General features: G+C 71.2%; 58 protein-coding genes, 3 pseudogenes and 1 riboswitch (1 of these 62 running past the window's edge). Of the genes and pseudogenes, 30 read left to right on the top strand and 31 right to left on the bottom strand.

Annotation, left to right across the window (positions count from 1 at the left end; all coding sequences use genetic code 11):
* From T398_RS09540 to T398_RS09530, 3 genes and pseudogenes are all read left to right on the top strand, one after another.
* Window positions 1–164, top strand: the 3' portion of a protein-coding gene (locus tag T398_RS09540; protein ID WP_496445965.1) for an ABC transporter ATP-binding protein. Its footprint begins 634 nt before the window's first position; 164 of the gene's 798 nt are visible here — the last part of the coding sequence; its start codon lies beyond the left edge, outside the window; it ends in the stop codon at window positions 162–164.
* A gap of 9 nt (window positions 165–173) precedes the next feature.
* Window positions 174–2,273 carry a penicillin acylase family protein gene (locus T398_RS09535; RefSeq protein WP_496445964.1) on the top strand — a complete coding sequence of 700 codons (2,100 nt, stop codon included), beginning with the start codon at window positions 174–176 and terminating at the stop codon, window positions 2,271–2,273.
* Between the two features lie 16 nt (window positions 2,274–2,289).
* Window positions 2,290–2,481 (top strand): annotated as a pseudogene (locus T398_RS09530) (GNAT family N-acetyltransferase); the annotation flags it as partial.
* Between the two features lie 232 nt (window positions 2,482–2,713).
* Here the strand turns inward: T398_RS09530 and T398_RS09525 are convergent.
* The 8 genes from T398_RS09525 to T398_RS09490 form a co-directional block, all read right to left on the bottom strand.
* Window positions 2,714–3,466: an SDR family NAD(P)-dependent oxidoreductase gene (locus T398_RS09525; protein ID WP_496446034.1), complete on the bottom strand. Its 753-nt coding sequence runs from the start codon at window positions 3,464–3,466 to the stop codon at window positions 2,714–2,716.
* Between the two features lie 406 nt (window positions 3,467–3,872).
* Entirely contained in the window at window positions 3,873–4,562 is a 690-nt protein-coding gene (locus tag T398_RS09520) for a RibD family protein (RefSeq protein ID WP_496445963.1), read from the bottom strand.
* Window positions 4,555–5,202 carry a GTP cyclohydrolase II gene (locus T398_RS09515; protein WP_496445962.1) on the bottom strand — a complete coding sequence of 216 codons (648 nt, stop codon included), beginning with the start codon at window positions 5,200–5,202 and terminating at the stop codon, window positions 4,555–4,557. The genes T398_RS09520 and T398_RS09515 overlap by 8 nt, the downstream gene beginning before the upstream one ends.
* Window positions 5,203–5,213: 11 nt before the next feature.
* Complete coding sequence (locus T398_RS09510; RefSeq protein ID WP_496446032.1) at window positions 5,214–6,101, bottom strand: lysylphosphatidylglycerol synthase transmembrane domain-containing protein; 888 nt, start codon at window positions 6,099–6,101, stop codon at window positions 5,214–5,216.
* 110 nt (window positions 6,102–6,211) lie between these two features.
* A complete protein-coding gene (locus T398_RS09505; RefSeq protein WP_496445961.1) occupies window positions 6,212–7,060 on the bottom strand; it encodes a small ribosomal subunit Rsm22 family protein in 849 nt (282 codons plus the stop codon).
* The gene (locus tag T398_RS09500; RefSeq protein WP_496445960.1) at window positions 7,057–8,091 is read right to left on the bottom strand and encodes a glycosyltransferase family 4 protein; all 1,035 of its coding nucleotides are present in this window, start codon (window positions 8,089–8,091) and stop codon (window positions 7,057–7,059) included. Before T398_RS09500 ends, T398_RS09505 begins: the two co-directional genes overlap by 4 nt.
* Window positions 8,088–8,486 carry a 6-pyruvoyl trahydropterin synthase family protein gene (locus tag T398_RS09495; RefSeq protein WP_496445959.1) on the bottom strand — a complete coding sequence of 133 codons (399 nt, stop codon included), beginning with the start codon at window positions 8,484–8,486 and terminating at the stop codon, window positions 8,088–8,090. Before T398_RS09495 ends, T398_RS09500 begins: the two co-directional genes overlap by 4 nt.
* A 4-nt stretch (window positions 8,487–8,490) precedes the next feature.
* Window positions 8,491–9,471, bottom strand: a complete 981-nt coding sequence (locus T398_RS09490; protein WP_496445958.1) for a zinc-dependent alcohol dehydrogenase — start codon at window positions 9,469–9,471, stop codon at window positions 8,491–8,493.
* Window positions 9,472–9,561: 90 nt separating this feature from the next.
* Between T398_RS09490 and T398_RS09485 the strand changes: the two genes are divergently transcribed.
* Window positions 9,562–11,922 carry a CDP-alcohol phosphatidyltransferase family protein gene (locus T398_RS09485; RefSeq protein ID WP_496445957.1) on the top strand — a complete coding sequence of 787 codons (2,361 nt, stop codon included), beginning with the start codon at window positions 9,562–9,564 and terminating at the stop codon, window positions 11,920–11,922.
* An 8-nt stretch (window positions 11,923–11,930) separates the two neighbouring features.
* Here T398_RS09485 and T398_RS09480 read toward each other — a convergent pair whose 3' ends face one another.
* Window positions 11,931–13,130, bottom strand: a complete 1,200-nt coding sequence (locus T398_RS09480) for an acyltransferase family protein (protein ID WP_496445956.1) — start codon at window positions 13,128–13,130, stop codon at window positions 11,931–11,933.
* Between the two features lie 100 nt (window positions 13,131–13,230).
* On the opposite strand from T398_RS09480, the gene T398_RS09475 reads away from it, so the two are divergent.
* Complete coding sequence (locus tag T398_RS09475; RefSeq protein WP_496445955.1) at window positions 13,231–13,875, top strand: TetR/AcrR family transcriptional regulator; 645 nt, start codon at window positions 13,231–13,233, stop codon at window positions 13,873–13,875.
* A 111-nt stretch (window positions 13,876–13,986) separates the two neighbouring features.
* Here the strand turns inward: T398_RS09475 and T398_RS09470 are convergent.
* Window positions 13,987–14,166 (bottom strand): annotated as a pseudogene (locus tag T398_RS09470) (SIP domain-containing protein); the annotation flags it as partial.
* Between the two features lie 278 nt (window positions 14,167–14,444).
* Between T398_RS09470 and T398_RS09465 the strand changes: the two are divergent.
* The gene (locus T398_RS09465; protein ID WP_496445954.1) at window positions 14,445–15,917 is read left to right on the top strand and encodes a hypothetical protein; all 1,473 of its coding nucleotides are present in this window, start codon (window positions 14,445–14,447) and stop codon (window positions 15,915–15,917) included.
* A gap of 79 nt (window positions 15,918–15,996) precedes the next feature.
* Here the strand turns inward: T398_RS09465 and T398_RS09460 are convergent, their stop codons facing one another.
* Genes T398_RS09460 through T398_RS09450 form a run of 3 tightly spaced genes read right to left on the bottom strand, consistent with a single transcriptional unit; the run spans window position 15,997 to window position 18,574 of the window.
* Complete coding sequence (locus T398_RS09460; RefSeq protein ID WP_496445953.1) at window positions 15,997–16,554, bottom strand: GerMN domain-containing protein; 558 nt, start codon at window positions 16,552–16,554, stop codon at window positions 15,997–15,999.
* Window positions 16,551–17,903 (bottom strand): sensor histidine kinase, encoded by a 1,353-nt coding sequence (locus tag T398_RS09455; RefSeq protein WP_496445952.1) that lies wholly within the window; start codon window positions 17,901–17,903, stop codon window positions 16,551–16,553. Before T398_RS09455 ends, T398_RS09460 begins: the two co-directional genes overlap by 4 nt.
* A complete protein-coding gene (locus tag T398_RS09450; protein WP_496445951.1) occupies window positions 17,900–18,574 on the bottom strand; it encodes a response regulator transcription factor in 675 nt (224 codons plus the stop codon). The genes T398_RS09455 and T398_RS09450 overlap by 4 nt, the downstream gene beginning before the upstream one ends.
* 177 nt (window positions 18,575–18,751) lie before the next feature.
* On the opposite strand from T398_RS09450, the gene T398_RS09445 reads away from it, so the two are divergent.
* The 5 genes from T398_RS09445 to T398_RS09425 all read left to right on the top strand — a co-directional run bounded on the left by T398_RS09445 (window position 18,752) and on the right by T398_RS09425 (window position 21,171).
* Window positions 18,752–19,108, top strand: coding sequence for a hypothetical protein (locus T398_RS09445; RefSeq protein WP_496445950.1), 357 nt, complete (start codon window positions 18,752–18,754; stop codon window positions 19,106–19,108).
* Window positions 19,105–19,638, top strand: coding sequence for an STAS domain-containing protein (locus tag T398_RS09440; RefSeq protein ID WP_496445949.1), 534 nt, complete (start codon window positions 19,105–19,107; stop codon window positions 19,636–19,638). The genes T398_RS09445 and T398_RS09440 overlap by 4 nt, the downstream gene beginning before the upstream one ends.
* A gap of 73 nt (window positions 19,639–19,711) precedes the next feature.
* Window positions 19,712–20,011, top strand: coding sequence for a BON domain-containing protein (locus T398_RS09435; protein WP_496445948.1), 300 nt, complete (start codon window positions 19,712–19,714; stop codon window positions 20,009–20,011).
* 261 nt (window positions 20,012–20,272) lie between these two features.
* Entirely contained in the window at window positions 20,273–20,713 is a 441-nt protein-coding gene (locus T398_RS09430) for a hypothetical protein (RefSeq protein WP_496445947.1), read from the top strand.
* A gap of 74 nt (window positions 20,714–20,787) precedes the next feature.
* Complete coding sequence (locus T398_RS09425) at window positions 20,788–21,171, top strand: hypothetical protein (protein WP_496446031.1); 384 nt, start codon at window positions 20,788–20,790, stop codon at window positions 21,169–21,171.
* 39 nt (window positions 21,172–21,210) lie between these two features.
* Here T398_RS09425 and T398_RS09420 read toward each other — a convergent pair whose 3' ends face one another.
* Window positions 21,211–22,737: a glycerol-3-phosphate dehydrogenase/oxidase gene (locus tag T398_RS09420; protein WP_496445946.1), complete on the bottom strand. Its 1,527-nt coding sequence runs from the start codon at window positions 22,735–22,737 to the stop codon at window positions 21,211–21,213.
* 49 nt (window positions 22,738–22,786) lie between these two features.
* Between T398_RS09420 and T398_RS09415 the strand changes: the two genes are divergently transcribed.
* Window positions 22,787–24,349, top strand: coding sequence for an FAD-binding oxidoreductase (locus T398_RS09415; RefSeq protein WP_496445945.1), 1,563 nt, complete (start codon window positions 22,787–22,789; stop codon window positions 24,347–24,349).
* A 39-nt stretch (window positions 24,350–24,388) separates the two neighbouring features.
* Here T398_RS09415 and T398_RS09410 read toward each other — a convergent pair whose 3' ends face one another.
* The gene (locus T398_RS09410; RefSeq protein ID WP_496446029.1) at window positions 24,389–24,634 is read right to left on the bottom strand and encodes a hypothetical protein; all 246 of its coding nucleotides are present in this window, start codon (window positions 24,632–24,634) and stop codon (window positions 24,389–24,391) included.
* A gap of 146 nt (window positions 24,635–24,780) precedes the next feature.
* On the opposite strand from T398_RS09410, the pseudogene T398_RS09405 reads away from it, so the two are divergent.
* Together T398_RS09405 and T398_RS09400 are read left to right on the top strand one after the other, a co-directional pair.
* A pseudogene (locus T398_RS09405) lies at window positions 24,781–25,074 on the top strand (hypothetical protein); the annotation flags it as partial.
* A gap of 29 nt (window positions 25,075–25,103) precedes the next feature.
* Window positions 25,104–25,679, top strand: coding sequence for a flavoprotein (locus T398_RS09400; protein ID WP_496445944.1), 576 nt, complete (start codon window positions 25,104–25,106; stop codon window positions 25,677–25,679).
* 21 nt (window positions 25,680–25,700) lie between these two features.
* Here the strand turns inward: T398_RS09400 and T398_RS09395 are convergent, their stop codons facing one another.
* The 6 genes from T398_RS09395 to T398_RS09370 all read right to left on the bottom strand — a co-directional run bounded on the left by T398_RS09395 (window position 25,701) and on the right by T398_RS09370 (window position 31,180).
* The gene (locus tag T398_RS09395; protein ID WP_496445943.1) at window positions 25,701–26,294 is read right to left on the bottom strand and encodes a TetR/AcrR family transcriptional regulator; all 594 of its coding nucleotides are present in this window, start codon (window positions 26,292–26,294) and stop codon (window positions 25,701–25,703) included.
* A 25-nt stretch (window positions 26,295–26,319) separates the two neighbouring features.
* A complete protein-coding gene (locus tag T398_RS09390; RefSeq protein ID WP_496445942.1) occupies window positions 26,320–27,210 on the bottom strand; it encodes a bile acid:sodium symporter family protein in 891 nt (296 codons plus the stop codon).
* 75 nt (window positions 27,211–27,285) lie between these two features.
* On the bottom strand, window positions 27,286–28,167 hold the full coding sequence (locus T398_RS09385) for a hypothetical protein (protein WP_496445941.1): 882 nt from the start codon (window positions 28,165–28,167) through the stop codon (window positions 27,286–27,288).
* A gap of 76 nt (window positions 28,168–28,243) precedes the next feature.
* Window positions 28,244–29,902: an ABC transporter permease gene (locus T398_RS09380; protein WP_496445940.1), complete on the bottom strand. Its 1,659-nt coding sequence runs from the start codon at window positions 29,900–29,902 to the stop codon at window positions 28,244–28,246.
* Window positions 29,902–30,810 (bottom strand): ABC transporter ATP-binding protein, encoded by a 909-nt coding sequence (locus tag T398_RS09375; RefSeq protein ID WP_496445939.1) that lies wholly within the window; start codon window positions 30,808–30,810, stop codon window positions 29,902–29,904. The genes T398_RS09380 and T398_RS09375 overlap by 1 nt, the downstream gene beginning before the upstream one ends.
* A gap of 115 nt (window positions 30,811–30,925) precedes the next feature.
* Window positions 30,926–31,180, bottom strand: a complete 255-nt coding sequence (locus tag T398_RS09370; RefSeq protein WP_496445938.1) for a hypothetical protein — start codon at window positions 31,178–31,180, stop codon at window positions 30,926–30,928.
* A gap of 121 nt (window positions 31,181–31,301) precedes the next feature.
* Between T398_RS09370 and T398_RS09365 the strand changes: the two genes are divergently transcribed.
* From T398_RS09365 to T398_RS09340, 6 genes are all read left to right on the top strand, one after another.
* A complete protein-coding gene (locus T398_RS09365) occupies window positions 31,302–32,549 on the top strand; it encodes a MalY/PatB family protein (protein WP_496445937.1) in 1,248 nt (415 codons plus the stop codon).
* A gap of 144 nt (window positions 32,550–32,693) precedes the next feature.
* A complete protein-coding gene (locus T398_RS09360) occupies window positions 32,694–33,254 on the top strand; it encodes a sigma-70 family RNA polymerase sigma factor (protein WP_496445936.1) in 561 nt (186 codons plus the stop codon).
* Window positions 33,255–33,309: 55 nt separating this feature from the next.
* Entirely contained in the window at window positions 33,310–34,089 is a 780-nt protein-coding gene (locus T398_RS09355) for a zf-HC2 domain-containing protein (RefSeq protein ID WP_496445935.1), read from the top strand.
* A gap of 98 nt (window positions 34,090–34,187) precedes the next feature.
* Window positions 34,188–34,775, top strand: coding sequence for a copper chaperone PCu(A)C (locus T398_RS09350; RefSeq protein ID WP_496445934.1), 588 nt, complete (start codon window positions 34,188–34,190; stop codon window positions 34,773–34,775).
* Window positions 34,772–36,001, top strand: a complete 1,230-nt coding sequence (locus T398_RS09345; RefSeq protein ID WP_496445933.1) for a Dyp-type peroxidase — start codon at window positions 34,772–34,774, stop codon at window positions 35,999–36,001. The genes T398_RS09350 and T398_RS09345 overlap by 4 nt, the downstream gene beginning before the upstream one ends.
* Before the next feature lie 16 nt (window positions 36,002–36,017).
* A complete protein-coding gene (locus T398_RS09340; RefSeq protein WP_496445932.1) occupies window positions 36,018–36,632 on the top strand; it encodes a copper resistance CopC family protein in 615 nt (204 codons plus the stop codon).
* A gap of 61 nt (window positions 36,633–36,693) precedes the next feature.
* Here T398_RS09340 and T398_RS09335 read toward each other — a convergent pair whose 3' ends face one another.
* From T398_RS09335 to T398_RS09305, 7 genes are all read right to left on the bottom strand, one after another.
* A complete protein-coding gene (locus T398_RS09335) occupies window positions 36,694–37,536 on the bottom strand; it encodes an energy-coupling factor ABC transporter ATP-binding protein (protein ID WP_496445931.1) in 843 nt (280 codons plus the stop codon).
* On the bottom strand, window positions 37,533–38,273 hold the full coding sequence (gene cbiQ, locus T398_RS09330) for a cobalt ECF transporter T component CbiQ (protein WP_496445930.1): 741 nt from the start codon (window positions 38,271–38,273) through the stop codon (window positions 37,533–37,535). Before cbiQ ends, T398_RS09335 begins: the two co-directional genes overlap by 4 nt.
* A 1-nt stretch (window position 38,274) precedes the next feature.
* On the bottom strand, window positions 38,275–38,592 hold the full coding sequence (locus T398_RS09325; protein WP_496445929.1) for an energy-coupling factor ABC transporter substrate-binding protein: 318 nt from the start codon (window positions 38,590–38,592) through the stop codon (window positions 38,275–38,277).
* Window positions 38,589–39,269, bottom strand: coding sequence for an energy-coupling factor ABC transporter permease (locus T398_RS09320; protein ID WP_018215767.1), 681 nt, complete (start codon window positions 39,267–39,269; stop codon window positions 38,589–38,591). Before T398_RS09320 ends, T398_RS09325 begins: the two co-directional genes overlap by 4 nt.
* A 29-nt stretch (window positions 39,270–39,298) precedes the next feature.
* Window positions 39,299–39,470: riboswitch (cobalamin riboswitch) on the bottom strand.
* Window positions 39,471–39,574: 104 nt separating this feature from the next.
* Window positions 39,575–40,387 carry a class I SAM-dependent methyltransferase gene (locus T398_RS09315; protein ID WP_496445928.1) on the bottom strand — a complete coding sequence of 271 codons (813 nt, stop codon included), beginning with the start codon at window positions 40,385–40,387 and terminating at the stop codon, window positions 39,575–39,577.
* Window positions 40,384–41,979, bottom strand: coding sequence for a radical SAM protein (locus T398_RS09310; RefSeq protein ID WP_496445927.1), 1,596 nt, complete (start codon window positions 41,977–41,979; stop codon window positions 40,384–40,386). The genes T398_RS09315 and T398_RS09310 overlap by 4 nt, the downstream gene beginning before the upstream one ends.
* 132 nt (window positions 41,980–42,111) lie before the next feature.
* Window positions 42,112–42,675, bottom strand: a complete 564-nt coding sequence (locus T398_RS09305; RefSeq protein WP_496445926.1) for a PadR family transcriptional regulator — start codon at window positions 42,673–42,675, stop codon at window positions 42,112–42,114.
* 86 nt (window positions 42,676–42,761) lie between these two features.
* Here T398_RS09305 and T398_RS09300 point away from each other — a divergent pair, with 86 nt between their 5' ends.
* Window positions 42,762–42,917, top strand: coding sequence for a hypothetical protein (locus tag T398_RS09300; RefSeq protein ID WP_496445925.1), 156 nt, complete (start codon window positions 42,762–42,764; stop codon window positions 42,915–42,917).
* Window positions 42,914–43,939: an LLM class F420-dependent oxidoreductase gene (locus T398_RS09295; protein ID WP_496445924.1), complete on the top strand. Its 1,026-nt coding sequence runs from the start codon at window positions 42,914–42,916 to the stop codon at window positions 43,937–43,939. Before T398_RS09300 ends, T398_RS09295 begins: the two co-directional genes overlap by 4 nt.
* Window positions 43,940–44,044: 105 nt before the next feature.
* Here T398_RS09295 and T398_RS09290 read toward each other — a convergent pair whose 3' ends face one another.
* Window positions 44,045–45,136 (bottom strand): Zn-dependent alcohol dehydrogenase, encoded by a 1,092-nt coding sequence (locus T398_RS09290; protein WP_496445923.1) that lies wholly within the window; start codon window positions 45,134–45,136, stop codon window positions 44,045–44,047.
* Window positions 45,137–45,236: 100 nt separating this feature from the next.
* On the opposite strand from T398_RS09290, the gene T398_RS09285 reads away from it, so the two are divergent.
* Both T398_RS09285 and T398_RS09280 read left to right on the top strand, forming a co-directional pair.
* Window positions 45,237–45,911: a TetR/AcrR family transcriptional regulator gene (locus T398_RS09285; protein WP_496445922.1), complete on the top strand. Its 675-nt coding sequence runs from the start codon at window positions 45,237–45,239 to the stop codon at window positions 45,909–45,911.
* A 75-nt stretch (window positions 45,912–45,986) separates the two neighbouring features.
* On the top strand, window positions 45,987–46,913 hold the full coding sequence (locus T398_RS09280; protein ID WP_496445921.1) for an SDR family NAD(P)-dependent oxidoreductase: 927 nt from the start codon (window positions 45,987–45,989) through the stop codon (window positions 46,911–46,913).
* A gap of 115 nt (window positions 46,914–47,028) precedes the next feature.
* Here T398_RS09280 and T398_RS09275 read toward each other — a convergent pair whose 3' ends face one another.
* On the bottom strand, window positions 47,029–48,537 hold the full coding sequence (locus T398_RS09275; RefSeq protein ID WP_496445920.1) for an aldehyde dehydrogenase family protein: 1,509 nt from the start codon (window positions 48,535–48,537) through the stop codon (window positions 47,029–47,031).
* A 252-nt stretch (window positions 48,538–48,789) separates the two neighbouring features.
* On the opposite strand from T398_RS09275, the gene T398_RS09270 reads away from it, so the two are divergent.
* Genes T398_RS09270 through T398_RS09255 form a run of 4 tightly spaced genes read left to right on the top strand, consistent with a single transcriptional unit; the run spans window position 48,790 to window position 52,252 of the window.
* Window positions 48,790–49,536, top strand: coding sequence for an enoyl-CoA hydratase family protein (locus T398_RS09270; RefSeq protein ID WP_496446028.1), 747 nt, complete (start codon window positions 48,790–48,792; stop codon window positions 49,534–49,536).
* 29 nt (window positions 49,537–49,565) lie between these two features.
* On the top strand, window positions 49,566–50,408 hold the full coding sequence (locus T398_RS09265; RefSeq protein WP_496445919.1) for a CoA transferase subunit A: 843 nt from the start codon (window positions 49,566–49,568) through the stop codon (window positions 50,406–50,408).
* Window positions 50,405–51,136: a CoA-transferase subunit beta gene (locus T398_RS09260; protein WP_496445918.1), complete on the top strand. Its 732-nt coding sequence runs from the start codon at window positions 50,405–50,407 to the stop codon at window positions 51,134–51,136. Before T398_RS09265 ends, T398_RS09260 begins: the two co-directional genes overlap by 4 nt.
* A gap of 27 nt (window positions 51,137–51,163) precedes the next feature.
* Window positions 51,164–52,252: an NAD(P)H-dependent flavin oxidoreductase gene (locus T398_RS09255; RefSeq protein WP_496446027.1), complete on the top strand. Its 1,089-nt coding sequence runs from the start codon at window positions 51,164–51,166 to the stop codon at window positions 52,250–52,252.
* On the opposite strand, the gene T398_RS09250 is transcribed toward T398_RS09255, so the two are convergent.
* Window positions 52,236–53,369: an acetyl-CoA C-acetyltransferase gene (locus tag T398_RS09250; protein ID WP_496445917.1), complete on the bottom strand. Its 1,134-nt coding sequence runs from the start codon at window positions 53,367–53,369 to the stop codon at window positions 52,236–52,238. The genes T398_RS09255 and T398_RS09250 overlap by 17 nt on opposite strands.
* A 58-nt stretch (window positions 53,370–53,427) precedes the next feature.
* On the opposite strand from T398_RS09250, the gene T398_RS09245 reads away from it, so the two are divergent.
* Together T398_RS09245 and T398_RS09240 are read left to right on the top strand one after the other, a co-directional pair.
* The gene (locus T398_RS09245; protein WP_496446026.1) at window positions 53,428–54,633 is read left to right on the top strand and encodes an acyl-CoA dehydrogenase family protein; all 1,206 of its coding nucleotides are present in this window, start codon (window positions 53,428–53,430) and stop codon (window positions 54,631–54,633) included.
* Window positions 54,630–55,769: an acyl-CoA dehydrogenase family protein gene (locus tag T398_RS09240; RefSeq protein WP_496445916.1), complete on the top strand. Its 1,140-nt coding sequence runs from the start codon at window positions 54,630–54,632 to the stop codon at window positions 55,767–55,769. The genes T398_RS09245 and T398_RS09240 overlap by 4 nt, the downstream gene beginning before the upstream one ends.
* The last annotated feature ends 245 nt before the right edge of the window (window positions 55,770–56,014 follow it).

The raw sequence follows: 56,014 nt of genomic DNA, 5'->3' as shown, positions 1-56,014 counted from the left end.
TCGCCATGCGCGACGGGCAGGTGGTGGCGACGGGCCCACCCCGGACGGTGGTTACCGCCGCGCTCGTCGAGAAGGTCTTCGGCCTCCCCTGCCGGGTCATCGACGATCCGGAGACCGGCACCCCGCTGGTGGTGCCGGTGGCCCGGCGCCGGAGTCCGATTTAGAGTCACGGCGTGAGCCTCTTCCGAGACCGGTGGGGTGTGCCGCACCTGCGGGCCGCCGACCCCGACGAGCTGGCATACGCCCAGGGCCGCGTCACCGCGTACGACCGAGCCTGGCAGATCGAGGTGGAGCGGCACCGATCGCTCGGCGGGAGCGCCGCGTTCCTCGGCCCCGAGGCGGTGCCGTGGGACCGGTTCGCCCGGCAGGCCCGCCTCGCCGACACCGCCCGGCGCTGCCACGCCCGCCTCGACCCGGCGACCGCCTCCTGGGTGGGCCGGTACGTGGCCGGAGTCAACGCCGGCCTGGCCGCGGGAGCGGCCCGCGACCCGCGCTTCGCCACCGCTGGGCTCGACGCCGGCCGGTGGGAGCCATGGACTCCGCTGGCGGTCTGGCTGGCCCACCACGTGCTCTTCGCCGGCGTCCCCAGCAAGCTCTGGCGCGAGCACGTCACCCGGCGACTCGGCCCGGACGCCGTCGCGCTCTTCCACGCCGACGCCCCGGTCAGCTCCGGCAGTAACGGCTGGCTGCTGGCCGGCGGACGGACTGCCACCGGTTCCGCCCTACTCGCCGGCGACCCACACCGACCCATCCAGGACCCGGGCATCTACCAGCAGATCCGCCTCGCCTGCGCGGCGTACGACGTGGTCGGCCTGGCGGTGCCGGGGGTCCCCGGCATCGCCCACTTCGGGCACACCGGCGCGGTCGCCTGGGCGATCACCAACGCGATGGCCGACTACCAGGACCTGTACGCCGAGCGGCTATGTCGACAGGGCAGCGGCGTGGAGGCGTACGGACCGGACGGCTGGCAGCCGACGCGTACCCACGCAGAGACGATCACGGTGGCCGGCGGCGAGCCGGTCGAGGTGGAGGTGGTGGAGACCGACCGGGGGCCGGTGATCGTCGGCGGCCCGGAGTCGACCGAGGCGATCAGCCTCCGCTACCCGCCCCGGGTCACCGGCGAGCTGGGTTTCGCCGCGCTGCCGGCGCTCCTGCGGGCACGCACCGTCGCCGACGTTGATGCCGCGGTGGAGCACTGGGTGGAGCCGGTCAATGTGGTGCTCGCCGCCGATACCGCCGGTGGGCTGCTGCACCGGGTGGCCGGTGCGGTGCCGATCCGCCCCCCGGCCAACGGCGTGCGGGTCGTGCCGGCGTGGGAGCCCGGGTACGCCTGGTCTGGCTGGTACCCGATGCCGCGGGCTACCGTCACCGAGGTCGCCGTGATGGCCAACGAGCGCGCTGTCTCCGCTCCGCTGGGGGTTGAGTTCGCACCCCCGCACCGGGCCCGGCGCATCCGCGAGCTGCTCGAGGCAAGCACCGGTTGGACGGCGGAGCGAATGGCCGACGTGCACACCGACACGTACACGGCCGCCGCTGGGCCGCTGCTCGCCCTCCTGGCGGGCCTGGCGGAGCTGCCGACGCCGGCCGCCGCGCTGCGAGACCGGCTGCTGCGCTGGGATCGACGGATGGCTGCCGACAGCGCCGACGCGGGGGCCTTCGCCGCCGTCCGGGCCGCCCTGGTCCGGCGGATCACCGCGCATCCGGCGCTGGCGGCGCTCGCTGACCCACCTGCCTACCCGGAGGTCTTCGCGCCCTGGTTGGCGCTGGCCCCGCGGGTGGGGACGGCGCTGGGCGCGCTGCTCGCTCCCGACGCGCTTCCCGGGCTGGACGCACCGGCCCTGGTCCGGGCCGCACTGCTCGAGGTCGCCGGCAGCGACCTCGATCCCGCTGTCGGCGGCGAGGCAGCCCGGTGGGGCGCCCGCCACCGGCTCGCACCCTGGCGGGCGGTGCCGGTCAACGTGCTCGCGGAGAACGTGGTCGCGGAGAATCCGGTGCCGGGCTCCCCGGAGGTGGATGCCGGACCGGAACTCGGCGGGGAGCACGACTGTGTGCTCTCCACCTCCAGCGTGCCCGGGGTAACCGACCTGTGCCGGCGCGGGCCGGCCGCCCGGTACGCCTGGGACCTCGCCCGGCGGGAGAAGAGCCGCTGGGTGGTGCCCCTCGGCGCGGATGGCGTGCCCGGCTCGGCGCACGACGACGACCAGCTGGCCGCCTGGCAGCGCGGGGAGCTGCTGCCGGTGGTCACCGACTGGGACAAGCTGACGGAGGAGTAGAACGGCTGACCGGGTGGTCTTCGGGCTCCTGGTCGACTTCGTCTTCGCCGACCCCACCCACCAGCGAATCGTCGCCGGGCCAGACGCCCGCAACGAGCGGGCACAGGCTCGACTGCGCCGTACCGGCTTCGTCGATGGGCTGTTGGTCGACCTGCCGGACAAGCAGGCCCGACTGATGTTCCTGGACCGCGCCGCCGCTGGCCGCTGACTGACCGACAGCGGAAAGGTCCGTACACCGGAAGGCTCGGGCACCGGAAGCTCGGGCACCCGAGGGTTTGGCACCAGACGGCTCAGCAACCGGGCGGTTCTGGACCGCCCCGGGCCGGGCCGGTACCTCCTCCAACCGCTGTCGAGCTGCCCCACGGACGAGACCATTGCCGGCGGCTTCCTGAATCGGCAACAGCGGCGACCCGGCCCATCCGACCGGCGGAGTCACCTATTCAGTCGGCAAACGGGCCTCGGACTGTCACGCCCCCGTCGACGGCGACGCTTTGCCCGGTCACGTAGGACGAAAGCGGTGCGGCCAGGTAGACGGCAGCCGCAGCGGCATCATCCGGAGCGCCGAGTCGGCGCATCGGGATCCCGGGCACCTCGCCGGCAGGCTGCGTAGCATTCGCCACCGCCGTTGCGATGGCACCGCAGGCCACGACATTCATACGGATACCGTCGGCGGAGTATTCGGCGGCGACGGTCCTGGCGAGACTTACGAGGCCGGCCTTGGCGGCACCATAGCCGGCCTGCGTGGGTGCGGCCATTACCCCAGTGACCGAACCGACACTTACGATGGAACCGCCCTGCCCCTGGGCCAGGAAGGCTCGGATCGCGGCGCGGACCGCACGGACGACATGGCCGAGGTTCATTTCGTACGCGAGGTCCCAGTCGTCGTCGCTCATCTCGTGCAGCCGCACCGCGGGCACGAACGCGACCTGCCCGCCCACGACAGTCACGAGCGTGTCGAGCCGGCCAAAATCGGCGATGGTGGCAGCGACAAAGGCGTCCACAGTTGATCGGACCCGTACGTCGCCGACGAGGGAAAGCGCGCGGGCGCCTGATCCGATCAACTCCTCGACGGCATCGTGCGAGCGCACACTGTCGACGTCAGCGACGGCGACGGCAGCGCCGGCCGAGGCGAACGCCCGCGAGATCGCCCGTCCGATTCCGTCCCCTCCGCCACCGATAACCAGCGCGTTCATGCCCTCGAGTGGTTTAGCTAGATTACGCATCGCTAAGTTCTTTCATGACGATGGGTGTCGTCGGCGACCCCGACGCCGCGGCCTGGTTGACCCGGGCGACCACGGTCCCCACCCAGCCTCTGCCGGGTCCGGCGAGCCAGCCGCTGCCGAGCCCGGAACAACCAAACCCCCGGAGTGGCACCCCCTCCGGGCCGCCGGGCTGCCCTGTTCTCGAGGGCAGCTCGACAGTCCGCAGGGAGACCTACAGGGAGACCTCCGCGCCGACCGTGGCCCACACCCCGCCGCACGGCACCGCCCAAACCCGTCACCACCCAGACCCGGCACCGCCCGCCCCCAAACCACCGCCCGACCGCGGGGGCTACGGCGGGACAGCACGGCGTTGGAACATCCGCACCAGATGCTGCCGTCAGCCGGGGCAACGGTCGGAGAGGGCGTAGCGGACCAACGCGACATCGCCGATCTGCCGCACCTCGGCGACCTTGGCCCGGTGACCGGCATGCCACGGAAATGAGCCGTCCCGCACGAAGCGGGGTGCCCGGCCGTCCCCGACGAAGAACGGGGCGACCACCAGATGCAGCTCGTCGGCGAGCCCGCTGGCGAGGAACTGGGTGTGCATGCTCGCGCCCCCCTCCACCAGCAACCGGCCGATCCCCCGCGCGGCCAGGTCGGCAAGCACCGACACCAGGTCGACCGGCTCCCCGGCGTCAACCACGGTGGCGAGGTCGCCGAGGCGCTCCCGGACCTTCACCACCCCCGGGGTGGCACAGTAGATCAACCGCACGGTCGCACCGGTGGTGAACACCCGAGCCCGCGGGTCGAGGTCGCCGCAGCCGGTGATGGTCGCCCGGGCGGGTGAGGCGGCCCGGCCACGGGCAACCCGGTCGGCCCGCCGCGCCGCGGACCGGACCAGCAGCCGCGGATCGTCCCGCCGGATGGTGCCCGCACCAACCAGGATCGCGTCGCAGCCAGCCCGCACCTCGTCGATCCGGTCCAGATCGGCGTCGTTGGAGAGCACCAGCCGCTGACCGGTCGCATCGTCGATGTAGCCGTCCAATGACGCGGCACAACTGAGCAGGACGTACGGGCGCTCAGTCATGAACGAAAGGCAGGTCGAGGGTGTGCTCGCCGCGAGTCGCCTTGGTCGCCAGATAGTCGGCGTTGGCTGGGGAGAGGAAGACTCCGGTGGTCACCTGTTCGCTGACGGCGATGCCGTGTCGGTTCAGCTGTGCGCACTTGTCCGGGTTGTTGCTGAGCAGCGCGACCCGGTCCACACCGAGGGCGGTGAGCATCTGCGCGGCGACGGTGTAGTCCCGCTCGTCCGCCCCGTGGCCGAGGGCGATGTTCGCCTCGTACGTGTCCAACCCGGCGTCCTGCAACGCGTACGCCGCCAACTTCGCGTACAGGCCGATGCCCCGGCCCTCCTGGCGCAGGTAGAGCAGGTAGCCACCGCGGTCGGCGATCCGTTCGACCGCCTCGCGCAGCTGCGCGCCGCAGTCGCAGCGCTGGCTGCCGAACACGTCCCCGGTGAGGCACTCACTGTGCGGCCGCACCAGCGGCACCGGGCGCCCCGCCGGGTCAGCCGCCGGGGGGTCAGCCCAATCGCCGAGCCCAAAGGCCAGGTGCTCACGACCGTCGACCAGACCGGCGAAGGAGTAGACCCGGGCCGTGGTGGCGTACCCGTCCGGAAAGCGCAGCGGCACGCTGACCTGGGTACGGATCGTGGCAGTGGGATGCATCGGACTCCTCGTCAGACGGTGCCAGCCGGCACGCGGACACGGCGGGCCGCCAGGACGGCGGCACCGGGGAGACTGGCGACGAGCACCAGAGCTCCGTAGACGATGGCGGTGGCGACACCCTCAGCGGCGGAGAGACCGGCTGCGCCGAATGCCCACGCGGCCGCGCCCTCGCGGGGCCCGAAGCCGGCGATGTTCACCGGGATGCCCATGGCGAGCAGGGCCAGTAGGGTCAACGGCACCAGCAGCGTCAGCGGCGCCGTCGAGCCGGCGGTCCGGGCCGCGAGCACAAAGGTCGCCAGGTGCCCCGCCACGGCCAGGGTCGAGGCGAGCAGCACCCCGAGCCAGGTACGGCGGGCCAGGAGGCCGGCGCGGATGTCGGCGACGGCGACGCGGACCACCCGCGCCCACCGGGACTGACCGGCGGGACGCACCCACGCCAGCAGCGCTGCGCCGAGGCCGAACCCGGCCAGAGTGGCGGTCACTACCGGCAGGTACGGCCGGACCGGGGACGGGAACGCGGCCAGCACCACCACCGCGACCACCGCGAGGACCACCTGGCCGGCGGTCCGCTCCCAGAGGACGGCCCGCACACCCCGGCCGAGGTCCCCCGCGGACCGCCCGTGGCGGACCGCCCGGTCCACGTCGCCCAGGATCCCGCCGGGCAGGGTCGCGTTGAGAAAGACCGCCCGGTAGCAGTGGGCGACGGCGGTGCGCAGCGGCAACCGGATCCCGAGTCCTCGGGCCACCAAACTCCAGCGCCACGCGCCGCAGACCGTGGTGACCCCACCGATCACCAGCGCCGCGGCCAACACCGGACCGGTGATCAGACGCAGCCCGGCAAGGAACGGGCCGGTGCCCACCAGCCAGAGCAGCAGAGCCAGCAGACCGAGGCCGCCCAGTGTCCGGGCCCACGCCCAGAGCCGGCCGGGGGCCGCCGGTAGCGGGGCGCCGCCCTCGCCATCCGGCCCTCCCTCGCGGTCCGTCCTTGGGTAGGCACGCTCCACAGCGGTCACGGGTTCACCATCGGCAGGGCCAACAGGTCCCGGTGGTCAACCAGCACCGACAACCGGCCGGCCGCGAGATCGGCCCGGCGACGATGCGCGTACCCGGTCAGCGGGCCGGCCAGCTGGGGCCGCTGCTCCCGGGCCGCATCGACCCAGCCGGTGAACCACTCCCCCAACAGGCCCGCGTCGGCAGGGCCGAGCCGCCACGGGCTGGACCGCAACGTGACCGCAGCGCCCTGCCGGGCAAAGGCCGCGGCGGTGACGGCTACCGCGTCCGGACCGAGCAGCCGCCGTCCACGAACCGTACGGCGCTGGTGGTCGTCGAACGCGGAAGCGACCTCTGCGTCGAGCGGGTCCGCGGGGTCGAGGCGGACGTGGCCGACCACCGAGAGCGTGACGAGCGCCGGCCGGCCGCCGGAGGCGGCCACTACCCGTCCAACTTCCTCGGCGGTGAGCATGTCCAGCAACGCGGAGGCGGTGATCAGGTCGGCCTCGGCCAGCTCGGTGGCGGTGAGCCGGGTCAGGTCACCGCGACGGGTCTCGACGGTGACCGGGCTCCCGTCGGCGGCAGCCGGTGGTGGGTCGACGGCAGCCCGAGCCAGCAGGTCGGCGTCCCCGTCGTGCAGAACCCAGTGTTGGGGCCCGGGTAGGCGGGGGGCGAGCCACCGGCCCATCGCACCGGTGCCGCTGCCCAGGTCGTGGATAACGATCGGGCGGGTGCCGGTGAGCCGGGCCCGGACCCGGTCGGCGAGGTCGACCACGCGGGCGGCGGCGTCGGCCGGTTCCCGCCGGGTGAGCCAGTCCGCGAAGGCCGCCGGCAGGCCCAGCTTGAGCGCACAGTCCCGCTCCGTCATCTCGCTCCTTCCAGCGCCGCCGCGAGCGACCGGGTGGTGGTGGTCCAGCAGGTGAGAGTCTCCCGGCGGGCCCGCGCGGCGCGGCGCAGCCGGTCCCGCAGGGCCGAGTCGGTGAGCCAGCGGCGGAGCGCGCCGGCAAGGGCTGCCGGGTCGTCCGGGGGCACCAGCATTCCGGGCACCGTCCCATCCGGGGCGCACCCAAGGGTGTCGGGCAGCCCACCGGCGGTGGTAGTCAGCACCGGTACGCCCCGCGCCAGCGCCTCTGTCACCACCATCCCGTACGTCTCGACCCGGGAGGCCAGCACCAGCAGGTCGGCGGTGGCGTACCCGGCGGCTAGGGCGGCGCCGGTGCGGGGTCCGACGAGGTGCACCCGCTGAGCGAGGCCCAGGTCGTCGATCCGTCGCCGGAGCCGCCTGACGAAGCCCGGGTCCTGGGTGAGCGACCCGAAGCAGTCACAGCGCCAGGCTAGCTCCCCGACGAGGGCGAGGGCGTCAACCAGGGTGTCGTGTCCCTTGTGTGGGGTGAGGGCGGCGACGCAGAGCAGTCGCTCGCCCGCTGCCGAGCCGGGCCCGGCGGCGGCCCGGTCAACCCCGGGCGCCGCGACGTACACCCGTTCGGTGGGCAGCCGGTACCGGTCAAGCAGCCACCGGCGGGTCCAGGTGCTGGTCGCCACGATCACCGCCGCGTGCCGCAGGGCCACCCGTTCCGCCGCGCTGGCCAGCGGCAGGTGCACCAGCACCGCCAGGCGCAGCCGTCCGGCGTTCGGGGCCAGAAGCTCCGGCACGGCGCTGGCGACGAGCCCGTCGCACAGGACGAGCGAACCGGACGGCAACGCGTCGAGCACCCTGGCGAGGGCGAGGCGATCCGCGTTCGTCGGGTACGGCCAGGCACCGGGCACCGGGCGCTCGTGGATCGACCAGCCGGCGGCCGCCAGCCCGTCGAGGACCCGCCGGTCGTACCGGTTGCCGCCACTCGGGTTGGTTGGATCGTCCACATCGCCCGGCAGCACCGCATGCAGGGCGTGGCTCACAACGACCGTTCGTAGCTGGCCCAGGCGACGTGCGACTCGTGCAGGGTGACACTGATGCCGGTCAGGCCAGCGGCGGCCGCACCCAACTCCCCCGCGTGTACCCGAGCCGCGAGGCGGTCGGCGACGGTGCGGGCCAGGACCTCGGTGGTGGTGTTCACCCCGGCGAACTCCGGCTCGTCGTCCAGGTTTCGGTAGGTCAGCTCGCCGAGGACGGCGCGCAGCTGCTCCGTGGCCCGACCGATGTCGACCACGATCCCGTCGGCGTCCAGGTCACCGCGGCGGAAGGTCGCGTCCACCACGAACGTCGCCCCGTGTAGTCGCTGGGCGGGACCGAACACCTCGCCCTGAAAGCTGTGGGCGATCATCATGTGGTCCCGGACGGTCACGCTGAACACAGTGTCACTCTCCGTCGTAGGTAATGAGGTGGCAGAGGGCCGGCAACCGCTGATCGGCGAGCCGGGGCAGCACGTCGGGCAGGTCCGCGAACCGGGACTCCCCGGTCAGCAGGGCGTCGAAGACCGGGTCGGCGAGGAGATCCAGCGCCAGGGTGAGCCGGTCGGCGTGGCTACGCCGACTCCGCCGAGCCGGGGCGACCCGTCCCACCTGGCTGCTGCGCAGGGTGAGCCGGCCGGCGTGGAACTGCGCACCGAGCGGCAGCGCCACCTCGCGGTCGCCGTACCAGCTCAGCTCCAGCACCGTGCCCTCCGGCGCCACCAGTTCGAGGCAGCGACGCAGGCCGGCGGCGGTCGCGCTGGCGTGCACCACCAGGTCCCGTCCGGCCGCCGCGTCGGCCGGTGCGGCGAACCCGACGCCGAGCGCCCCGGCGAGCGCCGCCCGCGTCGGATCCACATCGACGAGCTGCACCCGTACGCCGGGAAAGCGGGCCAGCAGGACCGCGACGGCCGCGCCGACCATCCCGGCACCGACCACGGTGACCCGGTCACCGACCAGGGGTGGCTCGTCCCAGAGGGCATTCACCGCAGTCTCCACCGTGCCGGCGAGCACCGCCCGGGCCGCCGGCACCGCCTCGGGCACCACCACCACCGCCTCGGCCGGGACCACGTACGCCGTCTGGTGCGGGTGCAGGCAGAAGACGGTCCGCCCGCGCAGTTCGGTCGGACCCTGTTCGACCACGCCCACGCTCAGGTAGCCGTACTTGACGGGGGCCGGAAATTCGCCCTCCTGGAACGGGGCGCGCATCGCCGCATACTGTCCGCTCGGGACACCGCCGGTGAACACCAGCGTCTCGGTGCCGCGGCTCACGCCGGAGTAGCGGGTTCGGACCAGCACCTCGCCGGCGTCCGGGGTGGGCAGCAGCACCGAGCGGAGCTCGCCCTGGCCGGGTGTGGTGAGCCAGAAGGCGCGTGCGGTCTGGCTCACCGATTGCTCCTCTCCACGGCCCCGGGGAACCGGAGCGACGCACCATTCGTAGACCCTGTCAGAGTGGTCGATCATAGACAGGGAGGCGTCGTGACCACGGTTCGAAACGGTCCGTTGATTGGGCTGTCCGTCCAGATTCTCCTGTTGGCCGGGGTGGCCGAGACGGTGGGGCTCGGCGCCGTCGGTTGGGTCGCTGGCCTCGCGTACGGGCTGGTGGTGTGCCTGGCGCTGGGTCGCGGCCTGCACCGGGCGGGGAGGGGCCTCGGGCCGGCCGACCGGGTGACGCTGACCCGGGCGGTGCTCATCGGAGCGGTCGTCGCGCTGGTGGCCGACGGGCTCGCCGGCCGCCCGGTGCCGGTCGGGCTCCTGACCGCTCTCGCCGCGGTGGCGCTCTCGCTGGATGCGGTCGATGGCTACGTGGCCCGGCGCACCGGCACCGAGAGCGCGTTCGGCGCCCGGTTCGACATGGAGATCGACAGCGTCCTGGTGGCGGTGCTCAGTCTGCATGTGGCACCCGTGCTGGGGCCGTGGGTGCTCATCCTCGGTGCGATGCGGTACGTGTTCCTCGTCGCCGGCTGGGCCCTGCCCTGGCTGCGCGGGCCGCTGCCGCCGCGCTACTGGCGCAAGGTCGTCGCGGCGGCCCTCGGCGTGGTGTTGCTGGTGGTGACGTCCCGACTGCTGCCGAGCACGGTCGGCGGGCTGCTCGCCCTGGCGGTGTTGGTGCTGCAACTGGAGTCGTTTGGCCGGGACGTGGCCTGGCGGTGGCGGCGCCGGGCCAGCACGCCGCCGGCCCCACTGGTGACGGCACCCACCGAGGCAGCGGGGCCGCGATGGCTCGCATGGGGGCGACGGGTACCCGCCTCGCTGGCGGTGCTGCTGGTGTTGGCCGCCCTCACCGTGCCGCGGCAGCCCAGTCAGCTGGTACCGGCCGCGCTCCTGCGGATCCCGCTGGAAGGTCTCGCGATGGCGGCGGTCCTGCTCGCCGTGCCCGCCCGGGCCCGGCGGCCGGTGGCCACACTGACGGGGACGCTGCTCGGGCTGCTGGTGGTGGTCAAGGCTGCCGACCTGGGCTTCCACAGCAGCCTCGACCGGCCGGTTGACCTGGCCCTGGACTGGCGCCTCATCGACGAGACGTTCACCTTCGTCAGCGCCTCGGTCGGCCGGGGCGGCGCGATCGCGGCGTCCGTCGGCGCCGGCCTACTGGTGGGGGCGTTGCTGACGGTCACCACCTGGGCGGCCCTGCGGCTGAGTCGACTGCTGACCGGGCACCCGGACAGCGGGCGGCGGGTACTCGCGGGCCTGGTGGCGCTCTGGCTGGTGGCCGCCGCCACCGGGGTACGGATCGTCCCGGCTCTACCGGTGGCCGACACGGCCACAACGGACCTGGTCCGGGCGCACACCGCGCAGGTGCAGGCACGCCTTCAGGACCGCGCGAGCTTCGCCGACCGGGTGAACACCGACCCGTACCGCCTGGTCCCCGACGATCAGCTGCTGACCGCGCTGGCGGGCAAGGATGTCCTGGTCGCCTTCGTGGAGAGCTACGGACGGGATGTGGTGCAGGAGCCGGAGTTCGCCGCCGTCGAGGCGGTGCTCGACGAGGGGCAGCGGCGGCTCTCCGCCGCTGGCTTCGGTACCCGTAGCGCCTTCCTCACCTCACCCACCGCCGGAGGGGGTAGCTGGCTGGCCCACGCGACGCTGCTCTCCGGGCTCTGGATCGACAATGACCAGCGGCACCGTACGCTGCTGGCCAGCGATCGGATCCCCCTCGGTGCGGCGTTCCAGCGGGCTGGTTGGCGGACGGTGGGGGTGATGCCGGCAGTCAACCGGCCCTGGCCGGAGGGGGCCTTCTACGGCTACGAACGGTTCTACAACGAGTACCACCTCGGCTACCAGGGCCCCCGGTTCGGCTTCGCCCCGATGCCCGACCAATACACCCTCTCCGCCTTCCACCAGCGGGAACTGGCCGGCACCGACCGGCGGCCGGTGATGGCCGAACTGGCACTGGTCTCCAGCCACTCGCCCTGGACCCACATCCCGAAGCTGGTCGACTGGGACACTCTCGGCGACGGCCGAGGGTTCCACGACGCCAGCGAACGCAGCTCCTCAACGCAGCCCCGCATCGGATACCGCCGCTCCATCGAGTACGCCCTCGGCGCCCTCATCTCCTACCTGCAGCGGTACGGCGACGACGACCTGGTGCTGATCGTGGTCGGTGACCACCAGCCGGCACCGGTGATCACCGGCCCGGGCGCCAGCCGGGACGTACCGGTCCACCTCGTTGCCCGCGATCCGGCCGTGTTGGCGCAGATCGCCGGCTGGGGCTGGCCGGACGGGCTGCGTCCGGTGCCGGATGCCCCGGTGTGGCGGATGGATGAATTCCGGGACCGCTTCCTGACCGCTTTCTCCCCCACCCTCGTCCCGCCGCCCCCGGTGGCCGGCCCGCCGCGCTGACCGTCATGTCACAGGATCGTACGGAGGCCGGGCAGACGACGGACTGTCACGGCAGCGGCGACGCTGATGACGATGCCGAGAGTGGTGACGGCGACGAAGGTGGCCATGGTGGGTAGGCCGGCGCGGGCGAACGCGAACTGCAGGGCGACGATGATCGGCAGGTGGATGAGGTAGATCGTGTAGGAGCTGGCGGCCATGGCGCGGGTGAGCCGGTTGTGGGCGGCGAAGACGTCCCGGAACAGGGTCACCAGGCCGATGCTGAGGCCGACGCAGAGGAAGGTCTCGGTCAGGGCCCAGCAGGCTGAGGCCCAGGAGGCGCCGCCGGGGGCGAAGAACCAGGTGTCGGTGCCGGTCCAGAACAGTACGGCGGTGAGTGCTGCGCCGATGGCCAGCCAGACATAGCCGGTCCGCCGGGGCAGTCGGGCGAGCCAATCGCGTCGGTAGGCCATGGCGCCGGCGGCGAAGAATGCCGTGTATTGGGCGAGGCGAGCTGGTTCCGCCTGGATGAACCCGAACAGCGGCACCCACTGGTCAAGCGGATACCAGATTCGGATGAGGAACACGACCGCGGCCAGAGTGAGAATGCAGACGATCAGGCTATGGCTGTCGGTCATCCAGGTCAGCCGGGCCGGTCTCGGGTTGGAGCGGACGCGGGGCAGTAGCCCGCCCAGCCAGTGGAACAGCAGGTACAGGGCACTGAGGGCAAGCAGTGTCTGGATGAACCAGAGGTGTCCGAACTGCAGGTCGGGCCAGATCGGGCCGGTCCAGCCGGCCGGCTGTGGGCCAAAGCCGAGGAACACGTCCAGGTAGTAGCGAGGAAACGAGATCGGCGGATAGCTGCGGTATTCGCGGTAGTAGACATACATCAGTACGGGAATGATCGTGGCCGAGCCGATCAGAAACGGAATGCCGAGGCGCTTGAGTCGGCCGAGTATGAACCCGCGGCCGCCCTTGTGGTCGACGACGCGGGGCACGAGGAACGCGGCGACGAAGAACAGCAGGCTCATCCGGAACGCCCCGCCCACTGCGGAGAGGGTGGCCAGGACGGGCAGGTGCTGGTCGCCGTTGAAGTACCACCAGTCAGCGGGGCCGTATGCCTGGGCGGCGTGGTGAACCACCACCAGGAGGATCATCGCCACCCGCAGATTGTCCAGGTAGTGCAGGTACTGGGTGCGGCGTGCGGGGGGTTCACTGACGACACTATTCATATGTTCAATATACTGACCATGTGTTCAGCGTGGGATCCACAGCACCCCATCTCGGGAAGTCCCCGAGGACGGCGCCGGCGCGATGACATACCGTGCTGACATGGAAGCGTCGCCGTCGGACCTGACCGGACGGGCGCGGCTACGCGAGGCGGCCCTGCGCCTGTTCGCGCAGCGCGGCTTCGCCGCCACCTCGGCCCGCGCGGTAGCCGCTGAGGCCGGGTTGTCGCCGGCCCTGGTGATGCACCACTTCGGCTCCAAGGAAGGGCTCCGCGCCGCCGTTGACGAGCAGGTCCTGGCCCGGCTCAGCGCCGCCCTGCGGCAGCTGGAACCGGGCGGCACGGATCCGATGGCGTCACTGGGTGAGATGTCCGCGCGGATGTTCGGCGCCGACCCGATACTGCGTGGCTACCTGCGTCGGGTGCTACAGGAGGACAGCCCGGCCAGCGCGGCGCTGTTCGGCCACCTGCTGGAGGGTACGCGCACCGAGTTGGAGCGGCTGGTCGCGGCCGAGGGCGGCCACACGGATGCGGATCTGCGGTGGGCACCGTTCCAGATGCTGTGCCTGATCGTAGGCCCACTGCTGCTGGAGCCGGTCATGCAACCGAATCTGGACCAGCCCATGTTCGAAGCGCCGGCCCTGGCCCGCCGCAGCGCCGCGAACCAACGCCTACTGCGGCTGGGCCTGTTCGGTGCCGACCAGTCACCCGGTGCGCAGGACGCCGCGAAGTCTGCCCGGCGGCAGTGATCTCGGCGAGCCGGTTCCTCCGTTGAGCACTGCCACTGACGGTTCAGCGGTGCGACTTGCGGAGTGCGGCGGCGTCCGACGCGAGGCCACGACGACCGCGAGGCCACGGCACCCGACCGACGGACCGGGCAGCAACTCCGCCGTCGCGGCCGACACGGCCGGCACAAGCCGGGTGCCGGGTGCGTGCCCGCCTCGGGCCAGCCAGTGCACCATCACCCCGGGTGGCGCCGCCACCGGCTGCGCGTCGTCGGCCTCCGGCACTTCCAGCAGCACCCGGCCATCGACCTCGGCGAGCTCGGGACGCGCGGCGCGGACGCCTTCCGGGGCCGGACGTGGGAACCGGTCCCGCGTCGCACTCGACCCAATTAGGTCAGCCTTACCCTGACCACTGTCAAGTGGAGATCGACACAGTCGAACGGCTCGACCGCCCGACAGCTCGCCACCACGGCCCCCAAGGGCGGGGCAGGTCTTCAGCCCACACCACGACGGCGGTAGCGTGTCGCCACACCGTTGCCCGTGGGGTGTTCCCGCCCCGGCGTGGCGCTAGCGATCGTACGGAGGATGCAGCCATGTCCCACGGCGACGAGTCGTTCGCGGTCAGCGACCACAAGGTGTCGCGGCCGGCTTTCGACGTCACCATGCGCGGCTTCGACAAACGTCAGGTGGAACGACACCTTGACCAGCTCGACGACGAGCTGCTCCAGACCGTGACCGACCGCAACCAGGCACACGCCCGAGCCGAGGCACTGACGGCCCAGCTCGCCACCCTCGAGGCGGAGGTCGCGGGGCTACGCGAGCGGCCAGCCCGGGTCGACCGTGCCGCGTTCCGCGATCTGGGACCGATAGTCGAGGAAATCCTGGTGCTGGCCGAACGGCAGGCCGCCATGATCGGCGACGCGGCCGGACAGCAGGCAGCCGAGCTCACGGCGGAGGCGGAGCGGACGCTCACCGAGGCCCAGGAACACACGGCCAGAGCCATGCGCGACTTCGAGGAGGAGTTGGCGACCCGGCGTACCGACCAGGAGCAGGCGGACGAGGAGCGGCGGGCCGCCGCCCAGGCTGAGTTGGCCGAGATCCGCGCCGCCGCTGACCAGCTGCGGGAGGCCGGTGAGGCCGCCCACGAACGGGCCCGGCAGGAGGCGATCCAGGTCGACGAGCAGAGCACCCAGCGGATCGAGCAGGCCCGGGCCGAGGCCGAGGCATTCCTCAGCTCCGCCCGCACCCAGATCCAGCAGGAGGTGCAGGCGGCCCGGACCCGGACCCAGGAGGAGCTGGCGCGCTGGCAATCCACCGTAGAGCGAGAGTTGACTGACCGGCGTACCGCCGTCGAGCAGGAGATAGCCGAGCAGCGGGCCACGGCCGAGGGGGAGCTCGCGGCCCAACGTACCGCCGCCGAACAGGAGATCGCCGCGCTCATCGCCGAGGCGCAGGAGTACGCCGCGAAGGTGCGCCAGCGAATCGACGAGCAGGCCGCCAACCACCAGCAGCAGCTCGCCGCGGTGCAGCAGGACATCCGAGACCGCCGGGAGGGGCTCGGCCGGCTCCAGTCCGAGCTGGAGGCCGGCCAGCAGCAGCTCGCTCAGGTCCGCCAGGACGGCAACGCCATCGACCAGGAGCTGGCCAAGCAGCAGCAGCGACTCGGCACCACCCGCCGGGAGCTCGCCGACGAGCTGCACCGGCTGGAGGAGGCCCGGCGCGCGGCCGACTACGCCGACCAACACGCCAAGGAAGTCAGGTCGCGAGTCAAGCGCGAGGCGAAGCGGGTGGCCGACCTGGCCGCAGCAGCGGTCATGGCAGCCGCAACCGGCGGTGCCGCGACCGCGGAGTACCCGCAGGTAGTCGCCCGCAACGCCCCCGCCGGTGGCGATGCCCCCGCACCCGACCCGAATCACGCGGCCAGCGGCCAGCCGTCACCGCAACCGGACGAGGGCGCCAGCGGCGACACCGGGCACAGCGGAGAGGCATCAGCGCCGCCTGGCGCGGCCCCGGCGCACCCCGATGAGCCGACCTTCCCTGGCGAGACGGTACCGGTCGCCGGCTGACCACCATCGCTGCGCCGGAGCCAGGCCGGCTGACCACCGCCGCGGTGTGCCGCAGCCCAGACAGCTCGACCGCTACCGCTCAGTCCGAGCCGGACAGCTCGACGTAGTCGGCGGCGGTGAGTGGCCCCGGCGACAGCGACCCGTCCGCCCGAGGAACGCCCAGCGGCGCGCCGTCGCGTAGGAAGGACACCGAGTCAACCTCTGGGCGGGCGGTGAGGGTGCAGACGATCTGGCCGAAGGCGAAGACCTCGTCGCTCCGGCCGGCGCCCTCCGCCACCGACGGCACGTCCACCTCCGCCCGCGTCCCGGTGAGGCGGATGCCGGCCACGGTGACCGCGCCGAAGAGCGCGGTGGCCAGCCCTTCGGCCCGCTCGGCCTCGTTCGGCCCGGCCAGCAGGTGCTCCAGGTGCTGGTTAATCGTGGGCCGGACGTCGAGACGACGGCTGACCAAAACGAGGCGGTCATCCCGAACGAAGTAGAGCGCTTCGGTGAACCGCCCGGCCGGGTCGGAGACCGCCGTACTCGGGGTCGGGAACGGCCCGTACGGCGCCACTACCGCCCGCGGCTGGTCGTCGGTGGGCACGCCGCAACCTGCCAGCAGCACGAGCAGCATGGTCACCGACAGGCGGGCCTTCACTCCAGGCTCCCCGGCAATTCCACCCGAAACCGCGCCCCGCCCCCGGGCCGGTCGGCGACCGTGGCGTGCCCGCCGTGCGCGGTGGCGTGCTGCGCGACGATCGCCAAGCCGAGGCCGGTGCCGTCAGTGCCCCCGCGGGCGCGCGCGGCGCGGCTGCGGACAAAGCGGTCAAAGATGACACCCCGATCGGCCACCGGTACGCCCGGACCGGCGTCGTCCACCTCGATGATGCCCGTGGCGCCGCCGGCTGACAGCCGGACTGCGACCGGGCCCCCGCCGTAGCGGACCGCATTCTCGAGCAGGTTGACCAGCAATTGCACGGTGCGTCGCCGGTCCACCCGCCACTCCGTGGGCATACCGGGGTCGGGTCGCACCAGGCTCTCCGGCAGTTCCCGGCTCTGGCACACCTCACCGGCGAGCGCGGCGATGTCCACCGACTCCCGCTGGGCGGGCTGGTCGGTACGGGCCAGCTCCAGGAGATCGTTGACCAGTTGCTGGAACCGGCCGATCTCGTCGGCCACCAGGCCCGCCGCGGTCGCGGTCCGTTCGTCGTGGTGTCCCCGCCGACGGGTCAGCACGCTCGCGGCGGCGTAGAGGGTCTGCAACGGCGAGCGCAGCTCGTGACTCACGTCGGCGGCGAAGCGTCGGTCCCGTTCGATCCGTCGGGCCAGCTGGTCAACCATGTCGTTGAAGGAGGTCGACAGGCGGGTCAGGTCCGGGTCCGTGGCCGGGGCTAGTCGGGTCGTGAAGTCGCCGGCGGAGATCCGCTCGGCGGCGTCCGCGACGGCGGTCAGCGGGCGCAGACTGTGCCGGGTCGCGTACCAACCGAAGGCGGCTCCGGCGCCGGCCACCATGATCGCCACGGCGGTCAACGCCAACGCGAGGACCTGGAAGGTCTCCTCCAACTCCCGTAGGGAGGTCAGTTCGTAGTAGCTGGCGCCGTCGGGCAGTGGCACCCCAACCAGCAGTGTCGCCTGCCCGGCCAACTGGACCCGCTGCACCCCGGGCTGTCCGGCCCGGACCTGCCGCTGCAAGGCCGCCGGCACGCTCGTCGCCGCCGTCTCGGCGGTACGCCCGTACCAGGAGCCGTCGAGGTGGAGCAGGGGTCGCCGGGAGCTGCCGGTGTCCAACGAGCGGAGCACTTCGACGACGTCGGGGTCGTCGGTGTTCAACCCGATGCGGACGACGGCCGCGTCGAAGTAGGCGGCCCGTACGGCCGTCCGTTCCCGCTCGTCGAGCAGGCTACGTCGGGTCAGGTCATACGAGATCAACGCCATCGAGGAGGCCAGCAACGCGGCGCCGACGGCGAACCCGGCCGTCACTCGCGCGCGGAGCCCGAGATGTCTCATCGCTGCAGCTTGTAGCCGAGGCCACGGAGCGTAACCAGGTGCCGCGGGTTACCCGGTTCCGCCTCGATCTTCTGGCGCAGGCGCCCGACGTGCACGTCCACCAGGCGCTCGTCGCCGCTGTCGTACCCCCATACCCGCTGTAGCAACTGCTGCCGGGACAACACCCGGCCGGCGTGCTCGGCCAGCTCGCAGAGAAGTCGGAACTCGGTGCGGGTCAACGCCACCGGCGATCCGGCACGACGCACTTCCCCCGCCTCCGGGCTGACTTCCAGGTCACCGATGACCTGCACCGCGACCGGGGTAGCCAGCGCCCGGGCCCGCCGTCGCAGTGCCCGCAGCCGGGCGGACAGTTCCTTGATGGCGACCGGTTTGACCACGTAGTCGTCGGCACCGGCCTCCAGCGCGGCGACGATGTCGTGGGTGTCGTCCCGGGCGCTGACGACCACGATCGGGACATCGTCGTCGCGGCGCAGCTGACGGATGCCTTCAAATCCGTCGATACCGGGCAGCATCAGGTCGAACAACACGTTATCGGCCGGGTCGGACCGCTGCATCCGCAGCCCTTCCTCGGCAGTCGCCGCCCCCCGCGCGATGTAGCCCTCCTCTTCCAGGGCGAGCAGCAGTGCCAACCGGATCCGGTCGTCGTCCTCGATCACCAGTACCGCGGTCATAACGGCATCATCCCCGGCGCCCCGGCGAGCACCCACCCCGGGGCAGCCGCCACATCTTTTGTCATGCGACTGTCATCCAACCGCACCGACCGCTACACGACCCACTTAGAGGGTGAGAGGCATGTCGGGCCGCCCGTCGCGCCAACGCCGACCCCATCCCGCTGAGAGGAGGCAGCAGTGACCGGCAACGCCCTCATCCACGCCCTCGTCATCGGCGCTTTCGTCGGCGTTTTCGTCGGCCTACTCGGGCGATTCGTTCTCCCGGGCCGGGACGCTGCCCCGGTGTGGCTGGCCGTCGCCGTGGGCCTCGGTGCCGCCCTGCTCGGCACCATCACCGCCCGGGTCGTTGGCGTCGATGTCGCTGCTCCCTCCGGACTGCGGCTGGCCGTGCAGGCCGGCTTCGCCGGCGCCGCGGCTACCCTCGCGGTCATAACAGCGAGGCATACGCCGGAGCCAACGAGGCGGTCCATCCGCCGGTGGCGTACCGCCGCTGACCCCTCGGCGCCGACGGACCAGGAAGGGAACCAACCATGACGGTCGTGCCGGACGACAACATGATGACCCTGATCTGCGATGGTTGCGGAGAGACCGCCGCCAGCACGGCCGTCGTGCTACCCGACGACGAGGTGGTCTGGACACTCGTGTCCGAGCATGGCTGGAGCGGGTCTCCGTTCGCCACCGGTCCACACCGGTGCGCCGGATGCACCCCACCCCCGCCCCCGCCCGGCCGAGCCGCCCCCGCCCAGCCGCTCGGGGCTGCCGACCACGATGAGGTTGTCGAGGCCACCACGACGACGGACCCGTTACGCACCGCGCTGAGCAAGGCCACCGAGCACGAGGGACGCGTGGTCGTTGACCTCTCCGCCGTCGAGCAGATCGACTCCGTCGGCCTCGGCTTGCTCGTCCGGGCCCGGCAGGAGGCTCGTCAGCACGGCGCGGAGCTGTGCCTCCACGCGCCCTCCCGGTTCGTGTTGACCGTGCTACACACGATGCGCCTAGACACCGCCTTCCCCGTCGTGACCGACCAACCAAACCCCACGAACGAACCCAAGGTGCTGGTGTGAACAGCCGACGGGCGCGTCGCGACCCCGCGACCGGCCGCACCCCGCTGCCAGCTCCAGCGATGAGGACTGCCACATGTTCACGCCCTGGCCCTCGCCCGACGACGACCCGTTCCACCCGGCCTGGGACCCGCCGGCGCACCACGACGAGGACGCTCGGCTCGCCGCGATAGCCGCCCAGCGACTCCAAACTGACTGGACGACGCGTCGCCAGCAGATCACCGTTACCGCGCAGAACCGGGTGATCATCCTGGCCGGCACCATCGCCGACCTCGAAACCCGGCAGGTCGCGGGCGAACTCGCGTGGGATATCCCGGGCGTGGCTGACGTGTGCAACACCCTGCGAGTAGCGCAGCATGGACGCCGCCAGCGCTGACCGTGATCGACGAGGGCAAGCTCACCGTGGACTGCGCGGCGGCTCAGCGGCGCTGAGGACCACCCGGGCCCAAATCGCCGCCACACCCCTACTGACCTGCAGTTTTGTCAGATCTCGGCATCTCTTGGGCGACAGCTCCGCCGGGTGATATGACTGATCTATCGGCAATCAATGACGCTCGTCGTCATCCCCTCCTCGCGCAGCGCCGGTCCGAGTGTGCCCCTGAGATCGGCTCGGCGAGTGACCACTTGAGGAGCTGCGGTGCGGAAAAGGCTGAACTGGCGAAATCGACGGCCCTTCGAGAACGCCATCGTCTTCACCTCGCCCATGTGCGGCACGGTGATGCTCGTCCTGGGGGCGCCGCCTTCGTTGGGGGTCGCCATGCCCGAGCCGATCCGCATCGGCTGGCAGCTGGGGCTGGTCGTCGCCGGCCTAATCGGCATCGCCGGGCTGTTGTGGCCAGGCCGGTACGCCACCGGGCTCGGGCTGGAACTGGCGGCCATGCTGATGCTCGGCACTGTCACCAGCATGTACGCGATCACCATGGGGGTGAGCGGCGGGCTGGCGGCCGTCACCTCCATCTCCTTCCTAACCGCGGTGGCGCTCGCTTCATGGTGGCGGGGCGGAGAGCTCCTACACGATCTATTCCGGCTGGTCGAGCCAGAACGCCCAGCCCCGGACCTGGCTGGTGAGTTCCCATGACAGCCCCACCCCCACCCCCGCCACCTCCACCCGCGACCGACGCAGCCGCTGCCGCCCCACAGTGGCTCCAGGTCGTGCTGTCGGTACTCGGCGTCCTGGGCGGCGCTGGCGGATTCGCGACCATCGCCGCGGTGGTGGTGAAGCGGGGAAAGTTCCGCGCCGAGGCGGCTGATGTGATCACGGATTCCGCCCTGACCCTGGTGCAGCCGATGCGAATCCGGATGGCCGAGTTGGAGGCCGAGGCGCAGACCATCCGGGAGCAGCTACGCGCCTCGGATGAGCGAAGCCGTCGGCTCCAGGCCAGCATCGCCCACCTTCGCACCACACTGGATCGCTGGTACGCACTGATCTTCGCGCCGGACGCCTCGCTCCAATCGATCCGGTACGCCGTCCGTGAGGACCGCCGACGCATCCGGACGTCGGGTGAGGTCCGGGTCGAGCCGACCGGTGACGGGTAGGCGTCCAGCCTGGCGGCGAGCCAGCGTACGACACCGGTGTCATCGGATCGCGGCGAGTTCCAGGACCTCAGCCGCCACCGGCAGCGCCGCGTCCCGGTAGGCAGGAACGAGACCGAGGCGGGTTCGCCGGTCCAACAGATCGTCAACCGTACGGGCGAGTTCGTGCCGGGCGGCCCAGAGTAGCTCGGCGCCGGTCACCGGGATCCCTGCACCGATCGGCCGGTGGAGATGCGCCGGCGCCTCGGCCAGGACGTTGACCGCCTCGACACCGTAGCGGGCGACCAGCCGCCGGGGGGCCGGGACCCGCGCCAGGTCGGCGGGGCTCGCGGCGCCCGGGAGCGGGAGACGGCGAGTACGGCAGACACCTGCGGTCAGGTTCCGACGACGCACCGCGGTGTCCACCGCCTCCTCGGCCATCCGCCGATAGGTGGTGAGCTTTCCGCCGACGATGCTGATCACCCCGTCCGGATCGTCGATGACGGCGTGCTGCCGGGAGAGGTCGGCGGTACGGTCGGCGGCGTCGGCGAGCAGCGGCCGGAGCCCGGCGTAGGCACCGAGGACGTCGCCGCGGTGTAGTGGCCGGTCGAGGACGCCGTTCAGCACGTGGAGCAAGAACGCGATGTCGGCCTCGGTCGGCTCCGGTACGTCCGGGATGGGTCCGGCCAGCGGCTCGTCGGTCAGCCCGACGTAGACCAGGCCATCGGGCTGGGGCAGCACGAGTACGTAGCGGGTGAACTCGCCGGGGACCGGGATGGTCAGACCGGCCCAGAGCCCATCCAACGCTGCGGCGGGCAGCACGAGGTGGGTGCCGCGGGAGGGCCGCAGGCGCACGTGTGGAGTCAGGCTGCTTGCCCAGACCCCGGTGGCGTTGATCACGGCGCGGGCAGCGATGTGCAGCGTCTCCCCGGTGCGGGTGTCCTCGACGGTGGCGCCGTCGCCGTGCAGGGCGACCACCCGGGCGCGGGGCAGGATGCGGGCGGAACGCGCCGCCGCCGCACGGGCCAGGCCGACCACGAGCCGGGCGTCGTCGCAGAGTTGGCCGTCCCAGGACAGCCGGGCGCCGCGGAGGCCGACCCGGCGCAACCCCGGTGCCATCGCGCCCGCCTCGGCCGGGCCGAGCCGTCGGGTTCCCGGCAGGGTCCGGCGGGTGGTTCCCGCGCTGAGGCGCAGCAGGTCGCCGATGCGCAGCCCCACCGTCGCGGCCCGGTCCCGCCAACCGACGGTGTAGTCGGTGGTGGGTAGCAACATCGGCAGTGCCCGGATCAGGTGCGGGGCGGTGCGGGTCATCAGGACGTGACGTTCGACCGCACTCTCGTACGCGACGCGTACCTGACCGTGGGCGAGGTAGCGCAGTCCACCATGGACCAGCTTGGAACTCCAGCGGGACGTGCCGTGGGCCAGGTCCTCGGCCTCGACGGCGGCCACGGAGAGGCCGCGGCTGGCCGCGTCCAGCGCCACGCCCGCGCCGGTGACGCCGAGCCCGACGACGAGGAGGTCAACGCCGGCACCACCGGCCAACTCGGCGAGTTCCCGGTCCCGGCGTGGCCCGGTCAGCGTGGCGTCCACGCGCACACCCCCCTTGCGGAAAAGTGACAACGAATGTCACTGTGTCACAATGAATGAAGCTGGGGAAGACGCCGACCGGTGGACCCGCTGGGGGGCGGCCTCGGAAGCACAGCCCCTACCGGAATCCGCGTCGGAACTCCTGGCGCAGCTACTGGAGCTGACCCCCGCACCCCCAGCCGTGCCCCTGCCCGACGTCGCGCTGCCCGCGGCCGAACCCGGCGGAGCGGTCCTGGCCGCACTCCGGGAGGCCGTCGGCACCGAGCACGTGCTGACCTCCCGGCCGGTGCGAGCCCGCCACGCCACCGGTCTATCCACACCCGACCTACTACGACGGCGTCGGGGCCGACTCCACCACGCCCCACAGGCGGTGGTCCGCCCGGCCGACCACGCCGAGGTCCTCGCCCTACTCGAGCTCTGCTCCCAGCACCGGGTGGCCGTGGTCCCCTTCGGTGGCGGCACCTCGGTCGTCGGCGGCCTAACACCGACCGCGCCGGCACACGTCACCATCGACCTGAGCCGACTGGACGGGGTCCTCGCCGTTGACGCCGTCTCCCGCACCGCGACCCTCCAGGCGGGACTCCCCACCCCCCGCGCCGCGGAGTTGCTCGCCGAGCACGGGCTCACCCTCGGCCACGTTCCCCAGTCCTATGAATACGCCACCATCGGCGGCTTCGCCGCCACCCGCTCCTGCGGGCAGGCGTCAACCGGGTACGGCCGCTTCGACGACCTGGTGACCGCACTGACCGTCGCCACCCCCCGCGGCACCATCCGGGTGGGACGTGCCCCCGCCTCCGCCGCCGGCCCCGACCTGCGACAGCTCTTCCTGGGCAGCGAAGGAACACTGGGCGTCATCACCGACGTCACCGTACGGGTGCGACCGATCCCGGCGCAGACCCACTACGAGGGCTGGCGGTTCGACTCCTTCCCCGCCGGGCTGCACGCCGTACGGAGGTTGGCGCAGGAGGGGCCGCAGGCCACGGTACTGCGGCTCTCCGACGAGGTCGAAACCCTGGTCGGGGCGGGCGGTCAGGGCCAATCCGACGGGGGCTGCCTACTGGTCATCGGGTACGAGGGCGAGCAGGTTCACGCCACCGCCGAGACGGCCGCCGCGGTGCTGGCGGCGCAGGACGGCCAACCGCTGGGCGCCGAACCGGGACGGCAGTGGCAGCGGCACCGCTTCGACGCTCCGTACCTGCGCGACGCGCTGCTGGACGCGGGGGCGTTCGCGGAGACCCTGGAGACCGCGGCGTACTGGTCTCGGCTGCCCGAGGTGCACGAGCGGGTCCGGGCGGCGATCCTGGACGCGCTACCGGAGGGCGCACTGGTGCTGGCGCACGTCTCCCACGTCTACGAGACCGGCGCCTCGCTGTACTTCACCGTGATCTGCTCCCCCGGTCCCGATCCGATCGACCGGTGGCGCACCGCGAAGGCGGCGGCCAGCGACGCGATCGCCCGCGCCGGGGGCACGATCACCCACCATCACGGAGTCGGCACCGATCACCGCGACTGGTACGCGGCCGAGATCGGGGAGCTCGCCGTTGACCTGCTCCGCACAGTCAAGCGGCAGCTGGATCCGGCCGGCATCCTCAACCCCGGCATCCTGGTGCCGTAGCCGTACCGGCTCGGTGCTGGCACACACCGAGCCGGCTAACTAATCAGCGCGGGGAGGGCACGCCACCCGGGCAGGCCAGCCGAGGAACCGGTCGAACAGGTCGGCGGCGCTGCCCGTGACGCTCGGGTTGAGCCGGTGCAGGTCGTCGATCGCGTCGTGCAGGCAGCAAGCCAGGTAGCGGAACAGACTCACCGGCACTTCTCGATACTCAGCCAGGAGCGCGAGCTTCGCCGCGCCGCAGGGCCACGGCTGCCCGCATCGGCGGCACAGCCAGAGCGGACGCAGGATCGGTTGCGTCGGCACAACCAGGCTGGCCCGGTCGGTGCACGGCCGGAACGTCTCGGCGATGCACACGCAGTGCACCTACCGTCACCCCATGTGCGGCTAGCATCACCTCCACCGATGAACTGTCCGCTCCGGAAGGACATGCGATGACGACGGTGACGACCTGGACCGGCCGGGACGCCAACGCGCTGCGACATGCGCTACGGATGAGCATGACCGGGTTCGCCGAGCACCTCGGCGCAGCGCGGCGGACCGTGGCCAAGTGGAGCAGCCAGGGGGACAAGGTGCTTCCCCGCGCCGACATGCAGGCCGCGTTGGACACCGTGCTGTCCCGAGCCGCACCCGAGGCACGGGCACGCTTCGAGGCCCTGCGTACGGTGGGCACCAGCGGTGCAGCTGCGGGTGCCGCACGGCGGGATGCCGGCGGGAACGCCGATACTGACTTCGCCCAGAGCGCCGGGATTGCGCTGTGACCGGTGGTCACCTCCAGATCGTCGTCTGTGGCGCCGGCCCGGCCACCAACGCGGCCCAGCTGGTCAAGACCGCACAGGGCCGATCCTGGACAGCGACGGTCACCGCCACCCCGAGCGCGATGAACTTCATCGAACCGCAGCCACTGGAAAGCCTCACCGGCCATCCGGTCCGGTCGACCTACCAAACGTCACCCGGCACCCGCCGGTCGCTTCCCGCCACCGACGCCCTGGTCATCGCCCCCGCAACCTACAACTCGATCAACAAGATCGCCCTCGGTCTAGCGGACAACTACGCCATGACCTCAGTCGCCGAGCTGATCGGCAGGCAGGTACCGACCGTCATCGTCCCGTTCGTCAACGCCGCCCTCGCCGCGCGGGCGCCGTTCCAGCACGCCGTGGCCAGCCTCCGCGACGAGGGGGTACACGTCCTGCTCGGCCCCGACGACCAGTGGGAACCGCACCCGCCCGGCAACGGCAACGAGCGGCAGAAGGCCTTCCCCTGGACAACTGCGTTCACGACAGCGGTCCGGCTCGCCCATGAACTTCGACCGCCTGCTACCGGCCACCTCTGACCATGCAGGAGATCAGAAGTCCTAGTCCGGCCGCAGGTAACCGTCCACCAACCGGGCCAGCTCCCGGTCCAGGCTGGCGGTGGGAAGACCGTCGGCGACGATCCGGGCGGAGAGCACGAAGGACTGCGTGGTCAGCAGGACAACCCGGGCCATGGTCTCGGCCTCACCGGGCCGGACCGAGCCGTCGACCCGGCCGTGGGCGACGGCGTCCACCAGGAACCGCAGCATCTCCTCCTGGCCCGCGCCGCGCCGGTCGAGGAGGTACGGGATCAGCACCTCCGGATCGACATCGCGGATCTTGCACAGCAGCGGGTGCTCCCGCATCACCCGTGCTCCCGCCACCACCCGCTCGACCAGACGGGATCGCGCGTGTCCCGTACCCTCGTCGGTCGTCGTGGCCAGCAGCACCTGCTGCCACTCTCGGGTCATCAGATCGCCGATCAGCGACTGCGCGTCCGGCCAGCGCCGGTAGACGGTCATCCGGGAGACCCCGGCGCGACGCGCCACGTCGGTCACGGTCGTGCGACGTACGCCGTAGGCGAGGACGCAGTCCCGGGCGGCGTCCAGAACCGCGTCCTCGATGCCACGCTCACCGGTCCTACTCCGCTCCACCACGCCGAATGTCTACCATCCCCCGCTGCTACGGATTCCGGCCAACCGGCCCCTCCGACCGGGCTCCGGTGCGGGTCACCAGAAGACCGAAGGCCGCGGCGGTGAAGAACATGACGATGCCGTAGACCGCACCGGGGACGGCCATCCGGGTGTTGTCGAGCAACGCCGGGCTGAGCGCGACGGTGATCGCCAGGGTGCTGTTGTGGATGCCGATCTCGAATCCGGACGCGGTCGCGGCGCCCCGATCAACCCCGGCCAGCCGGGGCACCCCGTATCCGACTGCGAGGCTGAGCACGTTGAACGCCAACACCACCAGGCCGACCGAGACGAAGTAGTCGGCGAGGTTCTCCCGTTCGTTCAGCACCGTGCCGACGACCACCGCGACGAGCACCACGACCGACAGGACCCGGACCGGCCGGTCCAGGCGTACGGCGGCGTGGGGCGCCCGGGCCCGGATCAGCATGCCGATCGCGACCGGGATGAGCACGATGGCGAAGACCTGCAGCACCTTGTCGAACTGCAGACCCAGACCCCCGCTGTCGGCGAGGAAGTACGCCGCCGAGAGGTTGACCACGATCGGCAGGGTGACCACGGCCAGCACCGAATTGATGGCGGTCAGGGTGATGTTGAGGGCGACGTGTCCACCGAACAGGTGGCTGAAGAGGTTCGCCGTCGTGCCCCCGGGGGACGCGGCCAGCAGCATCATCCCGAGGGCAAGCTCCGGGGCCAGGTCGAAGGCGAGCACCAGCCCGAAGCAGAGCGCCGGCAGCACCAGCACCTGGCACACCAGGGCGATGAGGGCGGCTTTCGGATAGCGGGCCACCCGGCGGAAGTCCGCCACGGTCAGCCCGAGGCCCAGGCCGAGCATGATGATGCCGAGCGCGACGGGCAGTCCGATCAGGGTCAATGCCGAGTCCATGGCAGCACATGATCAGTCCTCGCGTTCGCCACCGCAATCCCCCGGGTGGCTCGCGCTGCCCGGCCGGGGCCAGCGTCAGTCCTTGGCCACGAGATCCCCGCAGTTCGTCTCGTCCGGCAGCAACGGTCGCAGCTGCACCATCCAGCTCTTGCCGTCCGAGGTCCACGGCGCCGCCGCCGTGGTCTCCGCCGCCGCCGCGAGCAGCGTCTGCAACGCATCGCCGGTGACGGTCACACAGCCCGGCCCGGTGTCGGCACCGAGGGGCTCGCCGGGGAGCGTTGGCCCGGGCCAGGCCACCTCGGGCTGACCTAGGCCCTCCGGATCGGTGTACGGTTCCGCGATGCCCGCGAGCATGGTGGGCACGTAGGGTTGCGCGCTGTCACCCTGGGTCGGCGCCAGCGGACCCGAATCGCTGGTGAGCGACGTGACGAACGCCCGCAGCCGCGTCCGGGCCGCGCGCTGGTCGGCGGTGAGGCCGGGCGCGTCGTCGCCCGCCTCGGTGAGGGCCGGGACGTCGATCTGCTCGGTGCCGTTCGCGCCGCGGACCGTGAATCGGGTGGTCGGGGCGTCGGCGAGCGTCGGCGTGCCGAAGTCCACCGCGCCGTCCACGCCGGCGGCCCGCGCCGACTCCAGCAGCGTCGACACGTCCTCCGGGTCGATCGGGTGGACCTGGAGGTTGGGCAGCGCGGGCCCCGGGTAGATCAGGGTCGTGGGGCCCTCACTGATCACCCGTCCGTCACCGTAGACGCTGACGGACGGGATACGGCTGGCCAGCGCGGACGGCATCCCGAATCCACCGATGGCGGTCATCTGGAACACCGCCGCGTCAGCGGGATGCGACGCCTCCGGCTGGCCGGGATCGCCCGCGTTGGCCGCCTCACCCTGCGAGCCGCAGGCGGTGACGAGCAGGAGCAGCGACACGGCGGGCGCCGTCCAACGGAGTCGACTATTGGTCATGTCAGATCAGACGTGGCCGGGCGCCGGAAGGTTCCCGTGGGGGCGGTGCCCCCTCGCCGCCCCCACGGAAACCCGGTCAGGTTCGACCGACCACATCCCGCCGGAACACCCGGTGAGCCACCTGGGCGGTCACCGCGGCAAGCACGGTCAGTACCAGGACCGCGACCACACTGATCTGCTCCAACGGATGTTCGCCGACGTGCGCGAAGGGGGACAGCCGCACGGCGCTGGCGGGAATCTCGAGGATCGGGGCGAAGTACCCGACGATCAGCCCGTAGCCGAGCACCACCCAGATCAGCGGCAGCACCCGCGGCGCCACCGCATAGAGCACCGCCGCGACGGCGAGGAGGAGCCAGACCGCCGGAGTGTGCGCCAGATGGCCGAGCAGCAGGCCACCGAAGGACCCGATATCGCCGGTGCTCACCGCCGCCCCGACGCCCATACCGGCGCCGGCGACCAGCAACAGCCACGGTACGCCGACCGCCGTCACCACGAGGTGGCTGCCGATCCAGGCCGACCGGCTGACGGCCGTCGCGAGGACCGACTCGGCCCGCCCCTCGCTCTCTTCGGAGCGCAGGGTCTGCATGGCGAGCACCGCGTAGACCCCGACGGCGAGGGCCATGGTGAGCCCCATGGTGCCGAGGTAGCCGTCCAGCAGGTTCTCCGCACCGCCCATGATGGCGACCATGTCCTCGGGTGCATCGGTGAACCCGTCGAGCAGCGGCTGGGTGAACGAGCCGTAGGCGAGACCGGCGGCGAGCAGTCCCACGCTCCACCCGATCAGGCTGGCCCGGTGCAGCCGGAACGCGAGCGCGAGCGGCCCGTCCAGCCAGGCCGCCGCCCGGGCCGGCCCCGGGCGGGGCGGCACGAGTCCGGCACCGAAATCCCGGCGGGCGGAGAGCGCGTAGCCGGCGGCCACGGCGGTCACCGCGAAGGCCAGCGAGATCACCAGTGGCCACCAGCGGTCGTGCACGTACGGCGCGGTCTGTTGGGACCAGCCAACCGGTGACAGCCAGGACAGCCACGCCGCGCCGCCGCCCTGCACCGCCGCCATGTCACCCAGCCCGCGCAGCACGAACGCGGCTCCGAGCAGGGCACCGGCGGCGCCGGAGGCGGCCCGCGGATACTCCGACAGCTGGACGGTGACCGCCGCGACTCCGGCGAATGCCAGCGCCACCGCACCGACCGAAGCACCGAACAGCAACGACCCCCCGAGGCCGTACCCCCGGCTGGCCATCAGGCCACCGATCAGGATGGCGACGACCGCGGCCATCGTGGCGGCGAGCACCAGCACGGCGGTGAGCTGGGCGTGCCGGCCGACCACGCTGGCCCGGATCAGCTCGGCCCGACCAGAACGCTCCTCGGCGCGGGTGTGCCGCACGACGGTCAACAGCCCCATCAGGCCCGCGCCGATGGCCACGTAGAGACCGTACTGCCCAGCGAGGAAGCGCTCGATGGTCAGGTCGTCGAAGCCGAATCCCGGGCCGCCGAAGAGCGCACCGGCCGGGCTGCCGGAGAAGGCGGTCAGCCCCTCCAGATCCGCCGGGCTCTCGACGAAGGTCTCCAGCGCGGTCGCGAAGTACCCCATCAGCAGCGTCAGGCCGAGGGTCCATGCCGGGAAGCGGATCCGGTCCCGGCGCAGCATGAACCGCAGCAACGCGCCGGTCCCGGTGACCCGGCCACCGCCCTGGCCGGGCGCCGCGAGCACCGGACGGCGCACCAGCACGGTGGCCATCACGCCACCGCCCCGTGGCGGGCCGACTCATCGCCGTAGTGCCGCAGCAGCAGCTGTTCCAGAGTCGGCGGCCGGACGGTCAGCCCGCGTACGCCGAGTTCGCCCAGCCGCCGGACGACGACGGCGAGGTGCTCGCCGTCGACCTCGAAGCGGACGTGGCCGTCGACGTCCTGCAGCCCGTGTACGCCGGCCAGGGTGGCGAGCTGAGCAGCCGGACTGTCGACAATCGCGTCCACGAAGGTCCGGGTCAGGTGACGCAGGTCGGTCAGGGAGCCGGTCTCGACGATCCGCCCCTGCCGAATGATCGAGATCTGGTCGGCCAGCACCTCGACCTGGGCGAGGATGTGGCTGGAGAGCAGAACGGTCCGGCCGGCCGCGCTGGCCTCCCGGATGCACTCCTGAAACACCGCCTCCATCAGCGGGTCCAGCCCGGCGGTCGGCTCGTCGAGCAACAGCAGGTCCACGTCGCTGGCCAGCGCCGCGATCAGGGCGACCTTCTGCCGGTTGCCCTTCGAGTAGGTCCGCCCCTTCTTGCGCGGATCAAGGTCGAAGCGTTGGCACAGCTCGTCGCGGCGAACCGGGTCGGTCCCGCCGCGCAGGCGGGCGAAGAGGTCGATCGCTTCGCCGCCGGTCAGGTTGGGCCACAGCTCCACGTCGCCGGGGACGTAGGCGAGCCGGCGGTGCAGTCGCACCGCGTCGGCCCACGGATCACCGCCGAGTAGCCGGACCTGGCCGCGGTCGGCGCGGAGCAGCCCCAGCAGGATCCGGATCGTGGTGGACTTGCCGGCACCGTTGGGGCCGAGGAAGCCGTGCACGCTACCGGTCTCGACCCGCAGGTCGAGACCGTCCAGTGCCTTGATGCGACCGAAGTGCTTGTCGATGTGTTGAATATCGATTGCCGTGGTCATGGTCGTAGACCTCGTTCGAGGGAGGACCCCGGGCAGGGTTGGAGCCCCGGGGTTAGTCCGATGCCGTCGGTCACGCGGAGCGCACAGAGAGTCGGTGAGCCGCCGCGGAGAAGATTCACGCCGGGGGGCGTGACAGCCGGTATGCAGTGCCTGCTGCGTCCCTCGCCGCCGGTGGGTCCGGGACGTACATCAGATAGTCATCCAGCATTGAGCGATCGACGTGCAGCCCTTGGGTGAACCGTTCGAGGGCCGGCGCCGCGATCCCGGCGGCACCGCCGCGCGGACCCGATGCGATGGGGGCACCGCGGCGCGGACCCGTGGTGACGAAGCCACCAACCCGGGTCTCGGCAATGCCGCCGTCGGATGCCACCCCGCTAGATTAAACAGTCGTTCAATGCGGGGGCAAACGCGTACCGAGCCGAGGCGTACGGTCCAGCGGCGGCGACCAGTGCCGAGAGTCCGCCCGCCGCCGGACGCCCTAGGGTGGGCGGATGTCCCGCTCCACACCCTCCGACGATCACCCCACCGCCGTACCGAACCCGCTCACCCAGCTCACGCTGGAACAGCTCCGGCGACGTACCAGCGTGAAGTGGGGCAGCTACGCCCCGGACGTGCTTCCGCTCTGGGTGGCGGAGATGGATGTCCCCCTCGCCCCCTCCGTCACCGACGCGCTACAGCGCGCCATCGCGCTCGGCGACACCGGCTATGCCCACCCGACGGGGTACGCGGAGGCGTTCGGCGAGTTCGCCGCCGAACGCTGGGGCTGGACCGACTTCTCCCCCGGCCGAACCGCGGTGGTACCCGACGTGATGCTGGGCATCGTCGAGGTGCTCCGGCTGGTGACCGACCCCGGCGACACCGTGGTGGTCTGTTCCCCCGTCTATCCGCCCTTCTACGCGTTCGCCCGGCACGCCGGACGGCAGGTCGTCGAGGCCCCGCTCGGGGCCGACCTACGGATCGATCTCGCCGCCCTCGACGAGTCCTTCCGGTGCGCCCGGGCCCGCAGCAAGCGGCCGGCCTTCCTGCTGTGCAACCCGCACAACCCCACCGGGGTGGTACATCGCCGCGCGGAACTCGAGGCCGTCGCCGAGTTGGCCGACCGGCACGGCGTACGGGTGATCTCCGACGAGATCCACGCTCCACTGGCGCTGCCGGGGGCAGCCGTCACCCCGTACCTGACCGTGACCGGCGCCCAGGATGCCTTCGCGGTCACCTCCGGCTCCAAGGCGTGGAACCTCGCCGGCATGAAGGCGGCACTCGCGATCGCGGGACCACGCGCCGCGGCCGAGCTGGCCCGGATACCGGAGGAGGTCAGCCACGGGCCGAGCCACCTGGGTGTGGTCGCGCAGACGGCCGCCCTCCGGGCCGGCGGGGAGTGGCTCGACCGCCTCCTCGACGGACTCCACGCCAACCGCACCAGGCTGGAGGCGCTGCTGGCCGAGCACCTGCCCACCGTCGGCTACCACCGCCCCGAAGGCACCTACCTGGCCTGGCTGGACTGCCGGCGTCTCGGCCCACACATTGCTCGACCCAACAGCGCGTCCGACGAGGTCAGCACCGATCCGGCCCAGCTGTTCCTGGAACGCGCGCGGGTGGCCCTCAGCTCCGGGCACGCCTTCGGCACCGGTGGTGCGGGCCGGGTCCGGCTGAACTTCGCCACCTCCCCCGGCATCCTCACCGACGCCGTCACCCGGATGGGCCGGGCTGCCCGGGAGGCGGGAACCACCGCCGCGAGATGATCCACAACAGTTGGCGGCCCAGAACCGGCGAGAGCCCGGCGCGCCGGGAATGCCGTACGCTACCGTCAGCACGATGCTCAGCCGTCTCGTACGGGCATTTAGTGCCCGTCGTTCGCTCCGAACGGCGACCCGGAGGTACCCACCGTGACCGACGACACCGATGTCACCTCGTGGGCTCTCCAGGCAGGACGCGGTGACCAGGCGGCTGCCGCCGCCTTCATCCGGGCAACCCAACAACAGGTCCGACGCTTCCTGGCCGCCCTGATCTCCCCAGCCGAGGCGGATGACCTGACGCAGGAGACCTACCTGCGCGCGCTGCGGTCGCTTCCCTCATTCGCCGGGCGCTCCTCCGCGCGTACCTGGTTGTTCAGCATCGCCCGGCGGGTCGCGGTGGACCACGTGCGGACCGCCACGTCCCGTCCGCGGACGGTCCCGATGACCGACTCCCACGACATCACCGACGCCGACGAGAGCGGCTTCGACCGGCAGGTCGCCCTGGAACAGGTCATCGCGGCGCTGCCGACCGACCGCCGGGAGGCATTCGTCGTCACCCAGGTTCTCGGCCTCTCCTACGCCGAGGCCGCACAGGTGTGTGGCTGCCCGATCGGGACGATCAGGTCACGGGTGTCCCGGGCTCGGGAAGATCTGGTTGTCGCACTACAGGCCCGCTCCGGCGGGTCGGCCCGGCACACCGCAACCGGCTGAAGACCTTCCTGTCCCGCACGGGAACCAACGCCGGCACCGGTCCGACTACCGGTACATGGGGTGTGAGCAGTGGCGCGAGGTGTTGTCGGCGCAGTTGGACGGGGAGGAGACCCCGGCTGAGCGGGCGGCAGCCGACTCCCACCTGGCCAGCTGCGGTGGGTGCCGGACGTGGTTCGACCAGGCGGCGGCGATCACCCGCCGGGCCCGGCTGTCGGTCAGCGTGCTCGGCCCCGACCTCACCGATGTGATCCTGGCCGCACGTCCCGCAACGGCCCCGGCGACCCCGGCGGGGTCAACGTCGCGGCCGCCGTGGCGACAGCGGCTGGTGATCGCCCTGCGCGCGACGCTCGGGCTGACCGGGGCGCTGCAGGTCCTGCTGGGTCTGACCCAGGTCGGTCAGGCGGCGGCGGGCCCGCACATCCACGCCGGCGGACCGCTGGCCTCGGGACACCTGTGGCACGAGGCAGCGGCGTGGAACATCGCCGTCGGTGCCGGGTTCCTGTTCGTGGCCGCCCGCCGCACCCCGCCGACCGGGCTGCTGCCCATGTTGAGCGCCTTCGTCGGCACGCTGGTGCTCCTGTCGGTCAACGACCTGATGACCGGCCGGGTGGAGACCGCCCGGCTGGTCAGTCACGGGTTCCTCTTCGTTGGCTATGCGATCGTCGTGGCCATGTCTCGGCCGGGCCTGCACCCGGACAGCCCGCCCGCCGGCCTTCGCACTGATCGTCCCCGCTGGCGGATCCGGGCCGAGGATGAGCCGCCCCCGCCGGAGCTGCGGCTCGTGCCCCCACCCGTTCCGGGTTCGGCGTGCCATCGGGACAACACGGCGGCCTGAGCGTCCCGATACCGGTGATGTCGCCAACCGAATCACCGGGAACTTTCCCGCCCTGCCGAACCGACCAACAGTCGACACCGAACTCAGAGAGGTCCTACATGCCAAGCAACGTCACCGGTCGGCGCCTACGCCCGGCCGCCCTGGTCGCCGCTGCCCTGCTGACCGCCGCCATGGCCGGTTGTGGCTCATCCAGCGACCCATCGGCGACCAACCCCGCCCCGTCGGAGACGGCAACTCCGGCGGCGGATGCCCCCGCCAGCGTGGTCGGGATCAACGACCCGTGGGTGAAGGCCGCCGACAAGGGAATGACCGCGGCGTTCGCCACCCTGGTGAACGACGGCGACGCCGACGTGACCCTGACCGACGTCAGCACCGAGGTGTCGCCGATGGAGCTGCATGAGATGGCCATGCAGGATGGCGAGATGGTCATGCGGGCCAAGGAGGGCGGCATCGTGATCAAGGCGAAGAGCAGCCACCTGCTCGAGCCCGGCGGCGACCACCTCATGATGCTGGATCTGCAGCAGCCGGTGCGGGCCGGGGATGAGCTCACCTTCACCCTCACCTTTGCCGACGGGCGGACCCAGTCCTTTACGGCGGTGGCGAAGCCGTTCACCGGCGCGGAGGAGAGCTACAACCCCGAGCACGGCATGCCGGATATGTCCATGAGCCCCAGCGCAGCGTCGTGACTGGGAGCGGCCCCCGCGCGGTGAGCCGGCGCGGTCTACTCGCGGGCGGTGCCCTGGCTGCCGGTGGCGCGCTCGGCGCCACCGTGGCGGTCACCGCCGTTGGCTCCTCCGACGACCCCGCTACCCGCCCCGCCGAGCTGGCGCCGGTGGCGGAGATCGGGCTCGCCGTCGAACCGTTCCACGGGCCCCGCCAGGCGGGGGTCGCCACCGAACCGCAGGCACACGCGGCGTTCGTCGCGCTTGCCCTCCGGCCGGAGACGGACCGGGAGGCGCTGGGACGGATGCTGCGACTGCTCTCCGACGACGCCGCCCGCCTCACCCAGGGCCGTCCCGCCCTAGCCGACACCGAGCCGGAGCTCGGGCTGCTACCGGCCCGGCTGACGGTGACCTTCGGCTTCGGCCCCGGTTTCTACCCGGCGGCCAACGCCGACGAGCGGCGGCCACCGTCGGTGGCCGCCCTCCCGGCGTTCCGCATCGACCGGCTCTCCCCCCACTGGTCCGGCGGGGACCTGCTGCTGCAGATCTGCGCCGACGACCCGCTGACCGTCGCGCACGCCCAGCGGGTGCTGGTGAAGGACAGCCGCCCCTTCGCCACCGTCGCCTGGGTGCAGCAAGGCTTCCGGCGCGCGGCCGGGTCCGAGCCAGGGCGCACCCAGCGCAACCTCTTCGGCCAACTCGACGGCACCGCCAACCCGAAGCCGGGCGCTCCCCTGGAGACCGCGGTGTGGGTACCGGACGGGCCCTCCTGGCTGCGCGACAGCACCACCCTGGTCGTCCGGCGGATCAGCATGAACCTGGAGACGTGGGACCTCCTCGGCCGCACCGACCGAGAGTTGTCCGTCGGCCGCCGGCTCGACACCGGCGCGCCACTGACCGGCACGGACGAACACGACGAACCCGACTTACACGCCCTCGGATCGGGCGGGCTCACCGTCATCCCGGACTTCTCGCACCTGACCCGCTCCCACGTCACCGAGGACCGGCTCCGGATTCTGCGCCGCCCCTACAATTACGACGGCGTGCCCAGCGCCGACGGCACTGCGGACAGCGGCCTGATCTTCGCCTCGTACCAGGCCGACATCACCCGTCAGTTCCTACCCATCCAACGACGGCTGGCCGAGCGGGACCTACTCAACGAGTGGACCACCCCGATCGGCTCCGCCGTCTTCGCGATCCCACCCGGCTGCCCCGAAGGCGGCTGGATCGGCCAGCAACTGCTCGGCTGACCTCGACAGGAGAACCATGCGGACCAACGCCCGCCCGAGACCCGCCGGCTTCCTCGCCGCCGTCCTCGCCGCCGCCGCGCTGCTGCTCGTACCGGCCGCGCCGGCTGCCGCGCACAATTCCCTGAAGACCACCACACCGGCCAAGAACGCCGAGCTGGACAAGGCGCCGACCGAGATCACACTGGAATTCCTCCAGAAGCTGGATCCGGCGTTCACCACCATCGTCCTCTCCGACGCCGAGGAGCAGAAGGTCCCGACCGGTAAACCCGTGGTAACCGGGGCAAAGGGCACGATCAGCATCGACGGAACTCTCGCGAACGGCAGCTACACCGTCGCGTACCGGGTAGTCTCCGCCGACGGGCACCCGGTCCAGGGCTCGTACGCGTTCACCGTCGCCGACCCCGCTGGCGCCGAGGCGCCGGCTCCGACGCCGGCGGGGTCGTCCCCCGCGGCCGAGCCCACCACACCGCCGACGGGGCCCGCGGCAACCAGCCCGGTGGCGGCGACCGACAACGACGGCGACGGCGGCGGCGGCGGGATCGGCACGGCGGCGGCGATCGGCGGCGGGATCCTGTTGGTCCTGGTGGCCGGCGGCCTGGTGCTACTGCGCCGCCGACGCAGCACGGCCTGACCAACGGGTGCCGGGCGGCGTGACCGCCGCCCGGGCCACGCCACGCGTCGGGTTGCGGCGATCACCGGTCATCCCCGGTGGCATCGTTGAGCAGCGCGGCGAGTTCGGTCACCGCCCGCGGACGGGCCCCCGCCAGCTCCGGAATCCGGTCCAGGAGCCGGTGCACCAACGGCGCCCACGCCGGCACCAGGTCTGCCGCCGCGAGCAGGCCCCCATCGGCAAGGCCGTCCGCCGTGGCTACCGTCCGCACGCCACCGCTCGAGACCACCGCCACCGCGTCCGCCCAGCGGAAGGCGAGGTCGACATCGTGCGTAGAGAGCACCACCGTCGTACCCGCGGTGTGTAGGTCGTCCAGGGTGCGCAGCAGTGCTTCCACCCCGGCCGGGTCGAGCCCGGCGGTCGGTTCGTCGAGAATGAGCAGCCGCGGGTGCATCGCGACCGCACCGGCGATGGCCACCCGCTTGCGCTGGCCGTAGGAGAGTAGATGGGTGGGTCGCTCGGCGAGCGCCGACACACCGAGCGCCGCCAGCGCCGCGTCGCAGCGCCGCCGCACCTGCGTGGCCGAAAGCCCCAGGTTGACCGGTCCGAAGGAGACATCCTGCCAGACGTTGGCGGAGAAGAGCTGGTCGTCCGGGTCCTGCACGACCAGCTGCACCTGCTGCCGCAGCTCCCGAAGACCGGCCCGGGTGTGCCGTACCCGGGTGCCGGCGACGGCGATCTGGCCCGTGGCGGGCCGCAGCGCGCCGGCCGCCAGTCGGAACAGCGTCGTCTTGCCGCCACCGTTCGGACCCAGCACGGCCAGCCGCTGGCCGGGGTCGATCCGAAGATTGACCCCGGCCAGGATCGATCGGCCCGGCTGGTAGGCGAAGCCCACCTCATCGAACTCCAGTAGCGAGGCGTTCACCAAGGGGACACCAGCCCGGTGCTGACCGTGGCAATCGCGCCGAGCAACGCCGTGGTCGCCGCGACGAACGGCACCGACACCCGGTGCGCCGCCACCTGCACGGCGAGTGAACCGGTGTAGCCCCGTACCGCCAGTCCCTCCTCCAGCCGCCGCGCCCGGTGCAACGCCCGAACGAACACCGCCCCCGCCTGTCCGGCCAGCGACCGGTAGGCGGTCCGCCAGGTACGGAAGCCAAGCCGCGCCGCCTGCGCCTGCCGGACCGCATGCACGCTCTCCACCAGCAGGAAGAGCATCCGGTACGTCAACGCGGCAACCTCGGTGACCGCCGGGGGGATCCCCAGCCGGTGCAGTCGTGGCAGGACATCCGACAACGGTGTGGTGGCGGTGAACAGCAGCAGGCAGGTCAACGCCGCCACGGAGCGGCCCGCGGTCTGTGCCGCCAGCGGCAGGCCGGCGGGGTCGATGGCCAGTCGGGCCGGAGCCGGCATCGACACCAGCAACGGGACCGTGGAGGTGGCCACGAAGAACAGCGGCACCCGGGCCGCCCGCAGCACCACGACCAGTGGCACCCGTGCGGCGGCCAGCAGCACCGCCGCGGCGCCACCGGACAGGAGCGCGGCGGGCCAGGTGGGCAGGGCCACCGCGCAGACCAGCAGCCCGAGCGCGAGCAGCGCCTTCTCGGCGGGGTGCCGACCTCGCCAGGGACCGGTGTGCGCGGCGATGTCGAGGGCGAACACGCTAACCGCGCTGCCGATCGACCGCGTCGCGCTGCCGCTGCCGGGTCCGGGCGACACCGAAGTAGTAGCCGAGCAGGCCGGCGCCGAGCGCGGCCTGGAGAGCAAAGAACGCCGACTCCAGCTCGGCCGACGGCGGCTCGTAGATCGGCGAGAACCACGGCTGGTAGTCGGGGTGGTCGTCCACGATGGCCTGCTCGGCGAGGGCGTCCGCGCCGGAGAAGGGTTCCTCCCCCGACCCCAGGCCGAGCGCCAGCGGCACCACCGCCAGGAGCAGCACCGCGAGCAGCAACAGCAGGTTCACCCAGGAGAAGCGCCTCATGCCCGTACCTCCGCCGCCGGGCGCAGCAGGCCGAGCCGACGCAGGTCGTCTCCGCTGGTCCGACTCAGCAGGCGGACCACCAGAACGGTCAGCAGTCCCTCGCTGATCGCCAACGGAATCTGGGTCACGGCGAAGATCCCGCCGAACTTCGCCAGCGCACCGCCGACGCCGGAGACCGGGTCGGGGAACGCCAGGGCCAGCTGGGCGACGGTGACACCGTACGTCGCCAGGCTGCCCAGGGCCGCAGCGGCGAACACCGCCGGACCCAGTCCGCCGCCAGCGCGACGGACCATGGTGTAGCTCCCATACGCCACCCACGGGCCGACGATCGCCATCGAGAAGATGTTCGCGCCCAGCGTGCTCAGCCCGCCGTGGGCCAGTAGCAGCGCCTGGAACAGCAGCACAATGCCGCCCAGCACGCTCATCACCGGCGGTCGGAACAGCACCGCCCCCAGCCCGGTGCCGGTCGGGTGGGAACTCGACCCGGTCACCGACGGGATCTTCAATGCGGACAGCGCGAAGGTGAAGGCACCGGCCGCACCGAGCAGCAGTTTCGAGTCTGGATCTGCCCGGACCTGCCGGACCAGGGCCCGACTCCCGTGGACGACGAAGGGCGCGGACACGACGAACCACGCCGCCGCCTGTTCCGGAGGGAGATACCCCTCGGCGATATGCATCGAATGACCTTCCCTTCCAGCACCTCGTGGATGAGATCCGTGTCAAGGCCGGTCTCCTGGCTTCCGGATCGACGTTCACTCCAGCCTTCCCAGACCTGGTTGGGCCCAGTGGCACAGTCAGAGATCACTACCCGGTCACAGTGGCGAGGGCCGCGCCGGTCTTCCACCGGCTTCCCGTGCACCTTGACGGCGAGAGGCTATCGGGCACCCGCCCGGACGGCAAGCTGTCGATTCACACCAATCGCTACCCGCCTCCGCCGGCTACGACGAAACCGGACGCCACGCTGCACCACGAGCCGGGAACTTCAGCCCGGGCCAGAGCCCGGTTTCCTGGCCGTCAGGAGGGCGTAGCCGAGCGCACCGTCGGCGACCGCGGCCCGGGCCGCGGCCAAGACCGCCGGGGCCCGGTCGAAGTCCAAGCCGAGCGCCGCCGCCTGATCCGCGGCGGTCAGCCGCAGCACGGTCAGGCGCGCCTCGATCTGGTCGATCATCGTGGTGACCGCGGAGTCGTGCCGTTCGGTGTGGGTTGTCGTCAGTCCTGCGCCCGCCAACAGGGCGACGTACTCATCGAGGGGGCGCGCATCGGCAACGCAGGCGATCCACGCTCCCAACCCGGTCAGTTCGGGGGGCAGCCGGTCGGGGACGGCGACAACATCGGCCAGCCCGAGTTGACCGCCCGGGACCAGCACCCGGGCCAGTTCCCCCGCTGCGGTGGGCTTGTCGGGGAAGGTGCAGAAGGCGCATTCGCAGACCACCACCTCAACCGAATGCGAGTCGACAGCCAGCCGCTCGGCGTCTCCCCGCCGGAACCGCACCTGGTCGGCGAGCCCAACGGACCGGGCCACCCGGGTGGCCACCGCGACGTTGGAGCCGGCGAGGTCCACACCGGTCACCGTGCAGCCGTACTCGGACGCCAGCAGCAGCGCGCTGGCGCCTCGTCCGCTCGCCACATCGAGTACGCGTTCGCCGGTGGTCAGGCCCAGTCGGGCGGCGAGTCGGCGGGTCAGCGACGAACCACCGGGATGGTACGCCTCGCCGAGGAGCAGGGCGACCAGGTCCGAACCGTAAGCCGCGGCGCAGCAGCCCTTCGGATCCGCTGCGGGCTCACTCCTCGTCACCGGATCCGCCGCCCGACGTTGGTGGCGTCCCGCGCCACCCGCCGTCCGGCGGCGACGCCGCCGTCCGGGTGCTGGGCGACCTTCGACCCGTACGGAGAGTCGGTGATCATCGAGCGGAGCGCGAGTGCGTTGGGCACCACGTCGGCGACCGGCACCCCGGACATCTGCTCGCGGACCTGTTCCCGGTAGCCGACCGAGTTGTAGGCGCAGAACGGGATCAGTCTGCCATCCGGGGTGATCTCCTCGACGCAACACTTCATCAGCTGCCGCACATTGAGGGTGTACGGGTCCTGGAAGTCCTGGATCACGATCATGAAGGCCCGGTCGGTCAGGTTCGCCACCGCCTCGGGTAGGTTGACGCCGCAGGCGTCGGCACAGTCCAGCGCCGCGGCGGTCTGGGCGAGGCGCACCTTGGTCGTGTCGGTGCCCATGAACGCCGACGCAGACCACAGCTTCTCCAGTGCTTCCCGGACAGCGGGGTCCGGCACCACCCGGTTGGTGACGTAGTCGAGATGGTCCGCCACGTCGAGCAGCCGGGGAATCGGCACCACCCCGAAATCCTCGGCGCCGGGCGTGCCCGAGGTGAGCAGATAGGTGATCGACCGGCAGGTCGGGAAGCAGCACGGCACCGGGAAGAAGTCCTCGGCCCGGAACCAGTCGGGCCGCTGCCGCGCGACGAGGTGAATGATGTCGGAGTTGGTCAGCCGGGTCAGCGGGTCAAAGGGCGTGTGCCGGCCGGAGTGGGTGACCGGCTGGAACGAGACGCTCCGCACCGCCGGGTGCGCCAGGCCGTGGCTGATGATGGCGCCGAGTTCGTGCTCGTTGAGCCCCCGTTCGACCGCGGCCACCAGGGTGACGGTCAGGCCGGCCTCGGCGCAGTTGTCCAACGCGCGCTGCTTGATCTCACGCAGGTCCCGACCCCGGATCTCCCGGTGTGTTCGCTCGTCGAACCCGTCGAACTGCAGGTAGATGTTGACCGCCCGGCCGGGACGGTTCCGTTCGCCGAGCGCTGCCACGAACCTCCGGTCGCTGGCGAGCCGGATTCCGTTGGTGTTGAGGTTGACGGCCCGAATCGGGCGGACCTGGGCGGCGTCCACGAAGTCTAGGATCTGCCGGTGGATGGTGGGCTCTCCACCGGAGAACATCACCACCTCGGCCTCGCCCTCACTCGCCACGAAGACGTCGAGCATCCGCTCGCACTGCGCCAGGCTGATGGCGTACCCGTCGGGCTGGTGACCGGAGTCGGCGAAGCAGATCGGGCAGTCGAGGTTACAGCCGGTGTTGACCTCGATGATGCCCAGACAGGCATGCTGCTTGTGTTCCGGACACAGCCCGCAGTCCGCCGGGCAACCGTCGCGCACCTCGGTCTGGAAGGTCAGCGGGATCGTGCCGGGCTTGTTGAATCGGGCGCTGTCGAGGTACATCCGCGCGTCGCCGTACACCAACGCCTCGAACTGGCCGTGCTCCGGACAGCGCTTCCGCAGGTAGACCTTGTCGTCGCGGAGGTTGACCTGTCCGTCGACAACCACCTTGCAGACCGGGCAGATCGACTTTGTGTACTCGACGAAAATCTCATCCCGGTCCCGCTTCATGGCTCTCACCATTCCACGCCGCACTGCCCCGGCACGCCGGCTTGGTCGAATACTGCCCGGCGTGGCTGACCGACCGGCAGTGCCCCGCCCCGTGCTGGTGGCCGGGCCGGAGGGTAGCCCGGCACCGGCAGGTCAGCGCGACACCGGGGCACGAGCGCGGAGCAGCGCCGCAACCTGCAGACACCATTCGCGATTTTCCTGCTCGAAGCGACGCCCCCGCAGGCAGGTGAGGTACGGCCCGATCCGGTTGCTCTCGCGCAGGAACGTCTCCTCGGTCAGGTCACCGCGCAGCTGCCGGAGCATCCGGTCGAAGAGTTCCACCTTGGCGGCGGCGATGACCGCCCGCTCCTCGAGCTGGGCGATGACCGGTGCCGGGTCGAGTCGGTCCACGGCCTGGACCACGACGAGCAGGTCCTCCCGGGTCGACGACGGCTTCGACGGCACGGCGGCGAAGGCGGCCAGTTCGGCGAGGCCGGCGGGGGTGACCGTGAACAGCCGCTTGTTGGGGCGGTCGTGCTGGATGACCTGGCGACCAGTGATCAACCCCGCCCGTTCCAGCCTGGTCAACTCGGCGTAGAGCTGCTGGGGTACCGCGTACCAGAAGTTGGAGCAGGAAACATCGAAGATTTTGGCCAGCTGATAGCCGCTGTACTCTCCATCGAGCAGCGCCGCCAACACCGCGTGCCGCAGCGCCATGGCCACACCTCCCGCTCCGGGTGAGGACGGAATTCGGCGGGCCGGCACCGCGTCGCCGACCCTTCCCCCGAACCATACTCAATGATATGACTATTCCTGTTGTGGATTATCGGCGGCAGTTCTCCCGACCGTCGATCCTGCCCATCGTCACCCTGCCCACCGTCACCACGCGGAGCGAGACGGCCCCCACCGGCTTCCCCCGCACCCGGGACTCCCGGGGACCTGGAAGGACACCCCCATGAAGCTTGGCTACACGACCGGCTACTGGTCCTCCGGGCCGCCCGAGGGCGTCACGGCGGCTATCGCCGAGGCCGACCGACTCGGCTTCGACTCCGTCTGGGCCGCCGAGGCGTACGGATCGGACTGCCTCACCCCACTCGCGTGGTGGGGAGCGAGCACCTCCACGGTCCGCCTGGGCACCAACATCATGCAGATGTCGGCCCGCACTCCGACCGCCGCGGCGATGGCCGCGCTCACCCTCGACCACCTCTCCGGGGGCCGCTTCGTCCTCGGGCTCGGCGTGTCCGGCCCGCAGGTCGTGGAGGGATGGTACGGCCAGCCCTATCCGCGTCCGCTGGCCCGCACCCGGGAGTACATCGAAATCATCCGCGCCGTCCTCGCCCGGTCCGAGCCGGTTACGTACGACGGCGACTTCTTCCAGCTACCGCATCGCGGCGGCACCGGGCTGGGTAAGCCACTGAAGTCCACTGTCCACCCGCTGCGCGCCGACATCCCGATCTTCCTCGGCGCTGAGGGGCCGAAGAACGTCGCCCTAGCCGCCGAGATCGCCGATGGCTGGCTCCCGATCTTCTTCTCCCCCAAGGCGGACAGCTTCTACCGGGCCGCCCTGGCCGAGGGCTTCGCCCGCCCCGGCGCCCGCCGCGACCTGGACACATTCGAGGTCGCCGCGACCGTACCGATCGTCGTCCACGACGACATCGAGCGGGCGGCGGATCGGCTCCGACCCTTCGTCGCGCTCTACGTGGGCGGCATGGGAGCCAAGTCAGTCAACTTCCACCGGGATGTCTTCGCCCGCCTCGGCTACGAAAAGGAATGCGACGTTATCACCGAGGCGTACCTGGCGGGCGACAAGAAGCGGGCCACCGCCGCCGTGCCGACCGCGCTGGTGGAGGACATCGCCCTGATCGGCCCGGTCGCCAAGGTCCGCGACGAGCTGCAGCGGTGGCGCGAGACCGTGGTCACGACGCTGCTGGTCCAGGGCAACGCCCAGCAGCTACGCCAGGTCGCTGAAGTGGTGGGCTGAGCACCCGTCCAGCCGATCACCCGACCCCGGTTGGCCCACCTGACTGCGGCCCGCGCCGCCGCGGCGGTGGGCCACCGGAGTCGCCGAGTCAATCACACCGGCGGGTCAACTGGCGCCGTCGTAACAGATGACCTGACGAATCACGTCGCCGCGGCCGAGAGCGGCGAGGGCGTCCCCGACCTCCTCCAGCCGCAGCCGGTGCGTAATCATCGCACTCAGGTCGAGTCGGCCAGCCCGCCAGAGGTCAAACATCCGGTCAAAGTCTCGCGGCGCCTGCGACGCACCGTAGAGCGAGGAAGTGATGCTCTTCCCCTCGAACAACAGCTCGAAGGGACTGAACGTGACCTGCTGATCGGAGCGACCGGCACCCACGACCACCACCGCCCCACCCCGACGTGCCGCAGTCCACGCCGTACGCAGCGTCTGCGGCGCAGCCACCACGTCGAAGACAGTGTCGAAGCCCTCACCGTCAGTGAGCTGAACTGACAGCTCACCCAAAGCCTCCGGGCCACATCCGTGGGTCGCCCCGAACCGCAGCGCGGTCTGCTGTTTGGCCTCCACCGTGTCGACCGCGACGATGACGGCCGCACCGGCGAGCCGCGCGCCCTGGATCGCAGCAATACCCACGCCGCCGCAGCCGATCACCGCGACGGCGGCACCGGGCTCGACCCGGGCCGTGTTGATCACGGCGCCAACGCCGGTCATCACGCCGCAGCCGACCAGCGCGGCCACCTCGTACGGCACATCGGGGGCCACCTTCACGGCGCCGGCACGGGGAATAACGATCTCCTCGGCAAAGGCGCCACACCCGGCCATCGCGAAGACCGGGGTCTCGCCGGCCAGGAACCGCGGCTGGGCGTAGCCGGCCAGCACATTGGTCAAGCACAGGTAGGGCTCCCCCCGGGCGCAGGAGGAGCAGGACCCACACGCGGGTAGCCAGTTGACCACGACCCGGTCCCCCTCGGCCAGGTCCTCCACGCCATCGCCGACCGCGATGACATCGCCGGATGCCTCGTGCCCCAGCACCACGGGCATCGGGTGTGGCAGCACCCCCTCGCGCGTTGAGCGGTCGGAGTGACACACCCCGGCCGCTCGAACCCGGATCCGGACCTCACCCGCGTCCGGCCCGAGCACCGTCACGTCATCGCGAATCTCGACCTTGTCGTCGCCCACCGTGTGAAAGATCGCCGCCCGCACGAAGTCACCTCCAAAAGTGAAACCTGTTCTAGCCTAGGGGTTGACAGGGGCCCGGGCAAGCGGCTGGGGCGCAGCCGGGGCGACCGGCATAATTCGACCCGTGACCACAAAGAAAGCCAGCAGCGCGGGCCTGCCGTCAGAGCGTCGCACCCACCTCGTACGCTTGGCCGGGGAACTGTTCGCCGAGAAGGGCTTCCGAGCCACCACCGTGCGGGAGATCGCCGACGCGGCCGGAATCCTCTCCGGCAGCCTCTACCACCACTTCGACTCCAAGGAGTCGATCGGGGACGAGCTCCTCTCCGACTTCCTCAACGAGGTGCTCACCGGCTACCGCGAGGCGGTCGCCGACACGTACGACCCCCGCCGCACGATCGAGCAGTTCGTACGCTCCAGCGCGGCGACGCTGGCCCGACATCGCGCCGCCCTGACCATGCTGCAGAACGACTGGAACCACTTCCGCGCCGTACCCCGCTTCGACTATCTGCGCGACGCCACCCGGGAGATCGAACACCTCTGGGTAGACCAGTTGGAGCGGGGGAAGCAGAGCGGGCTCTTTTGCTCCGATCTGGACACCAAGCTGACCTACCGGCTCCTGCGGGACGTGTTGTGGATACCGACGCGGTGGGGGCAGAACGGCAGTAACGGCTGGCATGCCGACCAGATTGCCGACGCGGTAATTCACCTGATCTTCGACGGCATTCTCGCTCCGGAGAATGGGTCGACTGGGGGGTCACCGGCGGATCGATCTCCCCGGGCGAAGCCAACGAGAAGCTGATACGCTCCCAAGCAAGCGATTGGTCAACCAATGTGCCCGGCGGAGCTACGACTGCCCGCGGACGAGGGAGCACCAATGACAGATCAGCAGTTCACACTGGACGGCACGGCCGCGATCGTGACCGGGGCCGGTAACGGTTTGGGGCGCGCAGAAGCCCTCGAGTTGGCGGCAGGCGGGGCCCGGCTCATCCTCAACGACCTTCCCGGCGACGCCGTCACGGCGGTGGCCGCCGAGATCAAGGCGGCGGGCGGCGAGGCGACGGTGTGCACCGGCGACATCGGCGACTGGTCCACCGGTGAGTCCCTCCTGAAAGCCGCCCTCGACACCTACGGCCGGCTGGACATCCTGGTCAACAACGCCGGCGTCCTCCGCGATCGGATGGTCTTCACGATGTCGGCGCAGGAGTGGGACCTCGTCCTGCGGGTGCACCTGCGGGGACACTTCGTCACCACCCGCTTCGCCACCGCCTACTGGCGCGAACGCAGCAAGGCACTCGGCACCCCGGTGTACGGCCGGATCATCAACACCTCCTCGGAGGCGTTTCTGCTCGGCTCGCCCGGGCAGCCGAACTACGCCGCCGCGAAAGCCGGCGTTGTGGCGCTCACCGTCGCGACCGCGCGGAGCTGCGCCCGCTACGGTGTCCGGGCCAATGCCATCTGCCCACGAGCGCGCACGGCGATGACCAGCGAGCTCATGGGACCCTCCCCCGAGGATGCGACCGATCCGTTGTCCCCAACGCACGTCGCACCGCTCGTGCGGTACCTCGCGAGCCCGGCCGGAGGTCCGATCAACGGCGAGGTCTTCGTGATCCACGGGGGCGTGGCCGCGGTGCTGGCCCCACCCACCGTGCGCGCAAGTTTCCACACCGATGGCGAGTCCTGGTCGCCCACCGCCCTCCACGACGCCCTGGGACCCCTCTTCGGCGAGCATGCCTCCGGAACGGGCTACGCCTGCGAGGCCACCCTGCCGCTGGCGGCGACCACATTCGGCGAGAGCCGGTAGCCCACCGCGGGTGCGGCAGGGCGGCGGCGATCATCGATCGCCGCCGCCCTGCCACAGCAACTGCCGCCGGTCGCCGACCAGGACACCATGCCGGGTCGGCGACGACGCCCGCCACCTACATGAGCTCATCCGTGGTGGGCAGGAGGACGGTCTTCACCTCGGTGAATGACTCCGCCGAGCCGCGCCCGCCCTCCCGTCCGAGGCCGGACTGGCCGAATCCGCCAAAGGCCGCATGGGGCTCTACCTGATAGCCGTTGACGCCGACGGTTCCGGCCCGCACGGCTCGGGTCAGCCGCATGGCACGCTTCACATCGCTGGTCCACACCGTGGCGGCGAGTCCGTACTCGGTGTCGTTCGCCAGGCGTACCGCCTCCTGCTCATCGGTGAACGGCGTCACCCCAAGCACCGGGCCGAAGATCTCCTCCCGGGCGATGGTCATGTCGCTGGCCACGTCGGCGAAGAGCGCCGGCGTCACGAAGTTGCCGGCAGCCAGCTCTCCGCCAACCCGTTCGCCACCGCAGACCAGGCGAGCCCCCTCCTCCTGTCCCTTCCCGACATAGCCGAGCACGCGGTCCAGCTGCCGCGTGTTGATCAGCGGAGAGGCGGTGGTCTCGGCGTCGAAGGGATCTCCGTAGTTCACCAGGGCGGTCGCACCGGCGGCGATTGAGAGGAAGTCGTCGTAGACCTCCCGCTGGACCAGCGCTCGAGTGTGGGCCACACAGACCTGGCCCGACAGTCCCACCGTGACTGTTCCCATGGTCAGTGCCGCGGCGGCGTAGATGTCGGCATCGGCGAAGACAATCGATGGGCTCTTTCCCCCGAGCTCCAGACTCACCCTGGTGATTCTGTCCGCCGCAGCATGCAGGATGCGCCGGCCCACAGCACGACTGCCGGTGAAGGTGATCTTGTCTACCAGTGGGTGGGTGACCAGCGCCTCGCCGGTGGTCTCCCCGGGCCCGGTCACCACGTTGAGCACGCCCGGAGGAACCCCGGCCTCCTCGAGAATCCGCACCAGTCGCAGTACGGCGAAGGTGGCGTACTCCGACGGCTTCAGCACCACGGTGCACCCGGTGGCCAACGCCGGCGCGAGCTTCTGCGCCGCCAGTAGGAGGGGCGCATTCCATGGGATGACCGCCGCCACCACCCCGATCGGCTCGCGCAGGGTGAACACCATGTGGTCACCCCCCTGGTAGGGCGGCAGCGTCTCGCCAGCGAGTTTGTCGACCCAGCCAGCATGGTGATCAAAAATGTCGGCCGCACACTCGGCCGACACCGCATAGGCGTCACCAAAGCTCAACGGAACACTGTTGTCGAGCGCCTGGAGCGCAAGCAGTTCATCGGCGTGCTCCCGGATGAGGTCAGCGGTCCGCCGCAGCACCCGGATGCGCTCCTTCGCCCGGCTGTGGGGCCAGGGCCCCTCGTCGAACGCAGTTCGGGCGGCTCGGACGGCGATGTCCACGTCGGCGGCGTCCGCGACCGCGAACCTCCCCACCTCCTCACCCGTCGCCGGATGTAGGTGCACCCACGTCCGGTCGTCCCGCGACGGCCGCCAGTCACCGGCGAGGAGCAGTTCCCCCCGGGTCAGTCCCACCGCGTCCCGTCGTGACTTAATCGAGAGAACCATGCCCACCCTCCACAGCAACCAGGTATAACCTGTTCTATTTCTCGGCAGGATACGCCGAACCCGTGGGCACTGCCAGGCTCCGGGTGAGGCATCGATACACAGCTCGGCTTCGTGATAGCTTTCTGCCAAGCAAGCGCTAGGTTCATGGCAGCTGTCTGGACGGCGTTCGGGCTGGCCATGCGTGTCGCTATCCGTTCGGAGCAGACGGTGGATTCCGTTCCGGAGCAGCCGGTGGAGCTGGAGGCATCAACGATGGGCATCGACATTCGCGGCGACGAACGGATCAGCGAGGTGGTCATCGCCATCCCCCCGGTCAACGCCCTGGCGAGCGACGACTGGTTCGCACTGGCCGACGCCATCCACACCGCTGCTGCCAGCCCCACTGTGGCGGCCGTGATCCTCAGCGCCGAGGGGCGCGGATTCTGTGCCGGCGTGGACCTCAAGGAGCTCCAGCACAGCACCGACCACGCGGCGCTGATCGGCGTCAACCGGGGCTGCTACGCCGCCTTCGCCGCCGTCTACGAGTGTCCGGTGCCAGTCGTGGCAGCCGTCCACGGCTTCTGCCTCGGTGGCGGTGTCGGCCTCGCCGGCACCGCCGACATCGTGGTGGCCGCCGACGATGCCACCTTCGGTCTACCAGAGGTGGACCGGGGTGCGTTGGGCGCAGCGACGCACCTGTCCCGGCTGGTGCCGCAGCAACTCATGCGGGCGATGGTCTACACCTGCCGGCAGATCACCGCACCGCAACTGCGGGACTTCGGGTCGGTGCTCGAGGTGGTGCCACGGGAGCAACTGGCGGCCACGGCTCGCTTGGTGGCCGAGGAGATCGCGGCCAAGGACCCGGTCATCATTCGTCGGGCAAAGGAGTCACTCAACGGGATCGACCCCATCGACCTCCGACGGTCCTACCGCTACGAGCAGGGCTTCACCTACGAGCTGAATCTCGCGGGCGTTTCCGACCGGGCGAGACAGAGCTTCTTCGACCGAGGCAAGCACTGACCGATCGACGAGGGAGGGTGGCCTGACCCATGGCCGACAAGGTAATGAGCATCGCGGAGGTAGTCGGCGAGCTGCGCTCCGGCATGACGATCGGCATCGGGGGTTGGGGGTCACGACGGAAGCCGATGGCGCTGGTCCGCGCCATCGCCCGGTCCGCCCTCACCGATCTCACCATCGTGTCCTACGGCGGCCCCGACATCGGCCTGTTGGTGGCGGCGGGGCGGGTGCGGCGAGTGGTGACCGGGTTCGTCTCCCTCGACAGCATCCCCCTCGAGCCCCACTTCCGGCGCGCCCGGCAGCTGGGTGCCGTCGAGCTGACCGAGCTGGACGAGGGAATGCTGCACTGGGGGCTGCTCGCCGCCGCGCGGCGACTTCCCTACCTACCGATCCGCGCCGGGCTGGGCTCCGATGTCCTGCGAATAAACCCCGAACTCCGTACGGTGCGGTCCCCCTACTCCGACGGCGAGGAGCTGGTGGCGGTACCGGCCCTCACCCTGGATGTTGCGTTCGTGCACCTGAACCGGGCCGACCGCCAGGGCAATGGCCAGTACCTGGGCCCGGACCCGTACTTCGACGATCTCTTCTGCCTCGCCGCTGCCCGGAGCTTCATCTCCTGCGAGCGGTTGGTCGACCCGGCCGAGCTGCGCTCCGGCGGCCCAGTGCAGAGCCTCCTGATCAGCCGCATGATGGTCAACGGCGTCCTCGAGACCCCGCATGGCGCGCACTTCACCAGCTGCGTACCGGACTACGACCGCGACGAGGCGTTCCAGCGTGAGTACGCGGAATCCGCTGCCAGCCCGCAGGCATGGGACCGCTTCCGGGCTCGGTATCTCGATGCGGATGAGGCCCACTACCAGCGAGCCGTGTCGTGACCGGGGCCAGCCGGGTCGAGGTCTGCATCGTCGCCTGCGCCGAAGCGTGGCGGGGCGATGGCGAGATCCTGGCCAGCTCCATCGGACTGGTCCCCCGCCTGGCCGCCCAGTTGGCCCGCCGGACCTTCGCTCCCGACCTGGTGCTCAGCGACGGCGAGGCCGGGCTGGTCGGCGACGACGGGGCCGAGGGGTGGCTGCCCTACCGAGCGGTGCTCGGCATCGCCGCTGCCGGGCGTCGCCACATGATGATGGGGGCCAGCCAGCTGGACCGGTACGGCAACCAGAACATCTCCTGCATCGGCTCCTGGACACAGCCCACCACCCAGCTGCTCGGCGTACGCGGCGCCCCGGGGAACACCATCAACCATCCCACCAGCTACTGGGTGCCCCGCCACACCCGACGGGTCTTCGTGGACCGGGTCGACGTGGTCTGCGGCATCGGCTACGACCAGGCCGCCGCCCTCGGGCCCCCGGGCAACCGGTTCCACGAGATCCGGATGGTGGTGACGGACAAGGCGGTCCTCGACTTCCAGTCACCGGATCGGGCGATGCGGTTGCGCTCGGTACACCCCGGCGTCAGCGTGGACGAGGTCGTGGCCGCGACCGGCTTCCCGTTGCAGCTGCCGGATCACGTACCGGAGACCAGGACCCCCAACGATCACGAGCTGCGACTCATCCGCGATCGACTGGATCCGGCTGGGTTACGAGATCACGAGCTGGGTCGGTGAATCCCCGACGCGCCCATCCGGCTGTTCCTGCCCGGTACCGACAGGGAGACCACCATGCACCCGGCACTGCGCACCCAGTTGACCGAGTTGGTCGGCGTCCGGTACCCCATCGTGCAGACCGGCATGGGCTATGTCTCCGGTGCCCGGTTGACCGCGGCGACAGCCCAGGCTGGCGGCCTCGGCATCATCGCCTCGGCCACGATGAACCTCGACGAGTTGCGCTCCGCGATCCACGAGGTGCGTCGGTGTACCTCCGCGCCATTCGGGGTCAACCTGCGCGCGGACGCAACGGACGTGCGGGAGCGGGTCGAGTTGGTCATCGCGGAGTCGGTCCGGGTCGTCTCGTTCGCGCTCGCGCCGCGCCGCGACCTCATCAGCCGGCTCCGCGACGCCGGGGTGATCACCATCCCGTCCGTCGGCGCCCTCCGGCATGCGGAGAAGGTGGCCGGTTGGGGGGCGGACGCCGTCCTGGTCCAGGGGGGCGAGGGTGGTGGGCACACGGGACCGGTGCCCACCAGCCTGCTCCTGCCCCAGGTGGTCGACGCGGTCGACATACCGGTGGTCGCGGCGGGGGGCTTCTTCGACGGCCGCGGCCTGGTATCCGCCCTCGCCTACGGCGCGGCGGGAATCGCCATGGGTACCCGGTTCCTGTTGACCAGCGACAGCCCCGTCGGCGCAGCGGTGAAACAGACCTATCTCGACAGCGGCCCCACCGACACGGTGGTCACCACGCAGGTCGACGGTGTACCGCACCGGGTCCTCCGGACCCGGTTCGTGGACCGGCTCGAACGATCGGGACGGATCAGCACCCTGGCCAACGCGTTCGGGCGGGCCCTCGCGCTGCGCCGACGCACCGCAATGCCGTGGTCGGCGCTGATTCGGGATGGCTTCGCCGCCCGACGCAGCCGCGAACTCTCCTGGTCCCAGACGCTGATGGCCGCCAACACCCCGGTCCTACTTCGCGCGGCGATGGTGGACGGCCGAGCCGACCTCGGGGTGATGTCCGCCGGACAGGTGGTGGGGCTCATCGACGACCTGCCCTCGTGCGCGGCGCTCATCGACCGGATCATCGCCGAGGCAGACGGCTGCCTATCTCGGCTTACAACCGCTCAATGACAGTGACGTTCGCCTGGCCGCCCCCCTCGCACATCGTCTGCAACCCATACCGACCGCCGGAGCGTTCCAGCTCGTGCAGCAGGGTGGTCATCAGCCGCGCGCCGGTCGCACCGAGCGGATGCCCAAGGGCGATCGCCCCACCGTTGACATTGACCCGATCCAGGTCCGCACCGGTTTCGCGCAGCCAGGCGAGCACCACGCTGGCAAACGCCTCGTTGATCTCGATCAGGTCAATCTGGTCGAGCGTCATCCCGGCCCGCCGCAACGCGACCTCGGTTGCCCGAATCGGCGCGGTCAGCATCAGCACCGGGTCATCGCCCCGGGCGCTGAGATGGTGGACGCGGGCCCGGGGCGACAGCCCGTGCACCCGAAGTCCCCGCTCGGAGGCGACCAGCACGACGCTGGCCGCGTCGGCGAGTTGGCTGGCGAGAGCCGCGGTGGTCGTACCGTCGGGACGTAGTGGGGCAAGGGTGGCCATCGCTGCCAGGGAGGTATCCGGTCGCGGGCACTCGTCGACCGTACAGCCGGCACAGGGCACGATCTCAGCGGCAAATCGTCCCGCCTCCCGGGCGCGGACCGCCCGCTCGTGACTGAGCAACGCGTACTGTTCCATCTCGGGACGGGTGATCCCCCACCGGGCGGCGATGAGGTCTGCGCTGCGGAATTGGGAGATCTCTTCCTCCCCATAGCGAGCCGCCCACCCGACGGAGCCGGCGTACGGGCCGTGCGGGGCCATCGCACTCGCGATCGGCACCTGACTCATGCTCTGCACGCCACCGGCGACCACCAGGTCTGCGGTGCCGGCCAGGACGGCCTGGGCGGCGAAGTGCACCGCCTGTTGGGACGAGCCACACTGTCGGTCGACGGTCACCCCGGGCACCTCCTCCGGTAGGCCAGCCGCCAGCCAAGCCGTCCGGGCGATGTCACCCGACTGGGGCCCGAGGGTGTCCACGCAGCCGAACACGACGTCATCTATCGCGGCCGGGTCAACCCCCACCCGGTCCAGTAGGGACGCGATTACCTGGCCACCGAGGTCTGCGGGGTGCACCCCGGCCAGCCCACCACCGCGCCGCCCCACCGGGCTGCGCACCGCGTCGACAAGGTACGCCTCGCTCATCGTCGCCTCCTCCAGTATGCTAGAACGCGTTCTAAATCTAGCCGAACGGGGCAGCGCTATGCACCTCTCCTACTCGGTCGAACAACAACAACTCCGTGCCCGACTGCGCGCTTACTTCGCTGAGCTGATGAGCCCCGAAGTCCGCGAGGCACTCGCCATGAGCGATGGCGAGTATGGAGACGGCAAGGTCTACCGCGACATCGTGCGACGCCTAGGCCAGGATGGCTGGCTGACGCTCGGCTGGCCCCGGGAGTACGGCGGTGGGGACGGGTCCACGCTGGATCAACTCATCTTCACCGACGAGGCGGCGGTCGCGGGGGTGCCGGTTCCGTTCCTGACCATCAATACCATCGGACCGACGCTGATGCGCTTCGGCACCGAGCGGCAACGTGCCGAGTACCTGCCCCGGATCGCCGCCGGCGAGTTGCACTTCTCGATCGGCTACTCCGAGCCGGAGGCGGGCACCGACCTGGCCGCCCTGCGCACCACCGCGGTCCGCGACGGTGAGACCTATCTGGTCAACGGCCAGAAGATGTGGACCAGCCTCATCCAGTACGCGGACTACGTCTGGCTGGCCTGCCGCACGGCACCGGAGGCCCCCCAGCACGAGGGTCTGTCAATCCTCATCGTGCCGACCGACTCGCCGGGCTTCTCGTGGACTCCGGTGCGCACCGTCGCCGGGCCGACCACCAGCGCCACCTACTACACCGACGTCCGGGTACCGCGCTCCGCACTGGTGGGCGCGGAGAACCGGGGCTGGCCGCTGATCACCAACCAGCTCAACCACGAGCGGGTCGCGCTCACCTCGGCCGCGCCCATCCGACACGCGTTACGTGAGGTGCGGGACTGGGCTCTCGCCACCACCCTGCCGGGCGGGAAGCGGGTCATCGACCAGGAGTGGGTCCAGCTGCACCTGGCCCGGGTGCACGCCAAGGCCGAGTTCCTCAAGGTCTACAACTGGCGACTCGCCGCCGAGTCAGCCAGCGGCCTCGACCCGGCCGCCGCCTCGGCTACCAAGGTCTACGGAACCGAATTCGCCATCGAGGCGTACCGGCTGCTCATGGAGGTGCTCGGCACGAACGCGACGGTGCGGCAGGGGTCCCGCGGTGCCTTGCTGCGCGGGCGGGTGGAGGGGTTACACCGCTCCGCCCTGATCCTCACCTTCGGCGGCGGCACCAACGAGGTGCAGCGAGACATCATCGCCACCGTCGGCCTGGGGCTGCCAGCGGCCCGTCGGCGCACCCAACGGCAGGAGTGGTCATGAGATTCGCCCCAAGTGAGAGCCACCGCGACCTCGCCCGGCTGACCCGGCAGATCCTCACCGACCAGGTCACCACGGACCGGCTCCGGGACCTCGAGGCGAAGGACACCTGCCTGGACCGACCACTCTGGCGGGAACTCGCCACGGCGGGAGTGCTCGCCGCCGCGCTGCCCCACCGGGCGGGCGGTGACGGGCTCGGCCTGATGGAGCAGTGCGGCGTTCTGATCGAGGTGGGCCGGAGCGTCGCCCCCGTGCCCTACCTGTCCAGCATCGTGACGGCGGCGGCCGGACTGGCCACATTCGGTGACGACCAGCAGGTCACTCGGTGGGTCACTCCAGCCCGGGAAGGGGCCATGGTCCTGACCGCCGCCCTCACGGAGGGCGAGGTAGGTGCCGAGCGCGTCGCCGGCCGTTGGGTGCTGACCGGGACGAAGACGACCGTGCCGGCCGCACCGGACGCCGATCTGGTGCTGGTCCCGGCCAAGTTCGGCCGTAGGACCGCGGTCTTCCTCGTCTGCCCCGACGACCCCGGGGTTACCGTGGAGCCGCAGCAGGTGGCGGGGGGCGAGGGGGCCGGCTGGCTGGACCTGGCCCGGGTGGCCCTTCCCGACGACCGGCTCCTCGGCACCGTCGCGGACGGCAGCGCCATCGCCGCCTGGCTCACCACGCGGGCCACCATCGGATCCTGCGCCCTCCAGCTCGGGGTGACCGAGCGGGCGCTGGAGTTGACCGCGGAGTACGTCCGCAGCCGGATCCAGTTCGGTCGCCCGATCGGCACCTTCCAGGCGGTGGCGCAGCGGCTCGCCGACACCTACATCGATGTCGAGGCGATCCGGCTCACCCTCTGGCAGGCGGCTTGGCGACTCGCCGAAGGGCTACCCTGCCCAACCGAGGTGGCGACGGCCAAGTTCTGGGCCGCCGACGCCGGACACCGGGTCGCGCACACCGCCGTCCACCTCCATGGTGGCGTAGGGATCGATCTCGACCACCAACTGCACCGCTACTTTCTTGCCGCGAAGCACCACGAGTTCCGGTGGGGCGGTGCCACCGCCCAACTACGGGCGATCGGCGCCACCCTCACCTCGACCGAGTTGGCAGACCAGGACGGCTCGGCCGGTGAGTCACCGCCCGCCGCCTGAACCCGGAGGGTGCCACGGCGGGCCCCAACCAACCGCCTCGCGGGCCTGACCCCGAGACGTTGACGACGCGGAGAGTACACCATAGATTGACATACATAAATGTAAAGGGGATTGGTACCCGGGCCCTTCGACGCAAACCCGAGAACCACTCCCCCTCCGACCTGATTGGCGGCGATCACCGCGACCGGGTTAACCCGGCGGCGATCGCCACCGATGCGGTCGGCCGCCAGCCCTCGACAACCCCG

The organism is Salinispora goodfellowii, assembly GCF_059570675.1.
This window is presented reverse-complemented; position numbering and strand designations above follow the sequence as displayed.

Excerpts from the sequence above, each read along its gene's own strand:
- T398_RS09525 (WP_496446034.1), bottom strand. The coding sequence starts at position 3,466 with ATGAACGCGCTGGTTATCGGTGGCGGAGGGGACGGAATCGGACGGGCG.
- T398_RS09520 (WP_496445963.1), bottom strand. The coding sequence starts at position 4,562 with ATGACTGAGCGCCCGTACGTCCTGCTCAGTTGTGCCGCGTCATTGGAC.
- T398_RS09515 (WP_496445962.1), bottom strand. The coding sequence starts at position 5,202 with ATGCATCCCACTGCCACGATCCGTACCCAGGTCAGCGTGCCGCTGCGC.
- T398_RS09505 (WP_496445961.1), bottom strand. The coding sequence starts at position 7,060 with ATGACGGAGCGGGACTGTGCGCTCAAGCTGGGCCTGCCGGCGGCCTTC.
- T398_RS09480 (WP_496445956.1), bottom strand. The coding sequence starts at position 13,130 with ATGAATAGTGTCGTCAGTGAACCCCCCGCACGCCGCACCCAGTACCTG.
- T398_RS09475 (WP_496445955.1), top strand. The coding sequence starts at position 13,231 with ATGGAAGCGTCGCCGTCGGACCTGACCGGACGGGCGCGGCTACGCGAG.
- T398_RS09465 (WP_496445954.1), top strand. The coding sequence starts at position 14,445 with ATGTCCCACGGCGACGAGTCGTTCGCGGTCAGCGACCACAAGGTGTCG.
- T398_RS09455 (WP_496445952.1), bottom strand. The coding sequence starts at position 17,903 with ATGAGACATCTCGGGCTCCGCGCGCGAGTGACGGCCGGGTTCGCCGTC.
- T398_RS09450 (WP_496445951.1), bottom strand. The coding sequence starts at position 18,574 with ATGACCGCGGTACTGGTGATCGAGGACGACGACCGGATCCGGTTGGCA.
- T398_RS09440 (WP_496445949.1), top strand. The coding sequence starts at position 19,105 with ATGACGGTCGTGCCGGACGACAACATGATGACCCTGATCTGCGATGGT.
- T398_RS09435 (WP_496445948.1), top strand. The coding sequence starts at position 19,712 with ATGTTCACGCCCTGGCCCTCGCCCGACGACGACCCGTTCCACCCGGCC.
- T398_RS09415 (WP_496445945.1), top strand. The coding sequence starts at position 22,787 with ATGAATGAAGCTGGGGAAGACGCCGACCGGTGGACCCGCTGGGGGGCG.
- T398_RS09390 (WP_496445942.1), bottom strand. The coding sequence starts at position 27,210 with ATGGACTCGGCATTGACCCTGATCGGACTGCCCGTCGCGCTCGGCATC.
- T398_RS09385 (WP_496445941.1), bottom strand. The coding sequence starts at position 28,167 with ATGACCAATAGTCGACTCCGTTGGACGGCGCCCGCCGTGTCGCTGCTC.
- T398_RS09380 (WP_496445940.1), bottom strand. The coding sequence starts at position 29,902 with ATGGCCACCGTGCTGGTGCGCCGTCCGGTGCTCGCGGCGCCCGGCCAG.
- T398_RS09375 (WP_496445939.1), bottom strand. The coding sequence starts at position 30,810 with ATGACCACGGCAATCGATATTCAACACATCGACAAGCACTTCGGTCGC.
- T398_RS09365 (WP_496445937.1), top strand. The coding sequence starts at position 31,302 with ATGTCCCGCTCCACACCCTCCGACGATCACCCCACCGCCGTACCGAAC.
- T398_RS09355 (WP_496445935.1), top strand. The coding sequence starts at position 33,310 with ATGGGGTGTGAGCAGTGGCGCGAGGTGTTGTCGGCGCAGTTGGACGGG.
- T398_RS09350 (WP_496445934.1), top strand. The coding sequence starts at position 34,188 with ATGCCAAGCAACGTCACCGGTCGGCGCCTACGCCCGGCCGCCCTGGTC.
- T398_RS09340 (WP_496445932.1), top strand. The coding sequence starts at position 36,018 with ATGCGGACCAACGCCCGCCCGAGACCCGCCGGCTTCCTCGCCGCCGTC.
- T398_RS09325 (WP_496445929.1), bottom strand. The coding sequence starts at position 38,592 with ATGAGGCGCTTCTCCTGGGTGAACCTGCTGTTGCTGCTCGCGGTGCTG.
- T398_RS09320 (WP_018215767.1), bottom strand. The coding sequence starts at position 39,269 with ATGCATATCGCCGAGGGGTATCTCCCTCCGGAACAGGCGGCGGCGTGG.
- T398_RS09310 (WP_496445927.1), bottom strand. The coding sequence starts at position 41,979 with ATGAAGCGGGACCGGGATGAGATTTTCGTCGAGTACACAAAGTCGATC.
- T398_RS09305 (WP_496445926.1), bottom strand. The coding sequence starts at position 42,675 with ATGGCGCTGCGGCACGCGGTGTTGGCGGCGCTGCTCGATGGAGAGTAC.
- T398_RS09300 (WP_496445925.1), top strand. The coding sequence starts at position 42,762 with ATGACTATTCCTGTTGTGGATTATCGGCGGCAGTTCTCCCGACCGTCG.
- T398_RS09295 (WP_496445924.1), top strand. The coding sequence starts at position 42,914 with ATGAAGCTTGGCTACACGACCGGCTACTGGTCCTCCGGGCCGCCCGAG.
- T398_RS09280 (WP_496445921.1), top strand. The coding sequence starts at position 45,987 with ATGACAGATCAGCAGTTCACACTGGACGGCACGGCCGCGATCGTGACC.
- T398_RS09275 (WP_496445920.1), bottom strand. The coding sequence starts at position 48,537 with ATGGTTCTCTCGATTAAGTCACGACGGGACGCGGTGGGACTGACCCGG.
- T398_RS09270 (WP_496446028.1), top strand. The coding sequence starts at position 48,790 with ATGGGCATCGACATTCGCGGCGACGAACGGATCAGCGAGGTGGTCATC.
- T398_RS09265 (WP_496445919.1), top strand. The coding sequence starts at position 49,566 with ATGGCCGACAAGGTAATGAGCATCGCGGAGGTAGTCGGCGAGCTGCGC.
- T398_RS09250 (WP_496445917.1), bottom strand. The coding sequence starts at position 53,369 with ATGAGCGAGGCGTACCTTGTCGACGCGGTGCGCAGCCCGGTGGGGCGG.
- T398_RS09245 (WP_496446026.1), top strand. The coding sequence starts at position 53,428 with ATGCACCTCTCCTACTCGGTCGAACAACAACAACTCCGTGCCCGACTG.
- T398_RS09240 (WP_496445916.1), top strand. The coding sequence starts at position 54,630 with ATGAGATTCGCCCCAAGTGAGAGCCACCGCGACCTCGCCCGGCTGACC.